The sequence below is a fragment of the Bacillus sp. EKM208B genome (assembly GCF_011800725.1).
Taxonomy (GTDB): domain Bacteria; phylum Bacillota; class Bacilli; order Bacillales; family Bacillaceae; genus Bacillus; species Bacillus velezensis.
The window spans coordinates 173,015-230,685 of record NZ_JAANHO010000004.1; the positions used below are offsets into that span (position 1 = coordinate 173,015).

Here is a 57,671-nt window from a genome sequence, read left to right on the forward strand (position 1 = left end):
CCATCAAATTCAGCCAATTTGCCTTCAAACACTTTTAAACCGTCAATCGGTTCGTACGTTTTCATGTACACATTTTTGCCCAGTGATTTTTCGAAGTCGGCTTTTTTCTTTAATGGACGCTCGGCTCCAGGAGAAGATACTTCAAGAAAGTAGTTCTGGGTGATCGGATCGGCCTCATCCAGCTTTTCGCTTAACGCTTCGCTGACTTTGGCGCACTCCTCAATATCAACACCGTTCTCGGAATCAATAAACACGCGAAGGAACCAGTTTTGACCCTCTTTGACAAATTCAATGTCTACGAGTTCAAGCTGAAGGTCATCCAGTATGGGCTGAGCCATTTCTTGAACGGTATCAGTCACTTTTTTGCTCATGTTTTTCCTCCTTGTGCTGTCGATATCATATCAGCCGTTCCTCTGCATAAAAACCCTGCTTCAAAAGAGCAGGGGCATTGAGAAAACGATGGACATGTCGAGGCAAAATTGCCTGTTCAATACAAAAGAGCGGGTTTCCCCACTCTTTGCCTCGGTAATCGTTAGCATTTCCAATAAAACTATACCATAACCATATATTTAATGCAAATCAAACTCCGCTCGGCGGCTGTGCACAAAGCTTAAAACAGAGACAGCTGGTTTTGGTCCGGAAGCGACTCAAGACAGCCGTGACGGTCTAAATACTCTAAAATGGTTTTTGACACTTTTCCGCGTTTTTGAAGATCCTCTTTTGAAAGGAACTCCCCTTCTTCCCGCGCTTTCACAATATTGAGAGCGGCGTTGGTTCCGAGTCCCGGAATTGAGTTGAACGGCGGGATGAGACTGTTGCCGTCAATGATAAATTCCGAAGCGCTCGAACGGTATAGATCGACCTTCTGGAAGGAATAGCCGCGCTCACACATTTCAAGCGCAAGCTCTAATACGGTAAGGAGGTTTTTCTCCTTCGGCGAAGCATCAAGCCCTTTAGAGCTGATATCATCCATCACCGCTCTGATAGCGGTCGAGCCTTTAATCATTGTATCAATGTCAAAGTCATCTGCGCGGACGGTAAAATACGCAGCATAATATAAAAGCGCGTGATGCACTTTAAAGTATGCAATCCGCACCGCCATCAGCACGTATGCGGCGGCGTGGGCTTTCGGGAACATGTATTTGATTTTTTTGCATGAATCAATATACCAGTTCGGCACGTTGTTCTTTTTCATTTCTTCTTCCCATTCCGGCGTCAGGCCTTTGCCTTTACGGACGAATTCCATGATTTTAAAGGCCAGTGAAGGCTCAAGGCCCTGATAGATCAAGTAAACCATAATGTCATCACGGCAGCCGATCACTTCGCTCAGTTCACACGTATTGTTGTGTATCAGTTCCTGCGCATTGCCGAGCCATACGTCCGTTCCGTGGGAAAGCCCGGAAATCTGGACAAGCTCGGAGAACGTCGTCGGCTTCGTATCCTCAAGCATCTGCCGCACAAATCGCGTCCCGAATTCAGGAATGCCGAGCGTCCCCGTTTTACAGCCGATCTGCTCTTCAGTGACGCCTAGCGATTCTGTACCTTGGAAAATCTTCATCACTTCCGGATCATCTGTCGGAATCGTCTTCGGATCAATTCCGCTTAAATCCTGAAGCATCCGGATGACTGTCGGATCATCGTGCCCCAATATATCAAGCTTCAGCAGGTTGTCATGAATGGAGTGGAAGTCAAAATGAGTCGTTTTCCATTCAGACCCCGTCGCATCTGCCGGGAATTGTATCGGTGAAAAATCGTAAATATCCATGTAATCCGGGACAACGATAATCCCCCCCGGGTGCTGGCCGGTCGTTCTCTTAACGCCGGTGCAGCCTTGCACCAGACGGTCGATCTCCGCACCGCGCATGTGTAGGTTGTGATCGCCCGCATAGCCTTTCACATATCCGTAAGCCGTCTTTTCCGCGACGGTGCCGATCGTTCCCGCGCGATACACGTTATCTTCACCGAACAATACTTTCGTGTAGTTATGGGCATGCGGCTGATACTCACCTGAGAAGTTCAAGTCGATATCGGGTACTTTGTCACCTTTAAAGCCTAAGAACGTTTCAAACGGGATATCATGTCCGTCCTTTTTCAAAGGCGTGCCGCAAGACGGGCAGGTTTTATCCGGAAGGTCAAAACCGGAACCGACTGATCCGTCATTAAAGAATTCGGAATATCGGCAGCTCGGGCACACATAGTGCGGAGCGAGCGGGTTCACTTCAGTGATTTCCGTTAAGGTCGCCACAAGCGATGAACCGACGGATCCCCGGGAGCCGACGAGATAACCGTCATCCAGAGACCGTTTTACAAGCTTATGAGAGATGAGATAAATAACGGCGAATCCATGACCGATGATACTTTTTAATTCTTTTTCTATTCTCGCTTCCACAATTTCGGGAAGCTCTTCACCGTAAATGCTTCTGGCGCGCTGATAGCTCATTTCACGGATTTCTTCATCAGCCCCGTCAATTTTCGGCGTGTACAGATCGTCTTTGATCGGTTTGATCTCATCGATCATCGAAGCGACTTTCTGCGTATTGTCAACCACGATTTCTTTCGCTTTTTCCGCACCGAGGAAGGAGAAAGCCTCCAGCATTTCATCTGTCGTTCTGAAGTGCACTTTAGGCAGTTCGTGTCTGTTTAACGGGTTGGCGCCGCCTTGGGAAGATATTAAGATCTTCCGGTAAATTTTATCCTCATCGTTTAAATAGTGGACATTTCCCGTAGCCACGACCGGCTTATTCAATTTTTCTCCGAGCTTCGTAATGTTGGTGATGATTTCTTTCAGCGCTTTTTCGTCCCGGACGAGCTCAAGCTGCAGAAGGTGTCTGTATACTTCGGGCGGCTGCACTTCAAGATAGTCATAGAAGGATGCGATATCTTCAACCTCTTCAGGAGATTTTTGCATCATGCCTTCAAAGACCTCTCCCCTGTCACAGGCAGAGCCGATTAACAGACCTTCTCTGTATTTATTAAGCTGCGACCTCGGAATGCGCGGCACTCTGTAGAAATATTGAATATGAGAAATGGACACGAGCTTAAACAGATTTTTAAGGCCGGTCTCATTTACGGCAAGCAATGTAGCGTGATAAGGCCTTGATCTTTGATAAGCATTGGATTGTCCCATATTCTCATTCAGCTGATCATGATAAAAAATGTCTTTTTCAGCGGCATCTTTGAGCATTTTCAACAGCAGGTAGCCCGTTGCTTCAGCGTCAAAGACCGCTCGGTGATGCTGGGTTAATTCGATATCAAACTTCTTACATAACGTATTTAAGCGGTGATTTTTAAACTCAGGATACAGGAAACGCGCGAGTTCCAGCGTATCAATGACCGGATTTTTCGCTTTTTCCGTTTTCAAAAGACGCTTGTACGCCACATTTAAAAATCCCATATCAAAGCTGGCGTTATGAGCCACAAGCACGTCATCGCCGATCCATTCTTTAAAATCCCGGACGACGTCAACGACATCGGGAGCGTCGCGGACCATGTCGTCCGTAATCCCGGTAAGCTCTATCGTCGTTGCTGACAGCGGATGGTGCGGATTGGCGAACGCTTCGAATTTATCGATGATTTCTCCGCCTCTTATTTTGACTGCGGCAAGCTCAATGATGGTGTCATACACTGCGGACAGACCTGTCGTTTCAACGTCAAAGACGACGTATGTGTCTTCTTCCAGGAGACGGTGAGCTGGATTGTATGCGATCGGAACACCGTCATCTACGATATTGGCTTCCATTCCGTAAATCATTTTAATGCCGTGTTTTTTCGCGGCGGAATAGGCATCCGGGAAAGACTGCACAACGGCATGATCAGTTAACGCAATCGCTTCATGTCCCCATTTTTTCGCCTGTTCGACAAGCTTTCCGATGCCCGTTACAGCATCCATTTGGCTCATCGGAGAATGCAGATGAAGCTCAACCCGTTTTTCGCCTTCAGGAGCGGAGTCTTCACGGGTTTTGGCTTTTATTTCATTCACGTCATTTGCAATCATGACGAGGTCTCTGACGAATGTATCGTTTTGAATGCTTCCCCGCGCCTTCACCCACATGCCTTTTTTCAGCGTTTTCATCAAAGCGGCGTCTTCTTTTTCTCTGGCGAACATTTTTACTAAAATGCTGTTTGTATAGTCCGTGATTTTGAAAATGCAGAGCGTGCGTCCGCTTTTCAGCTCGCGTGTTTCAGCATCAAACACAAACCCCTGCACCGTAATTCTTCTTTCTTCATCCATGATGCTGTCAAGCGTCCGGATTTCTTCGTTCTCTTTAATTTGATAGCCGATGACAAGCGGTCCGGACGGTGCCTGATCCTCATCGCCCTCTTTTTCCTTCTTCTCCATCTCGATAAGCGCCTGCATCGCCCGCTCCTGATCTTCAGCAAGCTTTTGCTCGCGGAATTTCTGGACTTCTTGGTCAGATACGAAAATTTCGGTATCCAGCTGCAGTTCCGGAAAGCCGAATTGGCGATAGCTGTGCTGAATCAGTGCGCTGTATTTATTTTTGAGCGCAGATGCTTCTGTATCTGTTTTTGTTTTCACGATCAGCTTGTTTCCCTTGAGCTTCGGCTTCTGCTGATTCAAAAGAGCCACCATCGGCGGCGAGGTTCCTTCAAGCTCTTCAATACAGCGTGTCCAATAATCCTGTACAAGCTCCTCTGTCACTGTGGGGTCAATGACCTGAACAGACGATGTGACACGGGCGATGTGAGCAAACGATTGTGTTAACCTCATCATGAATGAGTCATATATTTGATACGGCAAAAGAGCCTTAAAGCGAAATTGGAAATGCCAGGCTTTTTCTGCTTTATGGATTGTCAGTTTATCAATCTCTCCGTCTTCAAAGTATGTCATGAAGGTATCATCTGTCATATTAAGCTGCTGCAGAAGAATCTGAAACTGTCTTCTGTTTACTGATAACTGTTCCATTCAGACAGTATCCCTCCCTTAAAACATCATAAGTGAAGGTACCTCCGCAGGTGATGAGGTACCTTCTTTTTTCTCTATTTTAACATGATTTTGTGTGATTCGTTATGGTGATTACTTCGTCTTGATAAATTCAGAAAGCTCATCCACTGAAACTTCGGCAGATTCACCGGTTTTGCGGATTTTCACTTCTACGATGCCTTCGTCGGCACGTTTTCCGACAGTGATGCGGATCGGAAGGCCGATCAGATCAGAATCAGCAAACTTCACGCCTGCGCGTTCAGCGCGGTCATCGTATAATACCTCATAACCTTCCGCCTGGAATTTGCCGTAAAGCTGTTCAGCAAGCTCTTTTTGCGCTTCGTTTTTCATATTCAGCGCCAAAATATGAAGATCATACGGAGCAACGCTTTTCGGCCAGATCAAGCCTTTTTCGTCGTGATGCTGTTCAGCGATGGCTGAAAGCGTTCTGGACACGCCGATTCCGTAACATCCCATCAGCATCGGCTGCGCACGCCCGTTTTCATCAAGGTATGTCGCATTCATCGCTTCAGAGTAACGCGTGCCGAGTTTAAAGACTTGTCCGACCTCAATCCCTTCAGCGAAACGGATCGTGCCTTTTCCGTCAGGTGACGGATCGCCTTCCTGAATGATTCGAAGATCGGCATACGCTTTTACTGACGCGTCACGTTCGATGTTTACGTTTCGGTAATGACGGTCTTTTTCATTCGCGCCGCTAACAGCGTTTACCATTACTTTCACGGCTTGGTCGGCATAAATCTCAATGTCGCCGGCAGCGCCGATCGGCCCCGCAAATCCCGGCTCCGTGCCAAGTTTCTCCGCTACTTCTTCATGAGACGCAAGCTCAACCACTTCCGCGTTCAGAAGGTTTTTCACTTTCACGTCATTGACCTCATGATCGCCTCTTACTAACACGAGAACAAATCGGTCATCAGCTTTAAACAGCATTGATTTGATGCAGGCGCTCGGCTCGATCTGCAAGAACGAAGCGAGCTCTTCAATGCTTTTGACATTCGGCGTATCAATTTTCTCCAATGTCTCGGGTGTTTCATCTGACGGCTCGCTGTTCATGACAACTTCCGCCATTTCTGTATTGGCTGCGTAAGAGGATCCATCGGAATAAGCGATGGTATCTTCCCCTATTTCAGAAAGAGCCATAAATTCATGCGTATCTTTTCCGCCCATCGCGCCCGAGTCGGCAATAACGGGACGGACGTTTAATTCACAGCGTGCGAAAATGCTGCTGTATGCGCCGTACATGTTTTGGTATGTTTCCTCCAGACTTTCTTCAGAAGCATGGAAAGAATACGCATCTTTCATGATGAATTCGCGTCCGCGCAGTAACCCGAAACGCGGGCGTTTTTCATCTCTGAATTTAGACTGGATCTGGTAAAGAGTGAGCGGCAGACGCTTATAAGATTTCACCTCATCGCGCACGAGAGAAGTAATGACTTCTTCATGTGTCGCGCCTAAAGCAAATTCACGGCCGTGGCGGTCTTTCAGACGCATTAATTCAGGCCCGTACGTATACCATCTGCCTGATTCCTGCCATGTTTCAGCCTGCTGAAGGGCCGGCATCAGCATTTCCACCGCGTTGATTTTTTCCATTTCTTCACGCACGATCTTCTGAATGTTTTGAATGACCCTGTAAGCCAGGGGCATGTAGCTGTAAACCCCGCTCGTATTTTGTCTGATAAATCCCGCTCTCAGCAGAAGCTTATGGCTTTTTGCTTCAGCATCAGCCGGCACTTCTCTCAGGGTCGGAATAAGCGTCAAACTTTGTCTCATGTCTTCGCACCTCTGATTTTTTACTAGTCAATTATAAGAATAAACGCTGGATATCGTTCCATGTGACAACCAGCATAAGAAGCATTAAGAAAGCTACGCCGATAAATACGACAAATGCTTCCTTGTCACGGTTTATCGGCTTGCCGCGGATTGCTTCAATGAATAAAAACAGCAGCCGCCCGCCGTCAAGCGCCGGTATCGGCAGCAGGTTGACGATTCCCAGGTTGATGCTTAAAAACGCCGCAAACTGGAATAGGTTGATAATACCGGTTTTTGCAACTTGATCCGTCATATCATAAATGCCGACAGGACCCGAAAGCATATCAAGCTTAAACTGGCCTGTCACAATTTTGCCCAGATTGGTCAGGATCGCTTTTGTGACATCAACGGTAGATGTCGCGCCGTAGGCGATCGCTGCAAGCGCGCCTTTTTCAGTCGGCGCATAAGAGCCGAAGCGGCCGATTGTTTTTTTATTTTCATCTTTTACAGCTTCAGGTGTAACCGAGATATGAAACGATTTGCCGTCCCGTTTGACGGCGACATCGATTTTTTTTCCGGGATTTTCTTTTACCGCTGTCACGATGTCGGTCCATGACCTCATTTTTTCACCGTTAATGCTCTGGATATAGTCGCCTTCTTTTAAACCGGCAGCCGCTGCGCGTCCATTGTCTGTCAGCTTCCCGAGCTCAGGCTGATTTGAAGGCACGCCTTGAATGAATCCAAGCATGACGAGAATGACATACGCTAAGATGAAGTTCATTATCGGACCGGCAGCAATCGCCTTAATCCGCTTCCATACGGGTTTAGACCCGAATTGTCGATTGTAAGGCGCAATCTGCACTTCTTCTCCGTCTACGATAAAAAAAGAGGTCTGACTGACAGTAAAGCCCGCCAGTTCATCTTCTTTCCCCTGCTCGTACCCGGTAATCTTCATTTCGTGCTCAAGATCAGCCGTCTCCACCTCGATAATTAAAGCGTCAGGATATTTTTCCTTTTGATTAATGATGACTTTTTCCACTTCGTCATCTTTATTAAAAAGAAGCCCGACGGTATAACCGGGTTTGACTTCGATCATCTCCGGGTCTTCACCGGCCATGCGGACGAACCCGCCGACCGGAAGGAGTCTGATCGTATACACGGTTTCATTCTTTTTAAATGAAAAGATTTTAGGGCCGAAGCCGATCGCAAATTCACGGCAAAGGATTCCCGCTCTTTGGGCGAGCAATAAATGCCCGAGCTCATGGAAAAAAACGAGCGTTCCGAAAATAATAATAAACGCGATAACTGTATTCACGAACATACCACCTTATGTGAGTATTGAATTAACGTATCCCCGGGTGTCTTTGTCCACTTCTTGGATATCCGCAAGACTCGGATCCTGAATTACGCTGTGGCGGTCCAATGCTTTTTCAATCAGGTCCTCAATCGATAAGAATGAAATCCGGCCGGCAAGAAAAGCGGCAACGGCTTCTTCGTTGGCCGCATTTAAAACCGTCGGCATTGTTCCCCCTATTTTACCTGATTCAAAGGCAAATTGTAAGCAGCGGAACCTTTCAAAGTCAGCTTTCGCAAAATGAAGGCTTCCGATCTCCCATAATTCAAGCCTTTTTGTTTCAGGCAGAGGCAGCCGGTCTGGATATGTCAGCGCATATTGAATCGGCACCCTCATGTCCGGATTTCCGAGCTGGGCGATGACGCTTCTGTCGTGAAATTCAACCATCGAATGAATGATGCTCTCCTTATGTAATACAACGTCAATCTGTTCATACGGAATGTCAAACAGCCAATGCGCCTCAATAACTTCAAGTCCTTTATTCATCATTGTAGCCGAGTCAATCGTAATTTTTGCGCCCATCGACCAGTTCGGGTGGTTAAGGGCGTCGGCAATCGTTACAGACTCAAGCTCCTGCCGCGTTTTATCTCTGAAACTGCCGCCGGATGCCGTAATGATCAGGCGCTCGATATTTTTGCTCTGTTCGCCTTGCAGCGCCTGAAAAATAGCGGAATGTTCGCTGTCGACCGGAAGAAGAGGAACACCGTATCGTTTTGCGTGTCCTTTCACTATATGCCCGGCAGTGACGAGAGTTTCCTTATTTGCAAGCGCAATTGTTTTTTTCTGTTCAATCGCTTTCAAAGTCGGGATTAAACCGACGCTTCCAAGCAGCGCATTGACCACGATATCCACTTCGTCCATGACTGCCGCTTCAATCAGGCCTTCTTCTCCGATGCCGATTTGACATTCATGAGAAAAAGACGCTTCTTTCACTTTTTGGTATGTATCCATGTCGCCGACTGCTACATATTTCGGCTGAAACGTTCTGATCAACGGGATCGCTTTCTCGGCGTTTTTACCGAAAGTCATCGAGACGAGACGGAACTGATCTTGATGCATGCGCAATACGTCTAACGTCTGCTCCCCTATTGATCCTGTTGCTCCTAAAAGACAAATATTCTTCAAAATGCCACTCCCATTCTATGCGTCCAGATCGGTCTTATTTTCATATTAGCCTTTCTCATGAAAAAAGCGCAAGCAGAAAGTATAAGAACGGCATGACAAACAAAAAGCTGTCAAATCGATCTAAAATGCCGCCGTGCCCGGGAAGGATTTTTCCCGAATCCTTCACATCATAGTGCCGCTTAAGCGCTGATTCAACCAAATCCCCGATCTGTCCGAACACAGACAGAACAAGCGTGATGACCAAAAGAACCGGGTATGAAATCGGAAGGTGCGCAAACAGCTGAAAAACAGCCGTAAAAATAAGGGCGATGACAATACCGCCGAGAAACCCTTCCACTGTTTTGTTGGGACTGATTTCGGGCCACAGCTTCCGCTTCCCGAGCGACTTTCCGACGAAATATGCGCCTGAGTCCGTTGACCATATGACAACGCAGGCATAAAAGATATACAAAAGCCCGTTTGTTTCAATGTTTCTGATTTCAATAAAATAATGAAAACACAGTCCGATATATACCGTCGCGAGAACGATAAACCCGACTTCGTCAAACGTAAAGGTGTTTTTCACGAGCACCGTATAGCTGAGCAGAATCAATACGGCGAAAATCGTTACTTCCATTTTCGCATCGAAAAAATGATACTTGTCCGGCATCATATACAGCCATAACAACAAGAGGCTGATCAGACCCGGAAAAGAAAAAAATCTGAGCTTTTTCATCCGCAAAAGCTCAAAAAGCGCTATACTTCCCATCACGTAAACAAATACGGTGAACGGCAATCCTCCGAAAATAACCAAAAATAAAAATAGTGCCGCTGCCAGAACACCTGTTAACAATCTTTGTTTCATTTCCACCATCCTCTAAATTCCGCCAAACCTCCGGCCCCGCTGCTGAAATTCTCCCACTGCCTGCAGAAAGTGATCTTCTTTAAAATCGGGCCACAGGACATCTGTAAAAACAAATTCACTGTAAGCCACCTGCCAAAGCATAAAGTTGCTCAATCTGATTTCTCCGCTCGTTCTGATGAGCAGCTCCGGGTCCTGGATTGATTCCGTCATTAAATGCCCGGAAAAGAGCGCTTCATCAATGTCTTCGATATTCAGCGTGCCGCTTTTCACCTGTTCGGCCAGTGCTTTTGCCGCATTGACGATTTCCGTGCGTCCGCCGTAGTTCAAAGCGAAATTGAGAATCATACCGTCATTTTGTTCTGTATCTTTTACGGCTTTCTCAATCGCCCTGTACGTATGAGAAGGGAGCGCGGATTCATCTCCGATAATTTTCACCTGTACATTTTCCTCTATCAATTCAGGAAGATACGTATTCAGGAACTCTTCCGGAAGCTTCATCAAAAAGTCGACTTCCATCTTCGGGCGCTTCCAGTTCTCCGTTGAAAACGCATAAAGAGTCAGAACTTTAACGCCGAGCTGACTTGCGAGCTTTGTCACCCTTTTTACCACTTTCATTCCTTCATGATGTCCGGCAATCCGAGGGAGTGAGCGCTTCTTCGCCCAGCGTCCGTTTCCGTCCATAATAATGGCAATGTGTGCGGGAATTTCACCCTTCAGTATGTCTTCTTTTGTATACCGTTCTAAGTTGGAAGCCGCATTCTGCTGATTCTTCCAATTTTTGAGTATGTTGAGCATGAGATTCCTCCGTCACCCAAAAAGGTTGCGTTGCTGATGATCAATGTAATCAACAGTATTAACAAAAAAACCCCCTGTAAACATGAGAGGGTCTTTTCACATTATCTATTGTACATAGTTTTTCATTAAACTTCCATGATTTCTTTTTCTTTGTCCTTTGTGACACTGTCAATTTTTGACACATATTCGTCTGTCAGCTTTTGAACGTCTTCACTGGAAGCACGAAGCTCGTCTTCTGTAATGTCTCCGTTTTTCTCAAGTTTTTTGAGGTCATCGTTGCTGTCACGGCGGACATTACGGACTGCTACTTTCGCTTCTTCCGCGTATTTTTTCACGACTTTGACAAGTTCTTTACGTCTTTCTTCCGTCAAAGCCGGGATCGCGATACGGATAATTGTGCCGTCACTTGTCGGCGTTACGCCAAGATCAGCTTTCAGGATCGCTTTTTCAATATCGCCGATTGCCGTTTTGTCATACGGTGTGACAACAAGCATACGCGCTTCAGGCACATTGATGGAAGACAGCTGGTTTAAAGGTGTTTGGGCACCGTAGTATTCTACTGTCACTTTATCCAATAGAGATGGGTTGGCACGTCCTGCGCGGACTGACGCCAATTCGCGTGAATAAGCGGCAACCGCTTTTTCCATGCGTTCTTTTGTTTGTGTTAATACTTCGTTTGACAACGTTATTTCCCCCTTACGATCGTTCCGATTGATTCGCCGATTACGGCACGCTTAATATTTCCTTCTTCCATAATAGAAAAGACGATCAGCGGAATATCATTATCCATACATAGTGAAGAAGCCGTAGAATCCATGACTTCCAGCCCGTCTTTTAACACATCGAGATAAGATAATTTTTCGTATTTAACGGCTGACTCATCTTTTCTCGGATCAGCATTATACACACCGTCGACATTATTTTTCGCCATTAAGATCACGTCCGCTTCGATTTCAGCGGCACGCAGCGCTGCGGTTGTGTCCGTAGAGAAATAAGGGTTTCCTGTTCCCGCGGCAAAAATAACAACGCGTTTTTTCTCCAGGTGGCGGATGGCTTTTCTTCTGATGTAAGGCTCAGCGACCTGACGCATTTCAATTGATGTCTGCACTCTGGACTGAATTCCGAGCGTTTCCAGGCTGTCCTGCAGGGCAAGTGAGTTCATGACAGTAGCAAGCATGCCCATATAATCGGCCGTCGCGCGGTCCATTCCTAAGTCACTGCCTGTTTTTCCGCGCCATAAGTTGCCGCCGCCTACGACTACGGCCACTTCGACGTCAAGCTCAGCGATTTCTTTTACCTGTTTAGCGATGGATTGGATGACAGTCGGATTAATGCCATTTCCCTGCTCTCCTGCCAATGCTTCTCCGCTAAGCTTTAAAACGATACGATTGTATTTTGGTTTTTCCATAATAACCTCCAAGTGTAAACATTGCCGTTTCCTATTATGCAAGAGAAAAAAAGGTTTGTAAATATAGTTTTAAAAATAGGGAACACAAGTAGTGTCCCCTATACTGCCTGAAAAGCCGCGAAAGATTCGCCAAGGCTTTCCGCCATTATTTTTTCACTTGGTTCATAACTTCTTCAGCAAAGTTTTCTTGGCGTTTTTCAATACCTTCTCCAACTTCGTAGCGGACGTAAGTTTTAACAGATGCGTTTTTCGCAGCCACAACTTGTTTCACTTTTTCGTCTGGGTTTTTAACGAAAGCTTGGTCTAATAAGCAAATTTCTTCGAAGAATTTGTTCAGACGGCCTTCAACCATTTTAGCTACGATGTTTTCCGGTTTGCCTTCTTGAAGAGCTTGCTGAGTCAGGATCTGACGCTCATGGTTTGCTTCTTCTTCAGACACTTGGTCGCGGGAAATGTAACGAGGATTTACCGCTGCAACATGCATCGCGATGTCTTTTGCAAGATCTTCGTCAGTTGTTCCGCTAAGAACGGATAATACGCCGATGCGGCCTCCCATGTGAAGGTAAGCACCGAACGCTTCGCTGTCTTCTTTTGAAATAACAGCAAAACGGCGAAGAGTGATTTTCTCTCCGATTTTAGCAACGTTGCTTGTGATGTATTCTTCAACAGTAGAACCGTTTTCCATCTTTTGACCCATTGCTTCTTCAAGATCAGCAGGAGCGTTTGCAAGAAGGTGGTCAGCAAGCGTGTTCAGAAGCTCTTTGAAGCCTTCGTTTTTCGCAACGAAATCAGTTTCAGAGTTTACTTCTAAGATAACGCCTTTGTTGCCGTCAGTTTTAATAAGAGTAGAACCTTCAGCAGCGATACGGTCAGCTTTTTTAGCCGCTTTCGCAATTCCTTTTTCTCTCAGAAGGTCGATTGCTTTGTCCATATCTCCGTCAGTTTCAGTCAATGCTTTTTTACAGTCCATCATACCAGCGCCTGTTTTTTGACGCAGTTCTTTTACCTGCTGTGCAGTAATAGCCATTTGAATTCCTCCTTATATGTGTAAACAAGATATGTATAGATACATTTTTCTTGAAAAAAGGTGATAAAAGGCAGTCCCTTCTATCACCTTTTGATTAGGTTACGCAGTTGTCGTTTCTGTTTCAGGTGCAGTCTCTTCAGCAGCTTCCGCTTCTTCTTCGCCTTGCTTCGCTTCAAGAATAGCATCTGCCATTTTAGAAGTAAGAAGTTTGACAGCGCGGATTGCGTCATCGTTTGCAGGGATTACGACATCAATTTCATCAGGATCACAGTTTGTATCTACGATTCCGATGATAGGAATGTTCAATTTGCGAGCTTCCGCAACAGCGATGCGCTCTTTGCGAGGATCGATGATGAATAATGCATCAGGAAGATCCTTCATGTCTTTAATTCCGCCGAGGAATTTTTCAAGACGCTCTAATTCTTTTTTCAATTGAACAACTTCTTTTTTCGGAAGTACTTCAAATGTACCGTTTTCTTGCATTTTCTCGATGTCTTTCAGACGCTTAATGCGTTTTTGGATTGTTTCGAAGTTTGTCAGTGTACCGCCCAACCAGCGTTGGTTGACATAGTACATGCCAGAGCGTACAGCTTCTTCTTTAACAGAATCCTGAGCTTGTTTTTTTGTGCCGACGAAAAGGATTTTTCCGCCTTCAGCAGCAAGGTTTTTCGTGAAGTTGTAAGCTTCCTCTACTTTTTTCACTGTTTTTTGAAGGTCAATGATGTAGATTCCGTTACGCTCCGTGAAAATGTAACGCTTCATTTTTGGGTTCCAGCGGCGTGTTTGGTGGCCGAAGTGAACACCAGCTTCAAGCAATTGTTTCATAGAAATAACTGACATGTGATTTCCTCCTAATAAAATGGTTTTTTTCCTCCGCTTAGGTCATTTTTGTGCAGAACTGCCGTTTGCAGCACCCTCTGCATAAATCGTTAAGCGTGTGTATTTAACACCAAGAAATAATATAACACAGCTTTATGCGACAATCAAGAATCCTTTACAGCTTTGCCGCGAAATTTTAAAAACAGCTCGATTTCTGTCTTTCCGCTCTGCATCCGTTTGGCGATTTCCGCGGGGGTGAGCCCTTGTTCATATAATGCTGAAACACGTTCTTCAAACGAATGCGCGCCGCTGTTTTCGTCACTTTCAGCCCGTTCCGTTGCACTGATGAGCTTTTCCATGTGGTCCGGAATATCAGGCTCTTCTTTCGGTTCCGGCCGGGGTTCGGCGTCTTCTGCGTCCGGCGCTTGACGGCTTTTTGCGTCTTCGAGTCTTTCATTTTCTTCTTTCAGCTCAAGCAGAAACGCTGCAAGGGTGTTTTCCGTCTCTTCAAGAATCTTCTTCTGCTGGCGCTCCGTCTCCTTGAGGGCTGAAAACCTCGTGTACAGAATAATGACGGCATAAAGCAGTACGCCGTGAAGCACAAAGCTTAAAAGCCATAATAGTGTTGACATGTTTTTCACTCGCTAACCATGAGTTCATTATTGAATTACTTTTTCAAGCAGGTGCTTTAATTTGAACAGCGCCTTTGAATGAATCTGTGAAATCCGCGACGTCGAAAGGTTCAGGACTTGTCCGATTTCGGTCAAAGTCAGTTCTTCTTTATAGAATAAACTGACGACAAGCTGCTCTTTTTCAGAAAGCTCGTGAATTTTGCCCGCAAGCTGAGCGATCAGCTCGTCCTTCATGATTTTTTCTTCCGGCGGCACATTTTTGTCATCTCTGATCATCACTTGAATATTCTCACCGTCATCCTGGTCGTGAAGCTTTTCATCAATTGATAAGAGATTGGCAAAAAACCCTTCATTCATCGTTGATACTACGTCCTGCTCCGTCATCCCCAGCTCTTCTGCGATCTCTGAAGGCGTCACATTCCGAAGGTAGCGCTGTTCAAGTTTTTCGATCGCCGCTTCGACTTTTTTTGTCTTCTCCCGTGAAGTTCTGGGCAGCCAATCTTCTTTACGCAGCCCGTCGATGATTGCACCGCGAATTCTAAACGAGGCATAGGTATCAAATTTTAAATCCCGGCCGGGGTCAAATTTTTCTAGGGCATCATATAAACCAAGCATACCAAGGCTCATTAGATCGTCTTTATGCACCGATTTCGGCAGTCCGACGGAAATTCTGCCGACATGATATGTGACCAGCGGCATGTAACGGCGCATTAAATCATCACCGGCTTTAGGATCTTTCCACTCTTTCCAGCGCGACCAAAGCACCTGATCTTCATAATTCAAGGATTGCATTGTTATCCCCCTACCTCATACCTTTATTAAATCGTTGTTTCACCTTGTTTAACAGTTCGAATGTGCAGCATGCAGGACTTTGGCTCAAATTCAATCGTCCGGCCGCTTGAGCCGCCCGTATCTTCACTGATGACCGGAATGTTATACAATGAAAGCTGCTCTTTGATGGCCGCTACATTCCTCGGACCGATTTTCATCAGGTCGTTTGTCATTTTAAACTTAAACATCTCCGCTCCCCCGGCGAGTTTTGCCTTCAGGGCAAACTTGCGGCAGCCGGCTTTCAAAAGCATATCAATCGTCATCTTAACGGCGGTGTCCGCGTATTTTGCACGGTTGAGCTCCGCCGTTTTTGATAAACCGGAGTCCGGCAGCATGACGTGAACGAGTCCTGCCGTTTGTTTGTCTTTATCGTATAAAACCAGCCCCACGCATGAACCGAGTCCCGAGGTCCGGATTTTATCCGGGTAACGCGCGACTTGAACATCCGCAATCCCCACTTTAACGACTGCGGCTTCAGCACGGCTCATAAAGCCGCACCCAATGAGACGAAGAGCTTTTCAAAAGAATCATAGTCCGGGAGCATAAACATGTGGGCTTTGAGCTCCTGCCGGCTGCCCTGGTCAAAAATAGAAGTATCCACGACAATGGCATGCTCTCCGACTTGGCTGAGCTCCATCAGCCCTTCACTGATAACCGCGCCGAACATATCAAGTGAGATTTCCGGCACGCTCGGGTAAATCTCAAGCTTTGTCAAATCAGCCAATGCCGTTAAATAGGAACCTGCTAAAATATTGCCGAACTCATGTAAAGCAGAAGAACTCAAATGATCTTCGCCCAGCTGGTCAATATCAAAATCCGGATTTCCGATCAGCTCTCTGATAAACTGTTCCGCCTGATCAAAAGGCATGATGAGAAAGATAGAGCCGGTCATGTCGCCTTCCATTCTTAAAAAGATACTGGCGACCGGCGTTTCAGCCCCGCCGAAAAAATCAGCGAGCTCATCAAATGTCAATAAAGTCGCAAACGGCACTTCCATGTCTATCTTTCTGTTCAGCAGCTGAGCCATTGCAGAAGCCGAGTGACCCGCCCCGATATTTCCGACTTCCCGCAAAATATCCATCTGCTCTTCTTTGATCGCTTCAAACTTACTCATGTTGTCTTTTCCCCTTTAAGCATTAGGCTCTCCGGACGCAGATGCCGAAGCACCTTTATCCAGCACCGCATGCGCATCGATAATATTGAGGAGCCTGTTATCTTGCTTAACGATCTGTTTAATCCACACATCCGTTTCCTTTGTCTGGCTTTCAGGCGCGGATTCGATTTCATTTTCATGCACGGTGATGACGTCATTGGCCTCATCCACGACCCATCCGACATCAGCGTCACGGTAAGAAATGATGATAATCCGAGTCTCTTCTGTGATGTCCTGTTCAGGCTGGTTCAGACGTTTTCTTAAATCAAGAACCGGGGTAATCACTCCGCGCAGATTGATAACGCCGCGGATATAAGATTCCACACCCGGGACCCTCGTCGGTTTTTGCCACTTTTCAATTGATTTCACCTGGGAAACTGAGATAGCGTATTCTTTCCCGTTTATCATAAACACAATCATTTTTTCACCTGTTTTGATTTCAGCAGTCATTCGGGCACCTCCTCGTGTCGTTTTAGTAGATCAGCGCATTACAATCAATAATCAGCGCCACTTCTCCGTTTCCGAGAATCGTAGCGCCGGAAATCGCAAAGACGTTCGTCAAATAGTCGCCGAGTGATTTCAGTACGACTTCCTGCTGTCCGATAAAAGAGTCCACGACAAAAGCAGTGGATTTATCGCCCTTTTTCACGACGATTACATGGAACTGATCGGCATCCTGTTTTGAATCCGTAATGCCGAATTCTTTTTTCAGATAGACGATCGGAACGATTTGGCCTCTGAAATCAATCACTTCTCTGTCATGCGTCTGCAGGATATCTTTCTTATCAATAACAGCCGTCTCTATAATAGAAGAGATCGGTATCGCAAACGTCTCTTCTTCCAGTTTAATGAGAAGAACAGATATAATTGAAAGTGTCAGCGGAAGCTGGATACTGAAAAGAGAACCTTGGCCTTCCGCGGATTTGACACTGACAGAGCCCCCGAGTGATTCGAGTTTATTTTTTACGACATCCAGGCCGACGCCCCGCCCTGAAATGTCAGAAATTTGATCGGCAGTCGAGAAGCCCGGAGCAAAAATAAGCTCGTAAATCTCATTATCTTCAAGCGTTTCAGCATCACGTTCGGTGATTACACTCCGTTCGAGCGCTTTTTCAAGAATTTTCTTTCTGTTCAAGCCGGCCCCGTCATCTTCAACCTCAATAAAGACGTGATTGCCGCTGTGATATGCCTTAAGCACGACATGACCTGATTCCGATTTTCCTTTATTCACCCGCACTTCAGGCGATTCAATGCCGTGATCGATGCTGTTTCTGATTAAATGGACAAGCGGATCACCGATTTCATCAATCACCGTACGGTCCAGCTCCGTTTCAGCTCCGATGATGGACAATTCGATTTTCTTGTTTAATTCCTTTTGAAGCTGGCGGATCATTCTCGGGAAACGGTTAAAGACGGTTTCTACCGGCACCATCCGCATATTAAGAATAATAGACTGAAGGTCGCCCGAGATTCTGGTCAGGCGTTCAACGGTTTCAGTCAGCTCATTGTGGTCAAGCTCCTTGGCGATCTGCTCAAGACGTCCGCGGTCAATGACAAGTTCCTCAAAAAGGTTCATTGAAGAATCCAGTCTTTCAATGTTGACGCGAATCGTTTTCGAGCCGCTGTGATGCTTCGGCTGTTCTTCCGTTTTCGCTTGCGGCTTTGGCTGTTTCTCAGCCTTTTTAACCGGAGCTTCCTTCACCGGTTCAGCCGCTTGCGGTTTTTCGGCCGTTTTTAACGGCGCACCGGCAGAAATTTTGACATTCTCCACTTCTGAAATGCCGCTGATGAGTTCTTTAATTTCTTCAGCAGGCTGCTTTGTCAAGAAACACACCTGAAAATCCGTTCCGAAATCTTCCGTCTCAAGCACTTCCGCGGCAGGTATCGTTTTTGCGACTTCTCCGGCTTCATTCAGCTTTTCAAAAATCATGTACACCCGCACGGCTTTGAGCATGCAGCTTTCATTCAGGGAAACCGTTATTTCATAGCGGCTGAATCCTTGCTCTTCCGCCTCTTCAATAACAGTCCGTTCGAACTCATCATAATTCCATTCAGTTGAAGCCTGTTGTTTTGAAGCCGGCGGTTCTGCTGTTTCGGCTGAAGCCGCAGTCTCATGCACCGCATTTACGTCGAGCTTCGCACTCACTTCAGAAATATCACGTTTGCCGTCTCCTCCGTCAATAATGGACTGCACCATCTCTTCAAGATGATCAAGCGCTTCAAACAGCACATCCAGCCAATCTGATGTAACGGGCATTTCTCCGTTGCGGATGGCGTCCAGCACATTTTCCATCAGGTGGGTTAAATGCGCCAGATCTGTATATCCCATCGTTGCGCTCATGCCTTTCAGCGTATGGGCAGCTCTGAAGATGTCATGCACAAGCTGAAGGTCTGCCGGATCTTTTTCCAACAGCAGCAGCTTTTCGTTACATGTCTGTAAGTGCTCTTTACTTTCATCAATAAAGACATCTAAATATTGATTCATATCCAATTGATTCACACCCTCTCTTTTTTCACACATCCGGTGATGGATGCCGCGATATCTTCCACATGTTTAATCTCATGAATGAGGCCCGCCTTTATCGCTGACTTCGGCATTCCGAACACAACACAGGATTCGTCCGATTCCGCAATCGTTTTAACGCCGCCTGTTCTGAGCATTTCTTTTACGCCTTCGGTTCCGTCGCTGCCCATGCCGGTCATAATGACGGCTACCTTTTCGTAATCGGATAAGCGGCTTGCCGACCGAAACAAATAATCGGCTGACGGTTTATGCCGGCTTTCCGTATCATGAACGTCAAGAATGATGCGGAGCCTTCCGCCTTCCTCTGCAACCGTCATATTTTTTCCGCCGGGCGCGATGTACACCCATCCGTCTTTCGCTTCTTCACCGTTTTCCGCTTCTTTGACCTGAATATCTGACAAATGGTTGAGTCTGTCTGCAAGTGAAGCGGTGAAGCCTTCAGGCATGTGCTGAACGACAAATACAGGCGCCTTTAAATCCTTCGGCAGTTTCGGAATCACCTTTTGCAGAGCCCGCGGTCCGCCTGTAGAGGTCGCGATGAATACGGCCTGCTTGGCGGATTTTGCTTTCGGTCTTTCAAATCCCGCTAAAGCCGGACGTTCCGGGATAGAAGACTCTTTCACTGCCGCCTCAGGTTTTTGTGCGCGGGACAGCCCGGCTGCAATCACCCTCTCAATCAGCTGCTCTTTAATTTTATAAAGATCAAGTGAAATCGCTCCGGAAGGCTTGGTGATAAAATCAAAAGCGCCCATTTCCAGGCAGTTGATCGTTCGGTCCTTCCCTTGTTGTGTCTGGCTCGATACCATGATTACGGGAAGTTTATATATGCTGATGATCTTCCGCAATGTATCCGTTCCGTTCATGACCGGCATTTCAATATCAAGCGTGACAACATCCGGTTTGAGAAGCTCTATTTTCTTCAGCGCCTCTTCCCCGTTTCTGGCTGTCCCGATGACTTCTATCTGCATTTCCGCAGCCAGAAAATCGGTAATCATCTTTCTCATAAAAGCTGAGTCATCAACGACAAGCACACGAATCACTGTAAAGTCCTCCTCAATAAAAAAGAAGATAATCTCTCAATAAATGCCGGTTTCTCTTCTCTTGGTTTGTTTTCTTCCGTTTGAAACAAGACATCCGTCAGAAGACGGACGGACCTGCTGGCTTTTGCTTGAGGACTTTTTATTAAAAAAGGCACCTGGTCAATGACGGCTTGACTTACTAGCGGGTCATCGGGTATGGAGCCGGCGAAACGCACTTCCGCGCCTAAAAACGTGTGAATCGCATGAGAAAGGCGGTTGTACGTGTCCAGCGCCTGTTTTTGGGAGCGGGCGCGATTGACGGCAATGTTTACGGTCAGCCGTTCATCCGCGAGCAAAAGATGTTTGATCGCGCTGTAGGCATCCATAATGGCCGTCGGCTCAGGCGTTGTCACGGCGAGAATGTCTTCCGCCGATAAAATAAACGGCAGCTGTTCTTTTGAAAGTCCCGCTCCCATATCAAACAGAACGTTATCAAAATCGCTTAATACAGCGGAAAGACCATTCATAAAAGCCGCCCACTTCTCTCTGTCTGCTTGATAGATCGCCCCAAGCCCCGTTCCTCCGGATATGTAGCGAAGGCCTTTCGGACCGGAGGAAAGTGATTGAGCCAACGCGTGCCGATTCTCCATCACATCAATAATGGTGCGGGAAGAAGCAGCGCCGATCAGCACATCAATGTTGCCCATTCCGATGTCAAGATCAATGATGAGTGCTTTTTTTCCTTTTTCCTGCAGGGCAACTGCCATGTTTAATGTTAAATTAGATTTTCCGACGCCGCCTTTACCGCTGATGACGGCTAATGTCTTCGCTTTTTTCTCATAAAGCTCCGGCTTGATCATTTGCCGCTCTCTCATTTTCCTTCTTAATGACTCTGCCTGATCGGGTTTCATGTCAAAAGCATCCTTACAAACTCTTTTGGTGAAGCCGATAGGATGTCTTCAGGCACATCCTGTCCATTTGTCAAATAGGCGGCGCCGATTCTTGATTCCGACAGCACTTGAAACACGGAGCCGAGTGAGGCGGTTTCATCCGTTTTCGTGAAAATGAATTGATTGACCGGCACACCGGAAAAACGTTTCAGCACCTGTTTCATATCTTCATATTTTGCAGATGCCGATAATACGAGAAAGGATTGTAAGCCTGATTCAAACGGAATCATCTCTTGTAATTCCGTAATATACTGCTCTTCTTTAAAGTTTCTGCCGGCTGTATCAATGAAAACATGGTCATATTCAGCGAATTTTTTCAGTGCCTTCAGACATTCTTCCTTTGAATAACATACTTCAAGAGGAGCCTGAAGCAGCTCCGCATATGTCTTCAGCTGCTCGACCGCGGCAATCCGGTAAGTATCCGTCGTCATAAAGGCAATTTTTTTATGCTCTGTCAGCATTGATGAGGCCGCGAGTTTCGCAAGTGTAGTCGTTTTGCCGGCCCCGGTTGAACCGAAAAGCACGACGTATTTTGATTGAATCCCTTCCTGCCACCTGTCTGCCGAAGGGAGTTTTTTCACTAACAAATCCTGCAGTTTTGAGCTGACATTATCTTCAGTTAAATCTCCGGAAACAATTGAAGAACTGAGCAATTCACTGAGTACGGCGTTTTGCGTATGATCAGGAAGCCCGGCTTGCTTCAATAGTCTCTCAGCTTTTTTTAATGGTTCAGGGAGCACTTCTTTCAAATGCGCAAGTTCGCCGGAAATACTTTGATCCGGAAGACGCGGCGGCTGAACAGGCTCAGCTTTCTCCGCCGTTTCCGTCTTTTTCATTTCTCCAGCGGCAGCCGGCGGCGTTTTTCTCGCTTCCCTGACGTCACGATCTAAAACCGCTATCACTTCGACGGCCTGCTGCAACCGCAGCCCCAGCCATTTTCGTTTCTTTACTTGTTTGGAATGTAAAATAACGGCATCATTGCCGAGTTCCTTTTTGATTTGCTTCGCGGCATCCTGCATTGAAGCGGCTGTGAATTTTTTTATTTTCATTAAATATCCACCACTCCAATGCTCTGTACTTCAACATTTGCTTCCAGCTCATTATAAGAAAGAACCGGAAGATCAGGGAAATACCGTTCTAACAGCTGTTTTACATACATTCTGACAGCAGGCGAGCAAAGAAGAATCGCTGACTCCTGACGGATGGAAAGCTGCTCGGCCTCTTTAGCGACAGAACGGATGATGCTGTCTGAAACCTCAGGATCGAGTGACAGGTAATTGCCCTGTTCAGTCTGCTGAACCCCGTCTGCAATCGCTTTTTCCACCCGGCCTGAGCATGTGATGACCTTCAGCGTTTCATGCTCTCTCGCATATTGTGCCGTGATTTGTTTGGCAAGCGACTGTCTCGCGTATTCTGTCAAAAGGTCTGAATCTGTCGTTAATCTTCCGTAATCGGCAAGAGTTTCAAAAATGGTCACCAAGTTTCTGATTGAAACTTTTTCTCTCAGCAATTTGGCAAGCACCTTTTGAATATCGCCGACAGAAAGAGGATTCGGCGTGACTTCCTCAACAAGCACAGGATAATTTTCCTTCAGATGATCGATCAGCTGCTTTGTTTCCTGTCTGCCGACCAGTTCATGAGCATGCTGCTTAATTTTTTCTGTAATATGCGTAGATACGACTGACGCCGGATCAACAACTGTATACCCCAGCATGTCCGCTTCATCTTTTGCAGCTTCGCTGATCCATTTTGCGGGAAGTCCGAACGACGGTTCAATCGTTTCAATTCCTTCAATGACGTCATCTTCAGGCGTCGGTGACATCGCTAAGTAATGATCCAGCAGGAGCTCTCCTTTAGCGACTTCATTGCCTTTAATTTTCAATCTGTATTCATTCGGCTGGAGCGCGATGTTATCCCTGATGCGCACAACCGGAATGACAAGTCCCAATTCAAGCGCAAGCTGACGTCTGATCATGACGATGCGGTCAAGAAGATCACCGCCCTGCCCCGCGTCTGCAAGCGGCACGAGTCCGTATCCGAACTCAAATTCAATCGGATCAATATGTAAAAGCTGCACGACGCTTTCCGGGCTTTTCAGTTCATCCGCCTGAGCCTCTTCTTCAAGAATTTCTTCCTCTTCTTCGCTCGGCTTATCCGTTTTGGACAGCATGTAAGCGCCGAATGCAAGCAGACCGGCGATCGGTCCCGTCAGCAGAATGCCGATCGGTGTAAGAAGACCGAGCAAAAGTACAGTTCCCGCGGCTACATACAAGAGCTTCGGATAAGCAAACAGCTGGCCTGTAATATCATGACCGAGGTTTCCTTCAGATGCCGCTCTCGTCACGACAATCCCCGTAGCCGTTGAGATGAGCAAAGCCGGCATTTGAGAAACGATACCGTCACCGACTGTCAGCATTGTAAAGTGAGACGCAGCTTCTTGTATGCTCATCCCCTGCTGCAGCATGCCGATTACGATTCCGAAAATAATATTGATCATCACGATGATGATACCCGCGATGGCATCTCCTTTGACGAATTTGCTCGCACCGTCCATGGCGCCGTAAAAATCGGCTTCCCGGGCGACTTTTTCACGTCTGTGCTTTGCATCCTGCTCCGTAATCATGCCGGCATTTAAATCCGCGTCAATACTCATTTGCTTTCCGGGCATCGCATCGAGCGTAAATCTCGCCGCCACTTCCGATACCCGCTCGGCGCCTTTTGTAATGACGATAAACTGAATAATAATCAAGATAATGAAGACAACAAGCCCTACCAGCACATTTCCGCCGACAACGAAATTCCCGAATGTCTCAACAACCTTTCCTCCTTCTCCGTGAGAAAGAATCGAACGTGTCGTCGACACATTGAGCGAAAGCCGAAACAGCGTCAATAACAGCAGCAATGACGGGAATATCGAGAATTGCAGCGGTTCTTGCATATTCATTGTGGTGAGAAGCACGATCAACGCAAGAGAGATATTAATGATGATCAAAATACTTAACAACCATGGAGGGAATGGAATCACCAGCATTGCCACAATGAGGACAACACTTATTAAAACCGATAAATCTCTTGTTGACATGCTGTTTTTCTCTCCTTTTGAATCTGAAATTCACTATACTTTTTGTTTCGTTTTATATACATAAGCCAAAATTTCCGCAATGACTTTGAAAAACTCTTCCGGCACAGCCTGGTCAATGTCAACCTGATCATATAACGCACGCGCGAGCGGCCTGTTTTCAATCGTCATGACATCATGTTCTTTGGCGATCTGCCTGATTTTTAATGCGAGATGGTCGACCCCTTTGGCAACAATGTAAGGGGCGTCCATTTTCTTTTCATCATATTTTAAAGCTATCGCATAATGGGTCGGGTTGGTAATGATGACATCCGCTTTCGGCACTTCCTGCATCATCCGCCTCATCGCCATTTCCCGCTGCTTCTGCTTAATTTTGGACTTGATTATCGGATCACCCTCCGATTTTTTGTATTCATCTTTTATATCCTGCTTTGACATTCTGATATTTTTCTCATAGTCAAAACGCTGATATAAATAATCAAGCCCGGCCAGCAGCATTAAAGCCCCTGATCCCGCAAGCCCCATCCAAAGCGTGAGCTTAGAAACGAAAGTGAGCACTTCCGCAGGCGTTAAAAGCGGAAGGCGAAGAATATCGCCATAATGAAGCCAGAGCACCATAAAGGCGGCAAAACCGACCACAGTAATCTTCAAAATAGATTTGACCAGTTCAACAATCGCCCTCATGCTGTAAATCCGCTTAAAACCTTTCAGCGGGCTGAGCTTATTCAAGTCAGGCTTGAGGACTTCCGCAGAAAACAGAAAACCCACCTGCATGTAATTGCTCACGACACCTGCCACAAGCGCGACCAGCATAATCGGCGCGAGGATGAGGCTGATATCTTTCACCGTATCCACGAACAGTTCATGCACGGCAGATGCTGACAGGTGTAATGTTATCGATTTCGTATAAAACGTTTTAATAAAGGACAGCAGCCTGTCCCGCATATAAGGACCGAGCGCGATCAGCGAAAGAAAGATAATCAGTAAAGAAACGGCTGTATTCACATCCGTACTTTTCGCGACCTGTCCTTTCTTTCTTGTATCCTTCCGTTTTTTCGGAGTGGCTTTCTCCGTTTTTTCACCGGCAAAGAATTGCAGATTCAGTCTGAGTCTCATCATGTCACACCGACCAATGCCAATAGATTCCGCATGGTTTCAACGGTAAGGCTGAAGATGTTGCGGACGACGACAAACATCACCGACATACAAACGATCAGCATAATAAAGCTCACGGCTATTTTCAGAGGAAGCCCGACAACGAAAACATTCAGCTGCGGCACCGTTCTTGCCACAATACCGAGCGCCAAATCAACTAAAAACAGACTGGCCACAACCGGCGCAGACATTTGAAAAGCGATAATGAACATGGCATTGAAGCTTTTTGCGATAAAAAGTCCAAAGTGATCATTTCCAAACGACGGAAATGCCTGATCAAGCGGGATATACTGAAAGCTGTAATAAATCCCGTCCAATAAAAGATAATGGGCGTTTACGCTGAGCATAAATAACAGCGCCAGCGTATAAACGAATTGTCCGATCAGCGGGCTTTGCGTTCCTGATTGCGGATCAATGACATTGGCGATGGAAAAGCCCATCTGAAAATCAATAAAGGAACCCGCTATCTGAATGGCTGTCATCATCATGAAAGCAATCAGCCCGAGGCTCAAGCCCACAACGGCCTCTTTTATGACAAGCAGCATATACTGTTCCCCTATTTCTATTTCCGGCGCATGTTTCAGCGTGCTGAAGCAGATCACCGAAAGAAAAAAAGCAAAGCCGATCCGGTGAACCGCCGGCAGATTCCGATGTCCGAACACCGGCACCGTTACAAAAAAAGCAGAGATTCTGATAAAGACCAATAAAAAAGCGGGAAATAAATCAATGATGGAATTCATTTGATTCTACCCTGCAAATCGGTTCAGATGAGAGAACAGATCAGTTGTGAACGAAAGAATCGTCGACAGCATCCAAGGACCGAAAAAGATCAGTCCAAGCATCACCGCCACGATTTTCGGAATGAACGCTAGCGTCTGTTCCTGGATTTGAGTTGTCGCTTGAAAGATACTGACGAGCAAACCGACGATCAGCGCGATCGCAAGCAGCGGCCCGCTGATCATTAGTGTTACATATACGGCTTTTTCCGCCATGGAAATTACAAATTCTGAACTCACAATTAGCACCTACCCTAAAAGCTGTCAAGCAAAGATTTCACGATTAAATACCATCCATCGACCAAAACGAAAAGCAATATTTTAAAGGGCAGAGAGATCATAACCGGCGGAAGCATCATCATTCCCATTGACATTAAGACGCTCGCCACGACCATATCGATAATTAAAAACGGAATAAAAATCATAAAGCCCATTTGAAAAGCGGTTTTGAGTTCTGATATCGCATAAGCGGGGACCATCGTCGTCAAAGGAATATCCTGAATCGATTCAGGTTTTTTCATTTTGGCATAGTTCATAAACAGCGCCAGATCCTTCTGTCTTGTATGCTTGCTCATATACTCTTTAATCGGCTTCTCGGCTTTTGTATATGCTTCATCGAGACTGATTTTGTTGTCCATCAGCGGCGTTAAGGCTTCCTTATTAATCTCTGAAAAAGTCGGCGCCATAATAAAAAACGTCAAGAACAGCGCAAGGCCGATTAAAACCTGGTTGGGAGGCATGTTCTGCGTCGCCAGTGAGGTTCTCACAAAAGACAGAACGATGACGATTCTCGTAAAGCAGGTCATCAAAATCAGAATCCCCGGCGCTACTGAAAAGACAGTCAAAAGCAGCAGTAATTTAACAGTGGAGCTGACTTCGGTCGGACTGCTTGAATTAAAAAGATTAATGAATTCATTCATGATGATAAGGGCCTTTCTTCTTTCCTTCAGAACGGCTTTGTTTCAGCTCGTTCAGCTGTTCTTTCAGCGCTTTTGAAAACGACGGAAGCATCGTTTGCGGCTTTTTTTCTCCATCCTTACGCGGATTTACGAGCTTGATCCATTCCACTTTTGAAGACATCGACTCTTCGTATTGGCTCAGAATCGCCTCGCGCTCTTTTTCATCTTCAATTTCTTTTAAAAGCTGTATCGTTTCGCCCACACCGACTACGAGAACGCTGTTTCCCACTTTAATCAGCTGCACGGAACGGTTTTGGCCGACTGACGTTCCGCCGATATTTTCTACATATTGAAACGGCTTCAGCAGACGGTTTCTTCTATTCATCAGTTTGACAAATCCATAGATCAGCAGAATGACGAATAATAACGCCCCAATCATCTTTACAAAATCAAAAGCGGAGACAGAAGATGCAGAAGCATCCCCTATCTCTTGATCAGCCGTTTGTTTCGATGTATCGCTTTTTTTCTCTGTTTTGTTTGTTGATTGTTTGTCAAACCATTCGTTGACGGTGGAATTGTCAGACTCCGCCGCAAAAGCAGGGAACGGATGTACATTGAGTAAAACGAAACAACAAATCAAAGCTAGTAAACCATGACTCTTTTTCAACAGTCGTACACCCTTTAGCTTAATGTTTTATTAATGGCTTCAAGCACGCGGTCCGCTTGGAACGGTTTCACGATAAAGTCTTTTGCGCCGGCTTGAATCGCGTCAATAACCATTGACTGCTGGCCCATAGCCGAACACATGATGATTTTCGCCTGCGGATCGATTTGTTTAATTTCCTTTAAAGCTGTAATCCCGTCCATTTCAGGCATTGTAATATCCATTGTCACAAGGTCGGGGGAATGCTCTTTGAATTTTTCGACCGCCTGCGCTCCGTCTGAAGCTTCAGCTACAACGTCAAAACCGTTCTTCACTAAAATATCTTTGATCATCATTCTCATAAATGCTGCATCGTCTACAATTAAAATTCTGTGTGCCATAATCTGTTTCTCTCCTCTATGTTCGCTTATTTTAAATTGTTAAGGCGGTCTGCCTGACTTAAAATATCAGTGACTCTCACGCCGAAGTTTTCTTCTATGACGACGACCTCGCCTTTTGCCACGATCCGCTGGTTGACCAGGATGTCAACAGGTTCACCAGCCAGCTTGTCAAGCTCAATAATGCTTCCCGCAGAAAATTCAAGGATTTCTTTGACGCTTCTCTTCGTTCTGCCGAGCTCAACCGTAACGGAAAGCGGAATATCCATCAGCATATCAAGGTTATTCCTTGATCCTTGCGCCGCTTCGTTATGATCAAACGCCTGGAATTCCACCGGAGCGACTTGAACAGGAGCAGCTTTTTTGGCGGTTCCCTGTCTCTTCGGAAGCTCGGGTTTTGCCTGCGGCTCCGGCTGCATGGCAGGTTCCGGCTGCGGCGTTTCGTATGTTTCCTGTGGTTCTGATACGGTTTCTGCGGCCTCTGACTCATGCTGGTCTGCAGTCATCAGTTCTGCGATCAGATCTTTCGCAAACGTAATCGGATAAAGCTGCATGATGCTCGAATCGATTAATTCGCCGACTTTCAGACGGAATGACACTTTTACGAGCAGGTCATCCTCAGGTATTCTGTCGGTCCCTTTTTCTTCCGTCACATCCAGAAGTTCAACCCTTGGCGGAGAAATGTCAATCTTTTTACTGAACACGGTCGACATTGACGTCGCAGCCGAGCCCATCATTTGATTCATTGCTTCCTGAACGGCGCTCAGGTGGATTTCACCGAGTGACGGATCGGCGCCCAGGCCGTCCCCGCCGATCATCAAATCCGCGATGATGGCCGCGTCGCTTTGTTCGACGACGAGCAAATTGCTGCCGTCAAAGCCTTCTGTGTAGTTCACTTCAATGGCAACATACGGATGAGGAAATTCATCACTGATTTTGCTTTTTGAAATGACGGTCACACTCGGCGTCGTAATGTCCACTTTTTGATTTAAAAGAGTGGACAGCGCCGTAGCCGAGCTGCCGAACGAAATATTCCCGATTTCTCCGATCGCATCGCGCTCAAGTTCAGACAAGTTCGCCTCTTGAGGCTGTTCTGTATCCTCTGATTGACTGCTTGTGCCGTTAAGAAGAGCATCGATTTCATCTTGAGATAATCTATTGTTCATCTTGTTCACCTCTTATGTCGTGATCTAAAATTTGCACTGCCTGTCTTCGATTCACCCGGCCGGCCTGCCCTAAAAACTTCGGTTTGTTTCCGACCAATACAGTAAGAGGATCAGTCACTGATTTGTCCAGAGTTATACAGTCCCCGACTTCCAAACTTAAAAATTCTTCTATTGTCAGTTCAGAAGCGCCCAAGAGAGCCACAACGGGAATTTGAGCCGTCATGATGCGCTTTTCAAGCAACTTCGTTTCTTCGGGCTTCGCTTCATTCCGGTCTGATTGCATCCAATAATGTACGGAAAGCTTAGGGATAATCGGCTCAAGTACGACATGGGGAATACAAAGATTAATGACACCGCTGATTTCACCTATCTGCGTATTGAGAGAAATGACAACGACTGTTTCATTTGGGGAAACCATCTGTACAAACTGAGGATTCACTTCAAATTCAGTCATTTCAGGGTCAATATCAGCAATCGATTGCCACGCTTCTTTGTAGTTGCCCAGTGCATTTTCAAATAAGTTAGAAATAATATTCGTTTCAATTTCCGTAAGGCTGTCAGCTTTGTTATGAGTGATGCCGATGCCTCCCATGACGCGGTCAAGCATTGCGTATGCGATGGTGGGATTAACCTCCATCATGATTCTGCCTTCCATCGGATGGACATCGAATAAATTTAAAATCGTCATGTTCGGTATGGAACGGATAAATTCTTCATACGGCACCTGATCAACTGAGCTGACGGATATATGAATATACGTTCTGAGCTTGGCGGAAAAGTGTGTTGTGAGAAGCCTCGCAAAGTTATCATGTATCCGGGTTAAACTGCGTATCTGATCTTTCGAGAATCTGAGAGCCCGTTTAAAATCATATACCTTTACTTTTTTCTCTTTTACTTCCTTTTTCAGCTCTTCCGCATCCGCCTCACCCGTGGAAATGGCGGAAAGCAGTGCGTCTATTTCATTTTGGGAGAGAACTTCTCCTGACATTTTCTTCACCTCCGTATTCTGTCAAATTTGTTTTTATTGCAGATTAAAGGAGGTAATGTACACTTTCTGAACTTTTCCTTCTTGGAGATAGCTGTTTACTTTCTCTTTTAATGATTGTTTAAACGCTTCTCTTCCTTTATCTCCCTCAATCTCTCCGGCGCTTGTGTCGGCTAAAATGGAAATGATGTTGTCTTTCACCTGAAAATCGCGTTTTTCAAGTTCTTCCTTCGCTTTAGCCGAGTCGGTTTCAAGCTTGATGCCGATACGGATGATGCTGTCAGACTTTAAGTTTGTCGTAATATCGTCGACAGACACAGTGGCTGCAACGACTTCGTCAATTGTCGGCTTTTTATCTTTGACGGAATTTCCGCTGACGACAAAATATGCTGCCGTTCCGAGGCCGGCGATGACAATTAAAATAATCAGCAAAATGATGACTAATTTTTTCTTCATTCTTCTTCCTCTATTCCCTGATCCAGTGAAAATATTTGTATGCTATGGTAAAACGATATGACTTTTTTGAGAACTGCTTCTTCCGGTTCTTTCACTACGAACTTTTTGCCGTTGGACAGTGTAATCGTCGTGTCGGGGAAGCACTCAATCTGTTCGATAAACAGCGCGTTCAGCGTAAAAGGCTGGCCGTTTAAACGGGTGACTTGAATCATGCAATCCGGAGAAGCGGCTTAACCGCCTCTCCTCCCTCCTTACCGTTTCAGATTAACCAGCTCCTGAAGGATTTCATCTGAAGTCGTAATGATTTTTGAGTTTGATTGGAAACCCCGCTGAGCAACGATCATTTCGGTAAATTCATCTGTCAGATCTACGTTTGACATTTCAAGATAGCCTGCCAAAAGCTTACCCGTTCCGTTTTCGCCCGGCGTGGTGACTGCGCTCGCAGCTCCTGAACTTAATGATTCTCTGTAAAGGTTGCCTCCGATTTTTTCCAGACCGGCGCTGTTAGGGAACGTGACCAGACCGATTTGTCCGGCATCATGAACCTCATCCCCTGCATCAGTGTATGTAACGGTTCCGTCTGCACCGATGCTGTAATCTTTCGCATCAGTCGGAATATTGATTTTGCCGCCGCCGATTTTTTCAAGGTAGTACCCGTCAGTCGTAACAAGGTTCCCTTGATTGTCCTTTCCGAAATTCCCCGCACGTGTGTAAACAATTCCCGCACCTGTATTAATCTGAAAGTAGCCGTCTCCGTCAATGGCTAGGTCGGTTTTATTCTGTGTAGCCTGCGGGGCGCCGGTTGAATGAACGACATCAATGGAAGAAGTCGCGGCACCCAAGCCGATTTGTTTTGAATTGGTCACGTTTGAACCGCCGGCGACTGTCTGGCTGATCATATCTTTAAATGTAACGCGGCTTTTCTTAAATCCCACTGTGTTGACGTTGGCGATGTTATTGCCGATTACATCTAGTTTTGTCTGAAAGTTTTTCATGCCGCTGATACCGGAATATAATGAACGTAACATGTTAAATTCCCCCTGGGTTTCTTTTTATTTAGATGTTTCGCTGACGGCCGTGACATTCCACGGACTGACCTCTTTGCCATTTTCAAGCACGAGCACGTAATTGCCGTTTGAATGCTTGACTGAATTGACCGGGCTTGTCTGATCCTTCCCGTCGCTGTCGCTGAATGTAACATTTTTGCCGATCCAGTTCACATACATCGTAAACGGATCTTGATTTTCTACAAATTTAGTCATCGTCGTATTCATATTCATCATTTGCTCCAATGAAGAAAATGTCGCCATCTGGCTGATGAATTCTTTGTCATCAACCGGATTGAGCGGGTCCTGGTTTTGAACCTGTGTCATTAAGATCTTCAGGAATTCGTCTTTCCCTAAATTCGTGCTGCTGTTTACTGCGGAGGTGCTCTTCGCGCTTGAAGTGGCTGAAGCGCCCGCCGCGGCATAATCCGAGTTTACTGATGTCAACTATTCTTCCTCCATTTCATTGAGAGAAAGCTCCTCCAGCATATCTCCGAAATCGCCTGACTGCTGCTGGTTCTTCTGCTCTCTCTGTCCCTGATGCTGCTGTTTATTGTGATCGGCCGTCTGTCCGTAAACAGGCTGCTGATCCCCGCTTTGAAGCGGGACTGTAAAACGGTCGACTTGGACCGACATATTCGGAAGCGACTGTTTCAGCTGAGGAAGATGCTGTTCCAGCAGCTCTTTCGCAGACTGGCTGGATGCGATTATTTTGCTTTGAAACATCCCGTTTTCGTTTGTCACCTTAATTGTGACAAATCCGAGGTTCTCGGGATTAAGACGAATCGTAAAGCTTCCGGTTGTTTTCCCGAAAGGCGTGTATTTCATCTGTTTCCAGCCGCTGATGACCTGATCCGTTAACGGTTTATTTTCTGCCGGCTGCTGTTCAGCTCCTGCGGACGTTTGCTGAATGCCGGCAAGGCTTCTCGTTCCCGAAAACAGTATATGTGCAGACAATTTGCTGTCAGGCGCCTTTGCGTGAGAAACCGTGCCGCCGTTTTGCTGTTCTGTTTTCCCGGCTGACTCTTGGGATGATTCAGATGATTGAGATAACACAAAAGCTTTCAGCTCAGTTTCAGCCATATCCCAATCCTTTGTTCCCTTTTGAGAAAGGCCCGCAAGCTGCTCCGCGACGCTTTGAAAGCTCTTCAGCTCAGCGGCTGTCATGGAGTAAAGTTTAGATGCCGATTCGTTTTTCGGAAAAAATGTCTGCCGCAGGTCTTGAATCACGCGGTCCGGGACACCTTGTTTTTTCAATGCCTCTAATAAACGGGCGCCTTCCTGGTAAACCGCCTTTGCCTGCGCGCTGTCAGGCAGTTCCTGCTGAGATGTGAAGAGCTGGGATACGGCTTCTTGAATGAACAGCAGCCCCTTCTCAAGCGCATCCTTGACGGAATCCCCGTCTTTTGCGGAAGAATCCGGCTCATCCGTTTCAGGCTTCCCCCCATGCTGTTTTCCCGCTAACATGTCTTCAACAGATTCGGCAAGCTGTTTCAATAAAGGAAGAGCTGTTTCAGCCGTCTGCTTTCCTTCAAGAGCTTTTACCGCCTCAAGCAGCTGTTTCAGCTGCAATTCTTTATCTTCCGGGCCGGCTTTCAGCCAATCACCGATTTTCGATAGGGCATCATTCAGCTCTGCGTCACTTGTTTTTGTTTCATCTCCGGGCTGCCGGGGAGAAGTGACTTCCGACAGGAGCCAGTTCTGAAATAGACCTAAGCTGTTTACATTCATCTTCACATTACTGTTTTGCGCAGTCTGCGTACGATTACCCGTTAATTCAAGCAGCTTCAACTTACATCACTCCTTATTTCCGTCAGCGGATAGTTTTTCTGTATATTTAGCCGCTTGTTCAGGAGTCATTTTCGTCAAGATTTCAGCAAGCTGCTTTTTACTTAATCCGTTTAAAATATCGAGGGCTTCTTTTTCTTTCAGCTTTACGATAATGCTTGCCGCTTTACCGCTGTCCATACTTTTATAGATGTTGATCATTTTATCTTTTCCGGCTGAATCCGAAGCGTCTTTTTTCGTTTCATCCGTCTTCGTTTTCTGCTGCTGTTCAGCTTCCTGTTTCAGTGAACGGATTTTCTGATTCAGATTATCGATTTCGGACTTGCTTGTGTCTAAATCTTTATTCAAAATGTTAATTTCACTTTTTTGTTCCTTTATGGTCTTTTCAAGAGAAGCCGTTCTGTCTTCCTTCTGCTTTTCCGCCGCGCTTTTCATTTCTTTCGTTTCGGGAACCAATTCTTTTAAAACAGGCGTTTTAGCGGCTGTTTCCTGAATCGGCTTCATCACATCAACGCCGGCAGCCCAAAGGATGATGCTTGCGACGATGATCAGAAAAATCAGCGGGATCATGATAAAAAGCAGGATTGAACCGAACTTTCCAGATCTCTTTTCTTTATCGGCCATTTCATTCGCTCCTAATGCCCCTGAATCATAAACTGCTTGATTGAAATGTCGTCCATTTCCCTCATCTCTGCAGCTTTGTCTTCAAGTGCGAACATATTAAATTGTTTTTCCCGCATTTTTTCAAATTTCTTTACTTCAATGTTTTTTTCGGTGAGCTGTTCCTGCTTCTCATTCATTTCATTTCGTTTCATGATGACAAGCTTTTGATAATGATAGATGGTGTTCTCAAGATTGGAAACGAATTGCTGATAATGTCTCATTTCCTGAACGCTCATCCCGCATTTCAGCTTTGATTCTTTGTCTTTTTCGAGCAATTCTTTTTTGCTCATATTTTCATATAGTTTTTCAGCCACTGTCTCAAATTCAGAAACCGATTGTCTGTATTCAGTCAATGTTTGGTCTTTTTCATTTTCTTTTAATTCCAGCAGCTTTTGAAATCTGAATTGGTATGCCACGATGTTTATTCCTCTTTTCCTGTCAGACTCGTCAATGCCGCAATGCTGTCTTCCAATTGAGCAGGTTCTTCCGTTCCTTGTTTTAAAAATTGAATAAGCTGCGGATAAAACTGAATCGCTTCATCAATTTCTCTTGATGACCCTCTTTTGTAAGCTCCGATATTAATTAGATCTTCAGAGTTTTGATAAGTTGACAGAAGATCGCGGAATTTGTTGGCCGCCTCTATATGCGATGTGTCTGAAATATTAGACATGACCCTGCTGATGCTTTTCAGGATATTCACGGCCGGGAACTGCCCTTTGTTGGCAAGCGCCCGATCGAGAACGATATGCCCGTCTAATATTCCGCGCACCGTATCGGCAATCGGTTCGTTCATATCATCTCCGTCAACGAGAACCGTATAAAAAGCGGTTATCGTTCCTTGTTCATTCGCGCCCGTTCTTTCCAGCAAACGGGGCAAAATAGCGAACACGGAAGGTGTATATCCTTTTGTTGTCGGCGGTTCTCCCGCTGCCAGGCCGATTTCCCGCTGAGCCATCGCGACCCTCGTGACGGAGTCCATCATGAACATCACATTCCGGCCTTTATCGCGGAAGTACTCTGCAATGGCGGTGGCCGTATACGCCGCTTTCAAACGCATTAAGGCGGGCTGATCAGAGGTCGCGACTACGACGATCGAGCGTTTCAGGCCTTCTTCGCCTAAATCCTTCTCGATGAATTCACGCACCTCGCGCCCCCGTTCACCGACGAGTGCGATAATGTTTAAATCAGCTTCAGTCTGCTTCGCGATCATTCCCATCAGGGTGCTTTTTCCGACCCCGCTTCCGGCAAAAATCCCGATTCTCTGCCCTTTTCCTACCGTCAGCAGACTGTCAATCGATCTGACGCCGACACCCATCTTTTCCCGTATCGGCGGGCGTTTCATCGGGTTTGGAGGCGGCTGTTCCGTCGAAACGGGGGACAAACCTTTCGGAAGCGCCCGGCCGTCAAGAGGTTCGCCGAACGCGTCGACAACTTGTCCGATTAAACCCGCGCCTACTTTGATGCGGAGCGACTCGCCAGTGGCCTCCACAATGCTGCCCGGCGCGATGCTGGCCGCTTCCAGATAAGGCATTAACAGAATGTTTTCATCCTGGAAGCCTACAACCTCAGCTTTAATCGCTTTTTTCGCATGGCCTTTCGGATAAATGAGACAAACATCTCCGATTGAGCTTTCGGGCCCTTTTGATTCAATCATCAGCCCGATGACCCGTTTAACCTTGCCGTAGCGTTTGTACGGATCCGCTGTTTCAATTGAGTCTATTAAATACTGTGTCTTCATTGCTCCGCTCCCGCCTCAAGCGCCGTTAAAAGTTTTTGCTTTAATTGCATCAGCTGGGTGTCTATGCCTGCATCAACACGTCCGAACGGAGTTTCTATCGAGCACGTTCCCTTCTCGGCTTTTTCATCTGCATATAAGCTTAATCTGCATTCTTTGTATAACAGCTGCTGAATTTCGTCCATATGCTGATGAACCGTCTCATAATATTCAGGGTCCACATAGATGGAGATGTCATCATAATCTTTTACTTCGGCTACTACCTGTTTGACCAGCAGAAGGAAAGCCTCTTTATCATCACTTTTTTGCCGCCATACTTTTTTAGCGAGCGCAACGGAAAGCTCAATGATTTCTTCCTCAGCGCTTTCCAGTTTTTCCTCGACTGACTGTCTCGCCATTTCCATAACGGCATTGGCCCGGCTGATGAGATTGGCGTATTCAGCTTGAGCCTCGGCTTTTCCCAATGCCATACCTTCTTCATATCCTTCTGCCTTTGCTTCTTCTATCAATCTTTGTTTTTCTTCCGCCCAGCGGTGTTTCTCTTCTTCAATCTGCCGAAGAGTGTGCTCAAATTGATTTTTCGCTTCTTCAGACACCCTGTCGGCTTCTGCTTTGGCAAAAGCCATGAGAGCCTCTGGATTTTCGGGTTCCTCCCGGTCTGGCTGGGAATGTGTTTTCCTGACTTCCTGCAAGGAAAGCTTGCGCCGTTTTTGTTCAGGAGAAAATGATGATTGCTGTTTAATGATATTAGACAATAATATCGTCTCCTCCGCCTCGCGCGATTACAATTTCTCCGGCTTCTTCCAGCTTGCGGACGACGCCCACGATTCTTGATTGCGCCTCTTCCACATCACGCAAACGCACAGGCCCCATAATTTCCATTTCCTCTTTAAACGTTTCAACCATGCGCTGTGACATATTGCTGAAGACGATTTCTTTGACTTCCTCGCTCGCAACCTTCAATGAAAGCAGGAGGTCGTCGTTTTCAACGTCTCTGATCACGCGCTGAATCGCACGGTTATCAAGGGTGACAATATCTTCAAAGACAAACATCCGTTTTTTGATTTCATCCGCCAACTCAGGATCTTGGATTTCTAATGAATCAAGGATCGTTTTTTCCGTTCCTCTGTCTACGCCGTTTAACACTTCAACAACGGCTTCTATGCCGCCGGTCTGCGTATAGTCCTGCGTAAAGGAGGAGGACAGCTTTTGTTCAAGGACCCGCTCCACTTCATTTATGATTTCAGGAGACGTTCTGTCCATAACCGCAATCCTTCTTGCCACCTCAGCCTGAACATCCGGGTTCAGCTCAGACAAAATCTGTCCGGCCTGCACCGGGTCAAGGTAGGATAAAATCAGCGCCATCGTTTGCGGATGTTCCTGCTGAATGAAATTTAAAATCTGTTCGGGTTCCGCTTTTCTCGCGAAATCAAACGGCTTTACCTGCAAAGAAGAGGTGAGCCTGTTTAAAATGCTTACCGCTTTGTCTTCTCCGAGCGCTTTTTCAAGCACTTGGCGGGCGTAATTTAAACCGCCTTGTGAAATATAGTCCTGAGCGATTGCGATATTATGAAATTCTTCAATGATTTCATCTTTTCTTTGATGATCGACGCTTCTGACTCCCGAAATCTCGAGTGTCAACCTTTCAATTTCTTCTTCAGACAAATGCTTGTACACAGAAGCTGATACATCAAGGCCTAAGGAAATCATGAGGATGGCTGCTTTTTGTTTTCCTGTAAGCTTGTTCTGATCACGTTTCGCCATTTTCCATTCCCCCTAATCCTCGTCCAGCCAGCTTCGAAGCAATTTAGCAAAGTCTTCCGGTTTTTCTTTAGCCATTTTTTCAAGCTGTTTTCGTCTGACTGTTTCTTCCGTTTCAATTTTCTCTTCGTTGATATCAGGCAATCGAACCGGCTCCGGCGGCGTTTCATATTCATATTCTTCGTATTCATCCTCTTGTGAGCGTTTCTTTCTGATAAGGAGAATAATAAGCAGAATAATGGCCGCAAGCAGTACGCCGCCTGTAATGTATACCCAGATCGGAAGACCTGAAGATTGTGCCGAATCTGTGTTCAGGCTTGTTTTTCCGTCAAACGGCTGAACGGATACAACGATTTTATTGTTGATATCATTGTCTGTCAGGTTTTGATTTTGCGTTTCGTTTTTATCAAGAGACGTTCTGACGACCGTTCCTAAAATCTTCTGTATATCAGCCTGTCTCTGTGCTGATAAGGAAGCGGCATTTTTCGGATTAGGCGGCTCCACCATGACCTGAATGCCTAAATCACGCACTTTATACGGGCTTTCAGCGATTTCTTTATGAATGCGGTTGACTTCATAGTTGATTTTATTGCTGCTTTTTTCGTAGTCGCCGCTGTTTGAACCGCTGTTTGAACCGCCGTTTGTCTCGGCATAGTTCGCGGTGTCATTGCTTCCCGTTCCGGCCGTGCCGCCGTTGGCCGCGCCGTCGCCTTTATACGTTTCCGCAACTTTTTCGGCGCTTACCGCTATGCCTTCCATGTTATCTTTATCGACAGGTTCGACAGTGTCTTCAGTGCGTTTTTCCTTCGTGAAGTCAATATCCGCCGTCACGGAAACAACGACCTTATCCTGCCCCATCATTGTGCCGAGCAGTGACTGAACATGTTTTTGAACGTCCTTTTCGACCTGCGACTTAATACCTTGCTGAGAAGCATAACTGTCAGAAACGGACCCTGCACCGCTGTCACTTTTGTCATAATATGTAGAATTTTGATCCATTATGACGATATTATCTTCTTTTAAGTTCGGAACACTTTTAGAAACAAGATGGTACAGCCCGTTGATCTGGTTTTGATCAAGCGAGTAGCCCGGTTTCATCTGCAAAACGATTGATGCAGACGCTGCCGGCTGATCTTCACCGACGAACACGGCTTCTTTCGGCATATTGATCATGACCTTCGAGCTTTTAATACCGTCCATTTCATTTATCAGGTTTGACAATTCGGTCTGAGTCGCCTCAACCTTTAAAACGTCAAACTCATTATCCGTCAGGCCGAAGCCCGCATTTTGTCCGAAAAACGAATAATCAATTGATCCCGTTTTCGGCAGGCCTTCTGCGGCAAGCTGGACTTTAAGCGAATCCACTTGGCTCTCAGGAACCTTAATGACCGTGCCGCCGTCAGCAAGTTCAGAAGACACCTTTTTCGTATCGAGCTCTTCTTTAATCTTCCCCGCTTCTTCCGCGGACAAATCTTTATAAAGAGGCACCATCTTTTCAGACGAAGTAAAAATAATAACGACGATGAGTAAAATAATGAATGCGGCCAAGCCGCTTACCATGAGTATCTTCTGTGTTTTTGATCTGTTGTTCCAAAACGCTGCCGTTTTGGTTTTCATTTGCATTAGAGTACGATTCATGTTAACCCCCGGTCATTCCAGTCATTCTCTTCAATCTGACCACTACATCTGCATTCTCATGATCTCCTGATAGGCTTCCACGGCTTTATTGCGGAATTCGGTAGCGGCCGTCAGAGAAATATTTGCTTTTTGGGCAGCGATCATGACCTCGTCAAGGTTTACATCCCTTCCTGCAGCCAGTTCGTTCGTTATTTGGTCAGATTTCACTTGTGACTCATTTAACGAATCAATAGAGTTTTTTAAAAGCTCCGAAAAGCTTGTTTGGTTTGAAGAATCAGTTTTTTGAGTTTGGTTTAATTGATTCGTTACGTTTTGAGTGTTTTGGGTTTGTTGAAGCTGAAAAGGAGTAATAGCGTTAACCACTTACATCACCTTACTTTCCGATTTCTAAAGCCTTCAAAAGCATGCCTTTGGAGGCGTTTAATGCAGTTACGTTTGCTTCATATGATCTCGAGCTGCTGACAAGATCCACCATTTCCTTTAATGGATCTACATTTGGTTTTTGTACATATCCGTCTTTATTCGCATCAGGATTCTCCGGATCATAAACGAGATTAAAAGCGGACGGGTCTTCCGTAACACCAGATACCTTTACGCCATTTCCCGCGCTTCCTGTTCCGTTCATCTTGGAATGTAAAAGGGACGAAAATGATTCGCCTCCGGATTGGAGAGATACCAGCTTTCTTCTGTAAGGCACCCATTCGCCATTTACCTGCTTCGCTCTCGTTGTATCCATATTGGCCAGGTTGGACGATACGACGTCCATCCGGACACGCTGTGCAGTTAAAGCGGAACCAGAAATATTTAAGCTTTGAAAGCCACTCATTATTTTCCTCCTGTCAAGACGGTTTTCAGAGAATTGAATTTGCCGCTCATTCTTTCAACCAAAGCCTGATAATTAATTTGGTTTTCGGCTAAATCTGTCATTTCTTTGTCGATATCGACATTGTTTCCGTTTTGCTGGTACGATGTATCACTGCTGGACACGATAGAATAATCGTCCCCCGAACCCGTAAAGTCAACGTGCCGATAGTCGGTTTTTACAGCCTCAAGATTGGATGTTTCCTGATCTAACAAATTTCGGAAAGAGACTTTTTTTGCCTTATAGTTCGGTGTATCTATATTGGCGATATTATTAGTTAAGACTTTTTGCTTAATGTCCGCTCTCCCCAAGGCATTCTCAAGATTTTGTATAGTTCCAGAAAATAAGTCCAAATCCACTTACCTCCATTTCAGATATTTTTCTCCTAAAAATCCTTGTCGAGAATTGTAAAACCATATGCTTATTGTAAGAAATAACAGGCTTAAAGTCTATGAAGTTAGGCTAAAAAAAAGTGCTCAATTATATCTATTTTGCATGTGGGTATTAAGTCCTAGAATATTTGTACTACAAGGATTTGTTTAATATAAGACTGAAAATAGCAGAATTTCTGTATCTTCCTCCTTTTTTCACACAGCAAGATGGATTATCTCAGATCAGATTCCAATAAGCAACTTTAAACTGCAACTTTTCACCTATTGTCCATAAAAAAAGCAGGACCCCATTTTTAGGGATCCTGCTTTTGTCTTAATGAGATTTAAGGTTTTCCAATTCAATAAGGAATTTGTTGTTCAGAACTTTAATGTACGTCCCCTTCATTCCCAGTGATCTGGATTCAATGACGCCTGCGCTTTCCAGTTTTCTCAGCGCGTTAACGATTACTGAACGCGTAATGCCGACACGGTCCGCAATCTTACTTGCCACAAGCAAGCCTTCGTTTCCGTCAAGCTCTTCAAAGATATGCTCAATCGCTTCAAGTTCACTGTAAGACAGAGAACTGATCGCCATTTGAACAACCGCTTTGCTTCGCGCCTCTTCTTCGATTTCTTCCGCTTTTTCTCTTAAAATCTCCATTCCTACAACGGTTGCTCCGTATTCAGCAAGAATGAGATCATCATCTTCAAATTGATCCTGCAGACGGGACAGAATGAGCGTGCCCAGTCTCTCTCCTCCGCCGATGATCGGCACGATCGTTGTTAAGCCCGCTTGGAACAGGTCTCTGTTTTCTACAGGAAACGCCGTGTATTCGCTGTTGATATCAAGGTTTGAAGACGTCTCCGGAACATTGAACAGATTTCTCGTGTACTCTTCCGGGAACTGGCGGTCTTCAAGCATTTTTTTCATGCGGTCATTTTCAATCTGCTGATTAATAGAGTAGCCCAAAAGCTTTCCTCTGCGGCTGACGACGAAAATATTAGAATCAATGACGTCACGAAGCGTTTCAGCCATTTCTTTAAAGTTTACGGGTTTGCCTGCCGCAGCCTGCAGCATGCTGTTAATAATTCGTGTTTTTTGTAGTAAAGCCATGATAAATAATCCTCCTAGAATTCCTCTTATTAAATTTTCACAATATAAATTGACTTAGATCTTTGTTGTTTGCAATCGTTCCGAGCTTTTCTTCAACGTATTGCGGCGTGATGGCTACTTTTTCCATCGTTACGTCCGGCGCTTCAAACGACAGGTCTTCCAAGAGACGTTCCAATATCGTGTGAAGCCTTCTCGCTCCGATGTTGTCCGTATCCTGATTCACATGATAAGCCACTTCGGCGATCTTACGAATAGCTTCGTCAGAAAATTCAAGAGATATACCTTCTGTCTGCAATAAAGCCTGATATTGTTTTAACAGCGCGTTATCGGGTTCGACGAGAATCTTCACAAAATCATCTACCGTCAGCTTGCTCAATTCTACACGAATCGGAAAGCGGCCCTGCAGCTCCGGAATCAGATCAGACGGTTTTGCCATATGGAATGCCCCGGCTGCGATAAACAGCACGTGATCTGTTTTGACGGAGCCGTATTTCGTGACGACGGTAGAGCCTTCGACAATCGGAAGGATATCTCTTTGAACGCCTTCTCTCGATACATCTGCTGAGGAAGAAGCCCCTCCGTTTTTTGCGATTTTATCTATTTCGTCAATAAAGATAATGCCGCCCTCTTCAGCTCTTAACACGGCCTCTTGGCCGACTTCATCCATATCGATTAATTTGCCTGCCTCTTCATTGGTCAGAACCTTCCTTGCTTCTCTGACCGTCATTTTGCGGCGTTTTTTCTTTTTTGGCACCAGATTGCTCAGCGCATCCTGCATATTCATGCCCATCTGCTCCATCCCGGAGCCTTGCAGCATGTCAAACATCGACGGCTGCTGCTCTTCCACCTCTACGGAGACGTAATGGTCTTCGAGCTCTCCCAATGCGAGCTGATGCGCCATGCGTTTTCTTTTTTCTTCAAGGCTTGCTTCTTCCTGCTGGTCGGCTTCATCATCATTTGCTACCTGGCTTCCTCCGAAAAGCATTTCAAACGGATTTTTCACACCCGCTTGTTTTTTCTTTCCCGGAACGAGAAGCCGCACTATACGTTTGTTTGCATTTTCTTCAGCCTGTTCTTTCACTTCGCTGATTTTTTCTTCTTTAATGAGCCGCACGGATGTCTCAACGAGGTCCCTGACCATTGATTCAACATCTCTGCCTACATAGCCGACTTCTGTAAATTTTGTCGCTTCAATTTTTATAAATGGCGCACCGGTAAGCTTGGCGATCCGTCTGGCGATCTCTGTTTTCCCCACCCCGGTCGGGCCCATCATCAGGATGTTTTTGGGAACGATCTCGTCTCTCAGTTTTTCATCAAGAAGACTTCTGCGATAGCGGTTTCTTAATGCCACGGCGACAGCTTTTTTCGCATCCTGCTGTCCTACAATGTATTGATCCAACCGATCTACGATTTGTCTCGGTGTTAACGGTTTGTTTTCCATGCGCCTCAAGTCCTTTCTATTCAAGTTCTTCCAAAATGATCTGATCGTTTGTGTACACACAAATCTCGCCCGCGATTTTCAAAGCGGCTTTTGCAATATCTTTGGCGGACAGATTCTCTCCGGCATAGGTTTTCAGCGCTCTTCCTGCTGACAGGGCGTAGTTTCCGCCGGAGCCGATTGCCAAAATGCCGTCATCCGGCTCAATCACTTCACCTGTTCCCGATACGAGAAGCAAGGTATCCTGGTTCATGACAATCAGCATGGCTTCCAGCTTACGCAGCACTTTATCGCTGCGCCATTCTTTCGCAAGCTCAACCGACGCACGTTTTAAATTGCCGTTGTATTCTTCAAGCTTCGCCTCAAACATTTCAAAAAGTGTGAAAGCGTCTGCAACAGATCCCGCAAATCCGGCCAGAACCTTTCCGTTAAACAGCTTTCTCACTTTTCTCGCGGTATGTTTCATGACTACAGCCTGACCGAATGTGACCTGGCCGTCTCCTGACATAGCGCTTTTCCCGTTATGCCGGACGGCAAAAATCGTTGTCGCATGAAAAGATGACATGAGAAGGGCCTCCTTTTAATTTTCTTTAAAAGCTCTCGGGTGGTGGGACATATATGTGTTTCTCAGCATTTCCTTCGATACATGCGTGTATATCTGCGTAGAAGACAGATTGGAATGGCCCAAAAGCTCCTGGACGCTTCTTAAATCAGCCCCTTCATTCAGCAGATGAGTCGCAAACGTGTGCCGAAGCATATGCGGGTGTATATGTAAAGTGCCGGATGCTTTTTTTACAAGCCCGCTTAAAATATACCGGATTCCTCTGGCGGTCAGCGGGCCGCCTCTTTGATTGACAAACAGCACATCATGAGGCTCTTTTGCTTTTTCAAGCAGGCACTGCCTTCCGCTGTTGATATACAGCTCCAGCGCATCACGGGCATATGAGCCGAACGGGATATAGCGCTGCTTCTTGCCTTTCCCGTGAACGAGCACCGTATCCATGAACAGGTCAAGATCGCCGACAGTAAGCGTACAGCACTCACTGACCCTCATTCCGGTCGCATAAAGAAGCTCAAGCAGGGCCTGATCGCGCATCCCTGACGGCTGACTTCTGTCTGAAACAGCGAATAGTTCCTCAAGTTCTTTTTCATAAAGAAACTTCGGAATCCGTTTCTCTTGTTTCGGCAGATGAACAAGCTGAAACGGATTCTCTTCAACAAGCTTTTCCCTCATTAAAAATTTATAGAAGCTTCTCAAAGCTGAAATTTTCTTGCTGATTGTTTTTCTTGACAGGCCTTTTTCATAAGCCTCTGTCAAAAATATTCTCACATCATGATATGCAGCTTCTTTCATTCCATTTATATTTTGAGCATGCAGAAACATCCCAAATTCTTCAATCGAATTAACATAATTCACAATAGTATATTGTGAATAATTTTTTTCAATTTGTAAATATTCAACGAATAACTTTAAAAAAAAGTTAACATTCTCAGTCATTATGAAGACCTCCCTCTCCGAAGGGCTTTTAAATGGTATCATATAATGCATCGAAGTTGCAATGAAAAGCTATATCGTTTTCGAAATAGTTTGAATAGTCTCAATTGCGCGTTTAGCGTATTCTTCATTTCGTTCTTTTTTGTTTTTAATTTTTACAGGCAATTCTTTTAAGAGGCCGAAGTTTGCATTCATCGGCTGGAAGTTCTTCTGATTTGTCGTCGTAATGTAGTGAGCCATGCTTCCGATCGCCGTCTCCTGCGGGAATGTCACAAGATCCTGACCGAGCACAAGTTTGGCGGCATTGATTCCCGCTACAAGACCTGAAGCGGCAGATTCAACATAACCCTCTACGCCGGTCATTTGGCCCGCGAAAAACAGATCGTTCCGCTGTTTAAATTGATATGTCGGGTTCAAAAGGCTCGGCGAGTTGATAAATGTGTTTCTGTGCATGACGCCGTATCTGACGATATCAACATTTTCAAGGCCGGGGATCAGTTTAAGCACTTCTTTTTGGTCTCCCCATTTTAAATGTGTCTGAAAACCTACAATATTATAAAGCGTACCCGCCGCATCATCCTGTCTGAGCTGAACGACTGCATAAGGGCGCTTGCCTGTTTTCGGATCTTCCAGTCCGACCGGTTTCATCGGTCCGAACAGCATTGTTTTCTTGCCTCTTTTCGCCATGACTTCAATCGGCATGCAGCCTTCAAAGAAGATTTCTTTTTCGAATTCTTTTAAAGGTACCGTCTCAGCCGTCGTCAATGCTTCATAGAAACGGTCGAACTCTTCCTCTGTCATCGGGCAGTTTAAGTACGCCGCTTCTCCCTTGTCATAACGGGATTTTAAGTACACTTTCTCCATATCAAGGCTGTCTTTTTCGACAATCGGCGCCGCCGCGTCATAAAAATACAGATACTCTTCTCCCGTGAGCTCTTTCAGCTGCTGTGAAAGCGATTCTGACGTAAGCGGTCCGGTCGCGATAACCGTCGGGCCTTCCGGAATCTCTGTTACTTCCTCAGTAAGAACCGTTACGTTCGGATGGTTTTTCACGAGATCCGTCACGCTTTGCGCAAATTCATGACGGTCAACGGCAAGCGCTCCCCCTGCCGGAACCGAGCATTTATCAGCAGATTGAATGATTGCCGAGTCAAGCGCCCGCATTTCTTCTTTTAATACGCCTACCGCATTGGCGAGTGTATTTGAACGGAGGGAGTTGCTGCATACCAGTTCGGCGAATTTATCAGTATGATGGGCTGCCGTCTGCCTGACGGGCCGCATTTCATATAGTTTCACTTGAATTCCTCGTTTTGCAAGCTGCCATGCCGCTTCACTTCCGGCAAGGCCTGCTCCGATTACATTAACTGTTTGCTGGTTCATTTCTTTTCATCTCCTGTTGTTTGTCCCTTCCACACAAAGAAGGTGAGCAAGGCTCTGCTCACCGCTACTTCTGTGGTTCTTCCTTATAATCGCATTCGACGCATTGGACTTGTATGCCTTTTTTAAGCTTTTTCTCTACGAGCATATTTTCACATTTCGGGCATTTTCGTTCAATCGGTTTGTCCCAAGATACGAAGTCGCATTCAGGATAACGGTCACAGCCGTAAAAGACGCGTTTCTTTTTTGATTTTCGTTCGACAATGTTTCCTTCATGGCACTTAGGACATTTTACGCCGATTTGTTTGACAATCGGTTTTGTATTCCGGCAGTCAGGGAAGTTGGAGCACGCCATAAATTTGCCGTATCGGCCCATTTTATAAACCATCCGGGAGCCGCATAATTCACAATCTTCATCGGCGTATTCAGGTTCGATTTCCACTTCTTTCATTTCGGCTTCCGCTTTTTTCACGCGTTTTTCGAAGTCGGTGTAGAAGCTGTCAATGATTTGAACCCATTCTGTCTGGCCATCTTCAACATGGTCAAGGTCTCTTTCCATTTTAGCCGTGAATTCAACGTTGATGATTTCCGGGAAAAACTCCATGATAAGATCCAGCACGATCTGCCCAAGCTCAGTCGGCACAAACCGTTTATTGTCTAATCCCACGTAACCGCGGCGCTGGATGGTGTCAAGAGTCGGCGCATATGTCGAAGGACGGCCGATCCCCAGTTCTTCAAGTGTTTTAACCAGGCGCGCCTCTGTATAACGCGGAGGCGGCTGAGTAAAGTGCTGCTCAGGCTCAATATCTTTCGATAAAACCGTGTCTCCCTCTTTAAGGTCCGGAAGCATGCGGTCTTTTTCTTCCAGCTGATCGTCTTTACCCTCTACATAGACTTTCATGAAGCCGGCGAATTTGACTTTACTTCCGTTTGCCCGGAATGTCAATCCGTTATTGCTGAGATCGACGCTCATCGTATCTAGGACTGCAGGCGCCATCTGGCTTGCAACAAAGCGCTCCCAAATCAGCTTGTATAATCTGAGCTGGTCTCTTCCAAGCACCGCTTTTAAGTCGGCAGGTTTTCTGAGCACCGAAGTCGGGCGGATCGCTTCGTGGGCATCTTGAGCATTTTCATTTTTCTTTGCCGGTTTCCGTTTTCCCGCTAAGTACTCTTTTCCGTACGCCTGATCAATAAAAGCTGACGCTTCTTCAACGGCTGTATTGGAAATCCGCGTTGAGTCCGTTCTCATATACGTGATGAGCCCGACTGTCCCTTCTTTGCCGAGATCAATTCCTTCATATAATTGCTGAGCGATCATCATCGTTTTCTTCGCTCTGAAATTCAGCTTCCTGGCAGCCTCCTGCTGCAGAGTGGACGTTGTAAACGGCAGAGCGGGATTTCGTTTGCGCTCTTTTTTCGTAACCTTGTCAACTGTATACTTATTCCCTTTCAGCTGAGCAAGGACGGCTTTTACGTCTTCTTCGCTTTTTAAAGGAAGCTTTTTGCCGCTTTTCCCGAAAAATCCGGCTTCAAACGTCTCTTTTCCCTTTAAAAATGAGCCGGTAATCGTCCAGTACTCTTCAGGTTTAAAGTCGTTGATTTCCTTTTCCCGGTCGATGATCAGCCGGAGTGCAACGGATTGCACACGGCCCGCACTGAGGCCTTTTTTTACTTTTTTCCAAAGAATCGGGCTGATTTTGTATCCGACGAGTCTGTCTAGTATGCGGCGCGCCTGCTGCGCATCGACAAGATCCATATTAATCATGCGCGGATGTTTAAATGATTCTTTAATGGCGTCTTTCGTTATTTCATTAAAGACGACCCGGCAGTCCGAGCTGAGATCCAGATCAAGGCTGTGTGCGAGATGCCATGCAATCGCTTCCCCTTCTCTGTCGGGGTCGGCCGCGAGATAGACTTTTTTTGCTTTCTTTGCCGCTGTTTTTAATTCTTTTAAAACAGGGCCTTTTCCGCGGATCGTAATATATTTCGGTTCAAAGTTCTGTTCGATGTCAACTCCCATTTGACTTTTCGGAAGATCCCGGACATGTCCCATTGAAGCTTTGACTTTATATTTCTTCCCTAAATAACGTTCAATCGTTTTCGCCTTTGCCGGCGATTCCACGATGACTAGATAATCAGACATTTTCATCCCCCTCAAGAGGTGTTCTCTCTCTTTTCAAGTATCAATTCATTTTAGAGCTGCCTTTTTATGGCTTTCAACATTTCATTCTTTATGATGAACGTCATTTTATACATGAAAATAATGTGCAACTTTAAATCCTCACTATTATTAAATATTACAATACCGTTTGTCAAACGATATTTCAAAAGGGTTCCGTATACTGAACGCATCGGGCGGTCAGCTCTCCGTCAATATCCTCTGCGCATAATACAGCTTTCGCCCCTTCTTGAATGAGTTTTATAGGTCCTCCGGAATATGGATTAAATATGGAACCCGGAACGGCAAATACCTCTCTGCCTTGATCGAGAGCCTGGTAAGCTGTGATTAATGAACCGCTTTTTTCTTTTCCCTGCACGACCACAATTCCTTCACTTAGTCCGCTGATTATGCGGTTTCTCATCGGAAAGTGCCATTTTTTCGGCTTTGTTTCAGGAGGATGTTCTGAGAGTAGGAGATGGTGTTCAGCCATGTATTCTGCTAACAGGAGATTTTCCCGGGGATAGATATGATGGAATCCGCCGGCTATCACGCCGATCGTAAGCCCTTTTGCCCTGATGCTCGCCTTATGAGACAATCCGTCTATACCGGATGCAAGCCCGCTTACAATGACCCAGCCTTTTTTTGAGAGTTCGGCGGAAAGATGCCCAGCCGCTTTTATTCCGTCTTCCGTCGGTTTCCGCGTTCCTACAATCCCGATTTTTCTGCCTTTTTCAAGAAGCAGCGTGTTCCCTTTTGCATACAAGACAGCCGGCGGATCATAAATCGCTTTAAGCCATGTTGGATAGCGGCTTGATGAAATCGGAATGACAGTAATGCCTTTGCGGCGGTAATCGGACAGAACTTCATCAAGTTCCGGTTCCTTGCGCTCTATTTCCCGAAAAATTGCTTCCGGGGCTGTTTTCCCTTCTGATAAAACAGTTAATGGATGCGGATCCGGTAAAAAAGACAGAGAGTGATCAGCTTTCCACCATTTTAATAGAAGAGACGGGGAAATGATTTGATTAATACTGCAGACCATTAAACAGCGCGATGCTTGATCCAAATCTGGCAACCTCCTCTTTTTTCAGCAAAAACAGGAACAGCCGTTACGGCTGCCCCTGCTTCGATCAGTGCGTTTTGCACGTTTCAAATAAGCCTTTTTCTTTTAACACCTTAATCAGCGTTTCACCCATTACAGAAGGGGTTTCCGCGACTTCAATTCCGCAGGCGTTCATCGTTTTGACTTTTTCTTCTGCCGTGCCTTTTCCTCCGGAGATGATGGCGCCCGCGTGGCCCATGCGTTTTCCCGGAGGCGCGGTTTTACCGCCGATAAAGCCGACAACAGGCTTCGTCATGTTCGCTTTCACCCACTCAGCCGCTTCTTCTTCAGCTGTGCCGCCGATTTCTCCGATCATGATGACGGCATGTGTTTCAGGATCTTCATTGAACGCTTTTAACACGTCAATAAAGTTCGTGCCGTTGACCGGATCGCCGCCGATCCCTACAGCGGTAGATTGGCCTACGCCGGCTTCTGAAAGCTGATGGACGGCCTCGTATGTCAATGTTCCTGAACGGGATACAACGCCTACATGGCCCTTTTTATGAATGTATCCCGGCATAATGCCGATCTTGCATTCTTCAGGTGTAATAACACCCGGGCAGTTCGGCCCTATTAATCTCGTTTTCTTGCCTTCCATAAAGCGCTTCACCTTCACCATGTCCAAAACCGGAATGTGCTCAGTGATACAAATGACAAGATCAATTTCCGCGTCAACCGCTTCCATAATTGCGTCCGCCGCAAACGGAGCCGGCACGTAAATAACTGACGCATCAGCGCCCGTTGTATGAACCGCTTCTGCGACCGTATTGAATACCGGTACGCCTTCCGCTTCCGTTCCGCCTTTTCCAGGTGTTACACCGCCAACGATATTCGTGCCGTATTCCAGCATCTGCTTTGTATGAAATAAAGCGGTAGAACCTGTAATCCCCTGTACAATAACTCTTGTATCTTTATTGATAAAAACACTCATTATCTGGTCCCCTGCCTTTCATTCTTTCCTAAACTAAGGATACGATTTTCTGTGCGCCGTCTGCCATTGATTCCGCAGATGTGATGTTTAAGCCTGATTCATTCAGGATTTTCTTTCCTAAATCTACGTTTGTCCCTTCAAGGCGCACGACCAGCGGCAATGTCAATCCGACTTGTCTCGTCGCTTCAACAACGCCCTCGGCGATGACATCACACTTCATGATGCCTCCGAAAATATTAACGAAAATTCCTTTTACGTTTTGATCGGAAAGAATGATTTTAAAAGCTTCCGTAACTTTTTCTGCGGTTGCGCCGCCCCCGACATCAAGGAAGTTTGCAGGTTCTCCGCCGTAGTGTTTAATGATATCCATTGTAGACATTGCAAGACCCGCGCCGTTTACCATACAGCCGATATTTCCATCAAGGGAAATGTAGCTTAAATCGTATTTTGACGCTTCGATTTCTTTCGGATCTTCTTCATCTAAATCTCTGTATTCCATAATGTCTTTTTGTCTGTATAACGCATTGCTGTCGAAGTTCAGCTTAGCATCCAGCGCCATGACGTTTCCGTCCCCCGTAACGACGAGAGGGTTGATCTCGGCGATGGAGCAGTCCTTCTCAACAAATGCTTTGTATAAACCGAGCATAAATTTAGCGGCTTTGCCGACAAGCTCTTTCGGGATGTTAATTGCGAATGCAATTTCCCTTGCCTGATAGCCCTGAAGGCCGACAGCCGGATCAATTACCGCTTTTTTAATTTTTTCAGGTGTTTTTTCCGCTACTTCTTCAATCTCCGTTCCGCCTTCTTCAGACGCCATTAAAACGATTCTTGAAGTAGCGCGGTCAAGTACAAGCCCGACATAGTATTCCTTTTTAATATCGCAGCCTTCTTCAATAAGTAAGCGTTTTATTACTTGTCCGTCCGGACCCGTTTGATGTGTGACGAGCGTCTTGCCTAACAGTTCTTCGGCATACTCTTTCACTTCATCTTTTGTTTTTGCAATCTTTACCCCACCAGCTTTGCCGCGGCCGCCAGCATGGATTTGCGCCTTTACGACATAAACCGAGCTTGACAGGCTCTCTGCTTTTTCAACTGCTTCCTCTGCTGTAAAAGCCACTTTACCTTCAGGAACAGACACCCCGTATTTTCTGAGGACTTCTTTTCCCTGGTACTCATGGATATTCATTTCCCATCCTCCTAACTTATGTAGCAAAACTAAAAATAGACTGCGCTTTCATTCTATATAATACTGGAAGAATTGTCTAGGGTTCAAAACAAAATCTTTATATCCTTCCAAACATTCTAACTTTTATTTTATTGAAAATATAAATTTAAACGGAGTCCGGGAAATGAATGGTCCTTATTTTTCGTTTTTCAGGGTTTCGTCCAGTCTGTAAACAAATGAAAAAATTTCGGCAACGGTTTCATAAAGCGCCTCCGGTATCTGATCGTCAACCGTCAAATGGCGCATTAATTCGACAAGGGTTCTGTCTTCCTGAATGGGGACCCCAGCCTTCTCAGCTTCTTTTATAATATTTTCCGCCACGTGCCCCCTGCCTGTTGCGACAACCTTCGGGACTTGGTCTTTCTGCCGGTCGTAATGCAGGGCGACAGCTCTTCTTAACGGCGTTTGCTCTTTCATATTTTCACATCCACTTTTCTTCCGCCGTCTTTTTCTATAAACTCTTCCACAAGAGCGCTCTGGTCTTTCGGGCGCCGTTTTTTAGCCGTGACGCCTGACAGACTGAAGCCCGTTTCTTTTACGGCTTCTTTTAAAGCCGGTACGAGAGGGTCGATGGCCGCCTGAAGCTCAAAATCAGTCTCAACCGTAATAGTCATTACATTTTGCTGAATGATGCAGTCCACAACGGTTTCTTGCAGTGTTTCAAGATGCAGCAAAAACAGGAGCCTGCAATGTGACGGATCGAGTTTTCCGTCCGGCTTCTTCCGTCCTTTAAAGAGAACTGTGATGTCATTCTCATACGCGGACGCTCCCAGCGGAAATGACAGCACCATCTGCGTAAAAGAAGGGTTATGCTGCTCAATAAACAGCTGGCCGTTTAATTTATGAATAAGCGGTTCCGCCTCTTGTTTAACGGATTGGGGCGCTTCTTGAAGCGTCCGGACGGCTTGGAGGGCTGTTTTCAGCGCTTGTTTCTCCGGCTGCGGAGACACGCCTTTTTCAAGCGCTCTAATGAATGATAATTCATCACGCGTGCCCAGTCCTTTTTTGATTTTCTGCAAAAGGCTTAATACATCATGTTTTTCCGCATATTTCAATTCGGTGAGCTGAACGGCTTTTTCGAAAACAGCCGCCTCCTGTTCTGTCAAATGTGCTTTTTGAAGAACAGGTGCTGTTTTAAATGTTTTTTCTTGAGAAATGAAAGCCTTAATGATCTCCGCCGTTACTTTTACGGGACGGTTTTCAGTTTTTTCTGCCGAGGTCATTAATTTCTCTATAATCTGTTTTGCCGTTTTTTCAGGCAGTTCCGGATCTGTCCGTGCACTCGGAGGAGAAGGTTGGCTTGAGACTGCCTTTCTGTTTTCACGAGTCTCTCGGACAAATGGTGACTGTTTTGATTCCGTCCGTTCTCCTTCATCCATCAGCCCGGTTTCTGGGGTCGGCATGCGTGCAGCCTCGGCAAGCTTCTTCAAGAGACGTTCTGCATGAAGATCCGTTTCCGCGTTTAACACGTCAGAAACCGCCTCTTTGAGCACAGACAGCTCTTTTGCCGATTGCGGAGCCTGATTGATTGCCTGAAGCAGTCCTGAGAGGAGGCGCCGGGTCGGAACCGGATATTTAACGGCATGAATGGCTGACAAGACTTCCGGATGTGCGGGCAGTTCCCGTTTCAGCGCAAATACGATTGTTTCCGCCGCTTTTTTCAATTCGGCGGCCGGAAGCGATTCAGCCCAGCGGATGCAAGCTTTGAGGCTGTTTTCCGTCATCGGCAGCTTCTGCTGCATAAATGTTTCGGCAATCTGCAGAGACACAGGGCCCGGTTTGACAGAAAGAGCGTTTAACAGTCTTCCCGCCGCTTCCTGAACGGTTTTCGGGCTTCCTTCGAATTGGTCAATGACATGAAGCCGGCCCGTTTTTTCCGCCGGCTGTTTGTCATAAGAAAACCAGTAATACGCCTGCGGACGAAGGGCGGTTTCAAGTTTTCCCTGCATCGTCCGGCCGCCGATTTGGATAAGGGCGCTTTGATCGTCCAGCAAACGGAGAACCTTCCCTAACAGCAGCCTTTGAGCGCCGCTGTCTTTACCGCCGTCTTGCCGGTCCGGAGGGATTTCCGCCGTCAGCTGTCTGAAAGCCGCTTGGATTTCGCCGCTTATGTTCATGTCTTAAGCCTCTTTTCTAACAATAAGATTGAACGGGAGCGAACGTTTTTCGGTGAATAGTTGTCGGTCCGTATGCCTGAAGAGCTTCAAGATGTTCTTTCGTTCCGTAGCCTTTATTTTTTTCAAAGCCGTACATGGGGTAGGTTTTGGCGTACTCAGCCATGAGCCGGTCCCGCGTTACTTTTGCGATGCAGGCTCCGGCGGCAATTGACACGCTTTTGGCATCCCCTTTTATAACTGATGACTGCGGAATGTCAAGCGGAAGGGTCATGGCATCAACAAGCAGATAATCAGGTGTTTCCGTTAAAGCATTGACGGCTTTTACCATCGCCAGTCTCGCGGCCTCATAAATGTTGATCCGGTCAATGACGTCCGCATGGACAATGCCGACTCCTACAGCCGCCGCTTCTTCCGTGATCCGGCTGTAATACTCCTCGAGCTTCTTTTCCGACAATTTCTTCGAGTCCGTGAGACCGAGAATCTCGCATTCTGCCGGCAAAATGACGGCGCCGGCGACAACCGGTCCGGCAAGCGGCCCTCTTCCGGCTTCGTCAACACCCGCAATCAGGCGGAAGCCCTTTTTGGATGACAGTCTTTCGTATGCCGTCATGTTCAGCCATTGCTCTTTAAGAGCTTTTTCCTTCGCGTGCTTTTTCAGCCATTGCTCTAAAAGCGTCTGTACGCTTTTTCTCGGGTCTTTCTCACATTGGGCAAGGAAGGGGTCGCTTTCGTCCCTGACCTCTTGCAGGCGTTCTTTTACGCTTTTTACGGTTAATGAATTCACGTTCTCTTCTCCCTTACATTATGTATATCGGTGTTCTGCGGAAAAAATAAAGACCCGCATCGCTGCGCGTCTTTATTCTGATGGTGTTTCAAATGAAAGCCTGCCGAATTTTTCCGTCCGGATGTCCCGAATGATGACTTCCGTTGTTTTATCATAGTCAACCATTCCGCCGCCCATCAAACAGCCGCGTTTTTCACCGATCGCGTCGAAAAGAGCGGCGATATCCTCAGGGATTTCCTGAAGTCCGTAGCGCTCCTTCAAGCGGTCGGGATAATGCTCTTCCAGAAAGCGCAGCCCGAAGACGGCCACATCCTGCAGGTTGATAATCGTATCTTTAATCGCCCCGGTGATCGCCAGGCGCAAGCCGACAAGCTCATCTTCAAATTTAGGCCATAAAATTCCCGGTGTATCGAGCAGCTCTAATTCCTTGCCTACCTTTACCCACTGCTGTGAAGTGGTAATGCCGGGCCTGTCTCCCGTCTTGGCAATGTTTTTCTTGGCCAGCCGGTTAATGAGCGTAGATTTGCCGACATTCGGAATGCCGATGATTAATGCGCGGATTGCTCTTGGCCTAATGCCTTTTGCTTTCATTTTATCGAACTTATCTTTCAGCAGCTCTTTCGAGGACGGCACGATTTGATGCAGTCCCTGCCCGTTAACGGAGTTTATTGAAAGAGAGGGAATGCCCTGTTCCTGAAAGTGGTCCTTCCACTGGGCAGTCACAGCCGCATCCGCCTTATCGGCTTTATTTAAAAGCATAATGCGCGGCTTATTTTTTAAAATCTCCTCAATCATCGGATTTCTCGATGACATCGGGATTCTCGCATCTACCAATTCGTATACGATATCAATTAATTTCAGTTTTTCTGTTACTTCCCGTCTCGCTTTAGCCATATGGCCCGGGAACCATTGAATGGTCATGTGACTTCGACACCTGCCTTATTTACCGGAACCGGATGTTCCGATGATCTCTTATGTATTTTACGTTGCTTGTTCCGCTTTTACAAATTTCATATAAAAAAAGAGCCTGTTACGGGTAACAAGCTCTTTTCGTTCGTTATCATTATCGTCTGATTTCTTTAATACGAGCCGCTTTTCCGCGAAGTTCACGCAGGTAGTAAAGCTTAGCGCGACGTACTTTACCGTAACGTACAACTTCGATTTTCGCGATTTTTGGTGTGTGTACAGGGAATGTACGTTCAACGCCAACACCGTAAGAAATCTTACGAACTGTGAACGTTTCGCTGATTCCACCACCACGACGCTTGATCACAACACCTTCGAAGATCTGGATACGCTCACGGTTACCCTCAACAACTTTTACGTGTACACGTAAAGTGTCACCAGGACGGAACGCAGGAAGATCAGTGCGAAGCTGTTCTTTTGTGATATCTTGAATTAGTTTTTGCATCGTTTTCAACTCCTTCCAACAGATGCTCTTGGCCACAACTGCAAGGCACAGCGGAACATCGTTTTCAAGCTTCTGAAGGATAAGCCTCCTTAAGCCACAAGTAGTATCTTATCATATCTTCATCGCCTGCGCAATAGAATCTATTCGTTTTCCCACTCGGAAATCCATTTTCTTTGCTCATCAGTGAGAGGATAGTTTTCAAGAAGATCCGGACGTCTTAAAAAGGTTCTTCTGATTGATTCTTTATTGCGCCATTCTTGTATTTTGGCATGGTTGCCGGACAGAAGGGTCTCAGGCACTTTTAAGCCTCTATAATCTGCAGGCCTCGTATAGTGCGGATGCTCTAAAAGCCCCGTGCTGAAGGAATCCTCCACGTGGGATGCTTCTTTTCCGAGGACGCCCGGCAAAAGCCTGACAACGCTGTCGGCGATCATCATGGCAGGGAGCTCTCCCCCGGTCAGCACAAAATCCCCGATGGAGATTTCATCAGTGACAAGATGTTCCCGGATCCGTTCATCATACCCTTCATAATGTCCGCAAATAAACATGAGATGTTCCTCTTCCGCCAGCTCCTCGGCTTTCTTCTGCGTATAACGCTCACCTTGCGGGCAGACGAGAATAATGCGCGGCTTGGCGTCCGTACCGGCTGTCAGCTTTTCAACCGCATCAAATACGGGCTGCGGCTTTAACACCATCCCGGCTCCCCCGCCGTACGGGTAATCATCAACCGTTTGGTGTTTATTATCCGAAAAAGCCCGGAAATTGATGACGTCAAAACGGACAGCCTCTTTTTCCTGTGCTTTTTGCAGAATGGATGAGCCGAGCACCCCTTGAAACATTTCGGGAAACAGTGTTAAAAAGTCGATTTTCATTCGTCTATTAACCCTTCCATTACATGAATCTTAATTTTTTTCTCATTTATATTAATATCCTTTACCACAGAAGCAATATACGGAATGAGCGCATCTTTTTTGCCTTTTCTTTGAACCACCCATACGTCATTAGCCCCGGGCGTCAAAATTTCCTTCACTGTGCCGATCAGTTCTCCGTCTTCTGACACAACCTCGCAACCGATGATTTCATGAAAATAAAATTCATCTTCTTCAAGCTCTCCCAAGTCTTCTTCAGGGACTTTGATCACCATGTTTCTCAGGTGCTCGACTTCATTGAGACTCGGCATTTCTTTGAATTGCAGCAGGTGAAACTGCTTGTGAAGCCTGTGGGCGCTGACCGTTACTTTGATTGGCTCCGCAGCCCCTTCCGCAAACAAATAGAGCGTATTGCCGGGCTTGTACCGTTCTTCGGCAAAGTCCGTTTTAGAAATGACCCGCACTTCGCCTTTAATGCCGTGGGTATTTACAATTTTGCCTACATTAAACCATCTGTTTGTCATATTATCACCTCGGGCGGATTTCAATTACTACCCCGTCTTTTATGACGATGGTATTTGCCGCTGTTTTTTCATGCCAGTTATCACCGACGTTGATTGAAAGCAGCGCATCGATCTCCTTTTCCTTCACTTCGCTTCCAAGCGGGAGCGACTCTGTCTGGCTTATTTGGAAATCGATCATTTTGATTTTGTCTTGTCTTTTTTCAATGGCTTTTTTAAAAGATTCCGCTACATCGGGATTCTGCTGATCTTTTTCATGTTTTCTAAGCTGAAAATAGAGCTGGCTGCATTCTCGTTCAAGCGTTTGCTTTTTTTCTGCAAAAGAGGCCAAAAGCTTTTCCTTGCTTTGCTCGGTCAGAACCTGCATAACGGTTACCCTGTGAATAATCTGCATAGGACCAGACTCCCCACTCTTCCAACATATTTCTGTTCATTTGCCTTTTTTACGTGTAAAAAAAGGGGAGGTGCCGGCCCTCTCCCTTTTTCAGTCAAATATTTCAAATTGAACTTTCTTAGAA

The 57,671-nt window shown here is 46.1% G+C and carries 61 protein-coding genes (2 of these 61 running past the window's edge); all 61 read right to left on the bottom strand.

What is annotated here, in order from left to right; genetic code table 11:
- Positions 1 to 371, bottom strand: partial view of a ribosome maturation factor RimP gene (rimP, locus tag G9F75_RS08800; protein WP_007409801.1) — the 5' portion only. Its footprint begins 100 nt before the window's first position; 371 of the gene's 471 nt are visible here — the first part of the coding sequence; it begins with the start codon at positions 369 to 371; its stop codon lies off the left edge, out of view.
- 239 nt (positions 372 to 610) lie between these two features.
- Positions 611 to 4,924 carry a PolC-type DNA polymerase III gene (locus G9F75_RS08805; RefSeq protein WP_029973458.1) on the bottom strand — a complete coding sequence of 1,438 codons (4,314 nt, stop codon included), beginning with the start codon at positions 4,922 to 4,924 and terminating at the stop codon, positions 611 to 613.
- A 111-nt stretch (positions 4,925 to 5,035) separates the two neighbouring features.
- Entirely contained in the window at positions 5,036 to 6,730 is a 1,695-nt protein-coding gene (gene proS, locus G9F75_RS08810) for a proline--tRNA ligase (protein ID WP_014417785.1), read from the bottom strand.
- Between the two features lie 31 nt (positions 6,731 to 6,761).
- Complete coding sequence (gene rseP, locus G9F75_RS08815) at positions 6,762 to 8,030, bottom strand: RIP metalloprotease RseP (protein WP_095060061.1); 1,269 nt, start codon at positions 8,028 to 8,030, stop codon at positions 6,762 to 6,764.
- Positions 8,031 to 8,036: 6 nt separating this feature from the next.
- Positions 8,037 to 9,188, bottom strand: a complete 1,152-nt coding sequence (gene dxr / locus G9F75_RS08820; RefSeq protein ID WP_003154208.1) for a 1-deoxy-D-xylulose-5-phosphate reductoisomerase — start codon at positions 9,186 to 9,188, stop codon at positions 8,037 to 8,039.
- A gap of 55 nt (positions 9,189 to 9,243) precedes the next feature.
- Positions 9,244 to 10,041, bottom strand: coding sequence for a phosphatidate cytidylyltransferase (locus G9F75_RS08825; protein WP_007409796.1), 798 nt, complete (start codon positions 10,039 to 10,041; stop codon positions 9,244 to 9,246).
- Positions 10,042 to 10,044: 3 nt separating this feature from the next.
- Complete coding sequence (locus G9F75_RS08830) at positions 10,045 to 10,827, bottom strand: undecaprenyl pyrophosphate synthase (RefSeq protein WP_014417783.1); 783 nt, start codon at positions 10,825 to 10,827, stop codon at positions 10,045 to 10,047.
- Between the two features lie 125 nt (positions 10,828 to 10,952).
- Positions 10,953 to 11,510: a ribosome recycling factor gene (gene frr / locus G9F75_RS08835; protein ID WP_003154212.1), complete on the bottom strand. Its 558-nt coding sequence runs from the start codon at positions 11,508 to 11,510 to the stop codon at positions 10,953 to 10,955.
- A 2-nt stretch (positions 11,511 to 11,512) separates the two neighbouring features.
- Positions 11,513 to 12,235, bottom strand: a complete 723-nt coding sequence (gene pyrH / locus G9F75_RS08840; protein WP_003154213.1) for a UMP kinase — start codon at positions 12,233 to 12,235, stop codon at positions 11,513 to 11,515.
- A gap of 145 nt (positions 12,236 to 12,380) precedes the next feature.
- Complete coding sequence (gene tsf / locus G9F75_RS08845; RefSeq protein WP_007611455.1) at positions 12,381 to 13,262, bottom strand: translation elongation factor Ts; 882 nt, start codon at positions 13,260 to 13,262, stop codon at positions 12,381 to 12,383.
- Positions 13,263 to 13,361: 99 nt separating this feature from the next.
- Complete coding sequence (rpsB, locus tag G9F75_RS08850) at positions 13,362 to 14,102, bottom strand: 30S ribosomal protein S2 (protein WP_003154215.1); 741 nt, start codon at positions 14,100 to 14,102, stop codon at positions 13,362 to 13,364.
- A 143-nt stretch (positions 14,103 to 14,245) separates the two neighbouring features.
- The gene (locus tag G9F75_RS08855) at positions 14,246 to 14,713 is read right to left on the bottom strand and encodes a DUF6115 domain-containing protein (RefSeq protein WP_022553339.1); all 468 of its coding nucleotides are present in this window, start codon (positions 14,711 to 14,713) and stop codon (positions 14,246 to 14,248) included.
- Positions 14,714 to 14,740: 27 nt separating this feature from the next.
- A complete protein-coding gene (sigD, locus tag G9F75_RS08860; protein WP_003154217.1) occupies positions 14,741 to 15,505 on the bottom strand; it encodes an RNA polymerase sigma-28 factor SigD in 765 nt (254 codons plus the stop codon).
- 26 nt (positions 15,506 to 15,531) lie between these two features.
- Positions 15,532 to 16,032 (bottom strand): chemoreceptor glutamine deamidase CheD, encoded by a 501-nt coding sequence (cheD, locus tag G9F75_RS08865; protein ID WP_003154219.1) that lies wholly within the window; start codon positions 16,030 to 16,032, stop codon positions 15,532 to 15,534.
- Positions 16,029 to 16,658 carry a CheY-P phosphatase CheC gene (gene cheC, locus G9F75_RS08870; RefSeq protein ID WP_014417781.1) on the bottom strand — a complete coding sequence of 210 codons (630 nt, stop codon included), beginning with the start codon at positions 16,656 to 16,658 and terminating at the stop codon, positions 16,029 to 16,031. Before cheC ends, cheD begins: the two co-directional genes overlap by 4 nt.
- 15 nt (positions 16,659 to 16,673) lie before the next feature.
- Positions 16,674 to 17,147 carry a chemotaxis protein CheW gene (gene cheW / locus G9F75_RS08875; RefSeq protein WP_003154225.1) on the bottom strand — a complete coding sequence of 158 codons (474 nt, stop codon included), beginning with the start codon at positions 17,145 to 17,147 and terminating at the stop codon, positions 16,674 to 16,676.
- Positions 17,148 to 17,169: 22 nt separating this feature from the next.
- Entirely contained in the window at positions 17,170 to 19,188 is a 2,019-nt protein-coding gene (gene cheA / locus G9F75_RS08880) for a chemotaxis protein CheA (protein ID WP_021493681.1), read from the bottom strand.
- Between the two features lie 5 nt (positions 19,189 to 19,193).
- A complete protein-coding gene (locus tag G9F75_RS08885; RefSeq protein WP_167409056.1) occupies positions 19,194 to 20,261 on the bottom strand; it encodes a protein-glutamate methylesterase/protein-glutamine glutaminase in 1,068 nt (355 codons plus the stop codon).
- Positions 20,258 to 21,151 carry a MinD/ParA family protein gene (locus tag G9F75_RS08890; RefSeq protein WP_167409057.1) on the bottom strand — a complete coding sequence of 298 codons (894 nt, stop codon included), beginning with the start codon at positions 21,149 to 21,151 and terminating at the stop codon, positions 20,258 to 20,260. The genes G9F75_RS08885 and G9F75_RS08890 overlap by 4 nt, the downstream gene beginning before the upstream one ends.
- A complete protein-coding gene (gene flhF / locus G9F75_RS08895; protein WP_167409058.1) occupies positions 21,148 to 22,239 on the bottom strand; it encodes a flagellar biosynthesis GTPase FlhF in 1,092 nt (363 codons plus the stop codon). Before flhF ends, G9F75_RS08890 begins: the two co-directional genes overlap by 4 nt.
- The gene (gene flhA, locus G9F75_RS08900; protein ID WP_014417777.1) at positions 22,239 to 24,272 is read right to left on the bottom strand and encodes a flagellar biosynthesis protein FlhA; all 2,034 of its coding nucleotides are present in this window, start codon (positions 24,270 to 24,272) and stop codon (positions 22,239 to 22,241) included. The genes flhF and flhA overlap by 1 nt, the downstream gene beginning before the upstream one ends.
- Before the next feature lie 33 nt (positions 24,273 to 24,305).
- Positions 24,306 to 25,385 (bottom strand): flagellar biosynthesis protein FlhB, encoded by a 1,080-nt coding sequence (gene flhB, locus G9F75_RS08905; RefSeq protein WP_014417776.1) that lies wholly within the window; start codon positions 25,383 to 25,385, stop codon positions 24,306 to 24,308.
- The gene (fliR, locus tag G9F75_RS08910; RefSeq protein WP_017417780.1) at positions 25,385 to 26,164 is read right to left on the bottom strand and encodes a flagellar biosynthetic protein FliR; all 780 of its coding nucleotides are present in this window, start codon (positions 26,162 to 26,164) and stop codon (positions 25,385 to 25,387) included. The genes flhB and fliR overlap by 1 nt, the downstream gene beginning before the upstream one ends.
- A gap of 6 nt (positions 26,165 to 26,170) precedes the next feature.
- Positions 26,171 to 26,440: a flagellar biosynthesis protein FliQ gene (gene fliQ / locus G9F75_RS08915; protein ID WP_003154234.1), complete on the bottom strand. Its 270-nt coding sequence runs from the start codon at positions 26,438 to 26,440 to the stop codon at positions 26,171 to 26,173.
- Between the two features lie 14 nt (positions 26,441 to 26,454).
- Positions 26,455 to 27,120, bottom strand: coding sequence for a flagellar type III secretion system pore protein FliP (fliP, locus tag G9F75_RS08920; protein ID WP_007409786.1), 666 nt, complete (start codon positions 27,118 to 27,120; stop codon positions 26,455 to 26,457).
- A complete protein-coding gene (gene fliZ / locus G9F75_RS08925) occupies positions 27,113 to 27,766 on the bottom strand; it encodes a flagella biosynthesis regulatory protein FliZ (protein ID WP_022553343.1) in 654 nt (217 codons plus the stop codon). Before fliZ ends, fliP begins: the two co-directional genes overlap by 8 nt.
- A 14-nt stretch (positions 27,767 to 27,780) precedes the next feature.
- On the bottom strand, positions 27,781 to 28,143 hold the full coding sequence (gene cheY, locus G9F75_RS08930) for a chemotaxis protein CheY (RefSeq protein WP_003154238.1): 363 nt from the start codon (positions 28,141 to 28,143) through the stop codon (positions 27,781 to 27,783).
- 26 nt (positions 28,144 to 28,169) lie between these two features.
- Entirely contained in the window at positions 28,170 to 29,306 is a 1,137-nt protein-coding gene (gene fliY / locus G9F75_RS08935) for a flagellar motor switch phosphatase FliY (protein WP_167409059.1), read from the bottom strand.
- Positions 29,296 to 30,294 carry a flagellar motor switch protein FliM gene (gene fliM, locus G9F75_RS08940; RefSeq protein ID WP_003154240.1) on the bottom strand — a complete coding sequence of 333 codons (999 nt, stop codon included), beginning with the start codon at positions 30,292 to 30,294 and terminating at the stop codon, positions 29,296 to 29,298. Before fliM ends, fliY begins: the two co-directional genes overlap by 11 nt.
- Positions 30,295 to 30,327: 33 nt before the next feature.
- On the bottom strand, positions 30,328 to 30,747 hold the full coding sequence (fliL, locus tag G9F75_RS08945; RefSeq protein ID WP_021493686.1) for a flagellar basal body-associated protein FliL: 420 nt from the start codon (positions 30,745 to 30,747) through the stop codon (positions 30,328 to 30,330).
- Positions 30,744 to 30,959 carry a swarming motility protein SwrD gene (swrD, locus tag G9F75_RS08950; protein ID WP_003154243.1) on the bottom strand — a complete coding sequence of 72 codons (216 nt, stop codon included), beginning with the start codon at positions 30,957 to 30,959 and terminating at the stop codon, positions 30,744 to 30,746. The genes fliL and swrD overlap by 4 nt, the downstream gene beginning before the upstream one ends.
- 39 nt (positions 30,960 to 30,998) lie before the next feature.
- Positions 30,999 to 31,775 (bottom strand): flagellar basal body rod protein FlgG, encoded by a 777-nt coding sequence (gene flgG, locus G9F75_RS08955; RefSeq protein WP_007409783.1) that lies wholly within the window; start codon positions 31,773 to 31,775, stop codon positions 30,999 to 31,001.
- A gap of 24 nt (positions 31,776 to 31,799) precedes the next feature.
- Positions 31,800 to 32,240, bottom strand: coding sequence for a flagellar hook assembly protein FlgD (flgD, locus tag G9F75_RS08960; protein WP_029973465.1), 441 nt, complete (start codon positions 32,238 to 32,240; stop codon positions 31,800 to 31,802).
- Entirely contained in the window at positions 32,241 to 33,584 is a 1,344-nt protein-coding gene (locus G9F75_RS08965) for a flagellar hook-length control protein FliK (RefSeq protein WP_167409060.1), read from the bottom strand.
- A 6-nt stretch (positions 33,585 to 33,590) separates the two neighbouring features.
- On the bottom strand, positions 33,591 to 34,205 hold the full coding sequence (locus G9F75_RS08970; RefSeq protein WP_015388236.1) for a MotE family protein: 615 nt from the start codon (positions 34,203 to 34,205) through the stop codon (positions 33,591 to 33,593).
- 11 nt (positions 34,206 to 34,216) lie between these two features.
- Positions 34,217 to 34,660 (bottom strand): flagellar export protein FliJ, encoded by a 444-nt coding sequence (fliJ, locus tag G9F75_RS08975; RefSeq protein ID WP_003154253.1) that lies wholly within the window; start codon positions 34,658 to 34,660, stop codon positions 34,217 to 34,219.
- 5 nt (positions 34,661 to 34,665) lie between these two features.
- The gene (fliI, locus tag G9F75_RS08980; RefSeq protein ID WP_007611430.1) at positions 34,666 to 35,982 is read right to left on the bottom strand and encodes a flagellar protein export ATPase FliI; all 1,317 of its coding nucleotides are present in this window, start codon (positions 35,980 to 35,982) and stop codon (positions 34,666 to 34,668) included.
- Entirely contained in the window at positions 35,979 to 36,734 is a 756-nt protein-coding gene (gene fliH / locus G9F75_RS08985; protein WP_014417769.1) for a flagellar assembly protein FliH, read from the bottom strand. The genes fliI and fliH overlap by 4 nt, the downstream gene beginning before the upstream one ends.
- Entirely contained in the window at positions 36,727 to 37,743 is a 1,017-nt protein-coding gene (gene fliG, locus G9F75_RS08990) for a flagellar motor switch protein FliG (protein ID WP_003154256.1), read from the bottom strand. Before fliG ends, fliH begins: the two co-directional genes overlap by 8 nt.
- A 12-nt stretch (positions 37,744 to 37,755) precedes the next feature.
- The gene (gene fliF, locus G9F75_RS08995; protein ID WP_167409061.1) at positions 37,756 to 39,378 is read right to left on the bottom strand and encodes a flagellar basal-body MS-ring/collar protein FliF; all 1,623 of its coding nucleotides are present in this window, start codon (positions 39,376 to 39,378) and stop codon (positions 37,756 to 37,758) included.
- Between the two features lie 42 nt (positions 39,379 to 39,420).
- Positions 39,421 to 39,741 carry a flagellar hook-basal body complex protein FliE gene (gene fliE, locus G9F75_RS09000; protein ID WP_029973469.1) on the bottom strand — a complete coding sequence of 107 codons (321 nt, stop codon included), beginning with the start codon at positions 39,739 to 39,741 and terminating at the stop codon, positions 39,421 to 39,423.
- A gap of 10 nt (positions 39,742 to 39,751) precedes the next feature.
- On the bottom strand, positions 39,752 to 40,204 hold the full coding sequence (flgC, locus tag G9F75_RS09005; RefSeq protein ID WP_015239851.1) for a flagellar basal body rod protein FlgC: 453 nt from the start codon (positions 40,202 to 40,204) through the stop codon (positions 39,752 to 39,754).
- The gene (flgB, locus tag G9F75_RS09010) at positions 40,204 to 40,593 is read right to left on the bottom strand and encodes a flagellar basal body rod protein FlgB (RefSeq protein WP_003154260.1); all 390 of its coding nucleotides are present in this window, start codon (positions 40,591 to 40,593) and stop codon (positions 40,204 to 40,206) included. Before flgB ends, flgC begins: the two co-directional genes overlap by 1 nt.
- Positions 40,594 to 40,945: 352 nt before the next feature.
- Entirely contained in the window at positions 40,946 to 41,725 is a 780-nt protein-coding gene (gene codY / locus G9F75_RS09015; protein ID WP_003154263.1) for a GTP-sensing pleiotropic transcriptional regulator CodY, read from the bottom strand.
- A gap of 37 nt (positions 41,726 to 41,762) precedes the next feature.
- Entirely contained in the window at positions 41,763 to 43,166 is a 1,404-nt protein-coding gene (gene hslU, locus G9F75_RS09020) for an ATP-dependent protease ATPase subunit HslU (protein ID WP_061862191.1), read from the bottom strand.
- 16 nt (positions 43,167 to 43,182) lie between these two features.
- Entirely contained in the window at positions 43,183 to 43,728 is a 546-nt protein-coding gene (hslV, locus tag G9F75_RS09025; RefSeq protein ID WP_014417767.1) for an ATP-dependent protease subunit HslV, read from the bottom strand.
- Positions 43,729 to 43,743: 15 nt separating this feature from the next.
- Positions 43,744 to 44,661: a tyrosine recombinase XerC gene (xerC, locus tag G9F75_RS09030; protein WP_007409774.1), complete on the bottom strand. Its 918-nt coding sequence runs from the start codon at positions 44,659 to 44,661 to the stop codon at positions 43,744 to 43,746.
- Positions 44,662 to 44,730: 69 nt separating this feature from the next.
- Positions 44,731 to 46,038 (bottom strand): FADH(2)-oxidizing methylenetetrahydrofolate--tRNA-(uracil(54)-C(5))-methyltransferase TrmFO, encoded by a 1,308-nt coding sequence (trmFO, locus tag G9F75_RS09035; protein WP_012117550.1) that lies wholly within the window; start codon positions 46,036 to 46,038, stop codon positions 44,731 to 44,733.
- Positions 46,039 to 46,102: 64 nt separating this feature from the next.
- On the bottom strand, positions 46,103 to 48,178 hold the full coding sequence (gene topA / locus G9F75_RS09040; RefSeq protein WP_014417765.1) for a type I DNA topoisomerase: 2,076 nt from the start codon (positions 48,176 to 48,178) through the stop codon (positions 46,103 to 46,105).
- A gap of 181 nt (positions 48,179 to 48,359) precedes the next feature.
- Positions 48,360 to 49,259, bottom strand: coding sequence for a DNA-processing protein DprA (gene dprA / locus G9F75_RS09045; RefSeq protein ID WP_014417764.1), 900 nt, complete (start codon positions 49,257 to 49,259; stop codon positions 48,360 to 48,362).
- A 64-nt stretch (positions 49,260 to 49,323) separates the two neighbouring features.
- Positions 49,324 to 50,226 carry a succinate--CoA ligase subunit alpha gene (gene sucD / locus G9F75_RS09050; RefSeq protein WP_003154281.1) on the bottom strand — a complete coding sequence of 301 codons (903 nt, stop codon included), beginning with the start codon at positions 50,224 to 50,226 and terminating at the stop codon, positions 49,324 to 49,326.
- Between the two features lie 28 nt (positions 50,227 to 50,254).
- Positions 50,255 to 51,412 carry an ADP-forming succinate--CoA ligase subunit beta gene (sucC, locus tag G9F75_RS09055; RefSeq protein ID WP_003154283.1) on the bottom strand — a complete coding sequence of 386 codons (1,158 nt, stop codon included), beginning with the start codon at positions 51,410 to 51,412 and terminating at the stop codon, positions 50,255 to 50,257.
- Between the two features lie 174 nt (positions 51,413 to 51,586).
- On the bottom strand, positions 51,587 to 51,868 hold the full coding sequence (locus tag G9F75_RS09060) for a FlhB-like flagellar biosynthesis protein (protein ID WP_014417762.1): 282 nt from the start codon (positions 51,866 to 51,868) through the stop codon (positions 51,587 to 51,589).
- Complete coding sequence (locus G9F75_RS09065) at positions 51,865 to 53,568, bottom strand: hypothetical protein (protein ID WP_022553351.1); 1,704 nt, start codon at positions 53,566 to 53,568, stop codon at positions 51,865 to 51,867. Before G9F75_RS09065 ends, G9F75_RS09060 begins: the two co-directional genes overlap by 4 nt.
- A 16-nt stretch (positions 53,569 to 53,584) precedes the next feature.
- Complete coding sequence (locus G9F75_RS09070) at positions 53,585 to 54,352, bottom strand: ribonuclease HII (RefSeq protein WP_103526908.1); 768 nt, start codon at positions 54,350 to 54,352, stop codon at positions 53,585 to 53,587.
- A gap of 72 nt (positions 54,353 to 54,424) precedes the next feature.
- Positions 54,425 to 55,273: a ribosome biogenesis GTPase YlqF gene (ylqF, locus tag G9F75_RS09075; RefSeq protein ID WP_007611396.1), complete on the bottom strand. Its 849-nt coding sequence runs from the start codon at positions 55,271 to 55,273 to the stop codon at positions 54,425 to 54,427.
- A 142-nt stretch (positions 55,274 to 55,415) separates the two neighbouring features.
- Complete coding sequence (rplS, locus tag G9F75_RS09080) at positions 55,416 to 55,763, bottom strand: 50S ribosomal protein L19 (protein ID WP_003154288.1); 348 nt, start codon at positions 55,761 to 55,763, stop codon at positions 55,416 to 55,418.
- A 140-nt stretch (positions 55,764 to 55,903) separates the two neighbouring features.
- Entirely contained in the window at positions 55,904 to 56,635 is a 732-nt protein-coding gene (trmD, locus tag G9F75_RS09085; protein WP_022553353.1) for a tRNA (guanosine(37)-N1)-methyltransferase TrmD, read from the bottom strand.
- Positions 56,632 to 57,156, bottom strand: a complete 525-nt coding sequence (gene rimM, locus G9F75_RS09090) for a ribosome maturation factor RimM (RefSeq protein WP_017417769.1) — start codon at positions 57,154 to 57,156, stop codon at positions 56,632 to 56,634. Before rimM ends, trmD begins: the two co-directional genes overlap by 4 nt.
- A 4-nt stretch (positions 57,157 to 57,160) precedes the next feature.
- Positions 57,161 to 57,547 (bottom strand): YlqD family protein, encoded by a 387-nt coding sequence (locus tag G9F75_RS09095; protein WP_003154291.1) that lies wholly within the window; start codon positions 57,545 to 57,547, stop codon positions 57,161 to 57,163.
- A 90-nt stretch (positions 57,548 to 57,637) separates the two neighbouring features.
- Positions 57,638 to 57,671 carry the 3' end of a KH domain-containing protein gene (locus G9F75_RS09100; RefSeq protein WP_007611392.1) on the bottom strand. Its footprint extends 212 nt past the window's final position, so the window shows 34 of its 246 coding nt (coding positions 213–246); the start codon falls outside the window, past its right edge — the gene reads right to left on this strand; the stop codon is at positions 57,638 to 57,640.

Bases quoted from the DNA above. Each gene is read 5' to 3' on its own strand.
- G9F75_RS08970 (WP_015388236.1), bottom strand. From the start codon at position 34,205: ATGGCCGATAAAGAAAAGAGATCTGGAAAGTTCGGTTCAATCCTGCTT.
- proS (WP_014417785.1), bottom strand. From the start codon at position 6,730: ATGAGACAAAGTTTGACGCTTATTCCGACCCTGAGAGAAGTGCCGGCT.
- rimM (WP_017417769.1), bottom strand. From the start codon at position 57,156: ATGACAAACAGATGGTTTAATGTAGGCAAAATTGTAAATACCCACGGC.
- fliP (WP_007409786.1), bottom strand. From the start codon at position 27,120: ATGAATGAATTCATTAATCTTTTTAATTCAAGCAGTCCGACCGAAGTC.
- tsf (WP_007611455.1), bottom strand. From the start codon at position 13,262: ATGGCTATTACTGCACAGCAGGTAAAAGAACTGCGTCAAAAAACAGGC.
- topA (WP_014417765.1), bottom strand. From the start codon at position 48,178: ATGTCTGATTATCTAGTCATCGTGGAATCGCCGGCAAAGGCGAAAACG.
- G9F75_RS08805 (WP_029973458.1), bottom strand. From the start codon at position 4,924: ATGGAACAGTTATCAGTAAACAGAAGACAGTTTCAGATTCTTCTGCAG.
- G9F75_RS09060 (WP_014417762.1), bottom strand. From the start codon at position 51,868: ATGAAAGAGCAAACGCCGTTAAGAAGAGCTGTCGCCCTGCATTACGAC.
- rplS (WP_003154288.1), bottom strand. From the start codon at position 55,763: ATGCAAAAACTAATTCAAGATATCACAAAAGAACAGCTTCGCACTGAT.
- flgG (WP_007409783.1), bottom strand. From the start codon at position 31,775: ATGTTACGTTCATTATATTCCGGTATCAGCGGCATGAAAAACTTTCAG.
- trmFO (WP_012117550.1), bottom strand. From the start codon at position 46,038: ATGAACCAGCAAACAGTTAATGTAATCGGAGCAGGCCTTGCCGGAAGT.
- flhB (WP_014417776.1), bottom strand. From the start codon at position 25,385: ATGAGACTCAGACTGAATCTGCAATTCTTTGCCGGTGAAAAAACGGAG.
- cheW (WP_003154225.1), bottom strand. From the start codon at position 17,147: ATGACTGCTGAAATCAAAACAGGTGAAAAAATGATTGTGTTTATGATA.
- trmD (WP_022553353.1), bottom strand. From the start codon at position 56,635: ATGAAAATCGACTTTTTAACACTGTTTCCCGAAATGTTTCAAGGGGTG.
- G9F75_RS08855 (WP_022553339.1), bottom strand. From the start codon at position 14,713: ATGTCAACACTATTATGGCTTTTAAGCTTTGTGCTTCACGGCGTACTG.
- fliY (WP_167409059.1), bottom strand. From the start codon at position 29,306: ATGAACAATAGATTATCTCAAGATGAAATCGATGCTCTTCTTAACGGC.
- sigD (WP_003154217.1), bottom strand. From the start codon at position 15,505: ATGCAATCCTTGAATTATGAAGATCAGGTGCTTTGGTCGCGCTGGAAA.
- G9F75_RS09095 (WP_003154291.1), bottom strand. From the start codon at position 57,547: ATGCAGATTATTCACAGGGTAACCGTTATGCAGGTTCTGACCGAGCAA.
- hslV (WP_014417767.1), bottom strand. From the start codon at position 43,728: ATGTCATCTTTTCATGCGACAACGATTTTTGCCGTCCGGCATAACGGG.
- flhF (WP_167409058.1), bottom strand. From the start codon at position 22,239: ATGAAAATAAAAAAATTCACAGCCGCTTCAATGCAGGATGCCGCGAAG.
- flhA (WP_014417777.1), bottom strand. From the start codon at position 24,272: ATGTCAACAAGAGATTTATCGGTTTTAATAAGTGTTGTCCTCATTGTG.
- hslU (WP_061862191.1), bottom strand. From the start codon at position 43,166: ATGGAAAACAAACCGTTAACACCGAGACAAATCGTAGATCGGTTGGAT.
- G9F75_RS08890 (WP_167409057.1), bottom strand. From the start codon at position 21,151: ATGAAACCCGATCAGGCAGAGTCATTAAGAAGGAAAATGAGAGAGCGG.
- fliL (WP_021493686.1), bottom strand. From the start codon at position 30,747: ATGAAGAAAAAATTAGTCATCATTTTGCTGATTATTTTAATTGTCATC.
- swrD (WP_003154243.1), bottom strand. From the start codon at position 30,959: ATGATTCAAGTCACCCGTTTAAACGGCCAGCCTTTTACGCTGAACGCG.
- cheC (WP_014417781.1), bottom strand. From the start codon at position 16,658: ATGAGTAAGTTTGAAGCGATCAAAGAAGAGCAGATGGATATTTTGCGG.
- fliF (WP_167409061.1), bottom strand. From the start codon at position 39,378: ATGAATCGTACTCTAATGCAAATGAAAACCAAAACGGCAGCGTTTTGG.
- fliI (WP_007611430.1), bottom strand. From the start codon at position 35,982: ATGAAGACACAGTATTTAATAGACTCAATTGAAACAGCGGATCCGTAC.
- G9F75_RS09065 (WP_022553351.1), bottom strand. From the start codon at position 53,568: ATGAACATAAGCGGCGAAATCCAAGCGGCTTTCAGACAGCTGACGGCG.
- G9F75_RS08830 (WP_014417783.1), bottom strand. From the start codon at position 10,827: ATGCTCAACATACTCAAAAATTGGAAGAATCAGCAGAATGCGGCTTCC.
- fliR (WP_017417780.1), bottom strand. From the start codon at position 26,164: ATGAATTCCATCATTGATTTATTTCCCGCTTTTTTATTGGTCTTTATC.
- pyrH (WP_003154213.1), bottom strand. From the start codon at position 12,235: ATGGAAAAACCAAAATACAATCGTATCGTTTTAAAGCTTAGCGGAGAA.
- xerC (WP_007409774.1), bottom strand. From the start codon at position 44,661: ATGACTGAGAATGTTAACTTTTTTTTAAAGTTATTCGTTGAATATTTA.
- rpsB (WP_003154215.1), bottom strand. From the start codon at position 14,102: ATGTCAGTTATTTCTATGAAACAATTGCTTGAAGCTGGTGTTCACTTC.
- sucD (WP_003154281.1), bottom strand. From the start codon at position 50,226: ATGAGTGTTTTTATCAATAAAGATACAAGAGTTATTGTACAGGGGATT.
- ylqF (WP_007611396.1), bottom strand. From the start codon at position 55,273: ATGACCATTCAATGGTTCCCGGGCCATATGGCTAAAGCGAGACGGGAA.
- cheD (WP_003154219.1), bottom strand. From the start codon at position 16,032: ATGAGCCGTGCTGAAGCCGCAGTCGTTAAAGTGGGGATTGCGGATGTT.
- cheY (WP_003154238.1), bottom strand. From the start codon at position 28,143: ATGGCACACAGAATTTTAATTGTAGACGATGCAGCATTTATGAGAATG.
- G9F75_RS08825 (WP_007409796.1), bottom strand. From the start codon at position 10,041: ATGGTGGAAATGAAACAAAGATTGTTAACAGGTGTTCTGGCAGCGGCA.
- rseP (WP_095060061.1), bottom strand. From the start codon at position 8,030: ATGTTCGTGAATACAGTTATCGCGTTTATTATTATTTTCGGAACGCTC.
- fliG (WP_003154256.1), bottom strand. From the start codon at position 37,743: ATGGCGAAACGTGATCAGAACAAGCTTACAGGAAAACAAAAAGCAGCC.
- fliM (WP_003154240.1), bottom strand. From the start codon at position 30,294: ATGTCAGGAGAAGTTCTCTCCCAAAATGAAATAGACGCACTGCTTTCC.
- sucC (WP_003154283.1), bottom strand. From the start codon at position 51,412: ATGAATATCCATGAGTACCAGGGAAAAGAAGTCCTCAGAAAATACGGG.
- flgC (WP_015239851.1), bottom strand. From the start codon at position 40,204: ATGAGTGGCTTTCAAAGCTTAAATATTTCTGGTTCCGCTTTAACTGCA.
- codY (WP_003154263.1), bottom strand. From the start codon at position 41,725: ATGGCTTTACTACAAAAAACACGAATTATTAACAGCATGCTGCAGGCT.